The organism is Undibacterium sp. Tian12W (genome assembly GCF_049339405.1).
In the GTDB taxonomy this organism is placed as follows: Bacteria; Pseudomonadota; Gammaproteobacteria; order Burkholderiales; family Burkholderiaceae_D; genus Undibacterium.
Window position 1 is genome coordinate 1 of sequence record NZ_JBMPPK010000023.1, and the last position, 57671, is coordinate 57671.

The following is a 57671-nucleotide window of genomic DNA, read 5'->3' on the forward strand; positions in this document are numbered from 1 at the left end:
CCATCGATGCAGGCGCATTGACAGCACAATCTGCACTGGACGTCACACTGGCCCGCGGCGCCAACTTCCTGAGCCTCGGCGCTGGTAATGACCGCGTTGTACTGTTGGGTAACTATGTTGCCGGTACATACAACACGACAGAAAACGGTGTGAACCTGAATGCACAGTCCACAGCGACTGCAGTTGCCCGCGTTGTGACAGACACGATCAACCTGGGTACAGGTAACGATACACTGGTTACTTACGGTGCGATCAACCTGGCTGGCGCGCAATTGTCTGGTATTGAAAACATCACAGCGAACTCCGCTGTTGTGATCACTGCTTCCCAATACGCTGCTCTGGTTGCTGCCCGTGCTGCTCTGTCCCTGAGCACACCAGTGATCACATTCACAGGCAATGTTCCACATCAACTGACTATCGTTGATGACATCGCTGGCGTGAACAACATCGATCTGTCTTTGATCTCTGTAACTAGCGGCACATTGGTTATCGACACAACGTCTTCTTCCAATGCAACTGGTGGTGGCGTGAACAACACTACAGTTAGCAATGCAGTGACAGTGTCTGGTGGCGCAACAGTAACAACAGGTGTTGTTGGTACTAATCCAGTTAATGGTGGCGGCTCTGCTTTGTCTCCTACAGCACTGACAGCTGGCGGTACATTTAACAGCGTTGCAGGCGTGAACGATAACTTCACAGGCTTGACAGCGACATTGAGCGGTACAACAGTCAACGGTAATCTGGGTGACACTGATGCGATCACTCTGGGTAGTGCAGCAGCTGTAAGTCTTGGTGATGGTGGTACAGGTGGTACTATCACCAACATCAAGACACTGAACCTGGCTAATGCTACTAATAGTATTGGTTTCTTCAATGCGACTACTGGTATCACTACAGTTAATGGTGGCACAGGTGATGACACTGTGAACTTCGCTAATACTGGTTCCACATTCCTGGCTGGTAACGTTAACTTGGGCGCTGGTAGCAACACCCTTACGCTGGAAGCCGGCAAATCTTATTCTGGCACCTACTCTGCTGGCGCTGGCACAACAGACACATTAGGCGTGTTCAACGGTGACAATATTTCTGCGGCGAACATCACAGGCTTTGAGACACTGTTTATCGCAAATAACGCATCTGTAACATTGACAGCAGCTCAATACGGCGCGTTCACGGGCGTTGCCGCTGGCGCAACAGAAACCATCACACTTACTACCGCTGGCACTGTTATTGGGAATGCATCAATAGAGAATTATGTACTGGCTAACGGCACAAACAGTTTCGTAGGTACAACTGGCCTGGTGTCTGTCATCGGTGGCACAGGTAATGATACGTTCAGTATTTCTGCAGCGAATGTTTTGCTTGCTGCAAATAATGGTATTGTTGGTGGCCTGGGTACTGATAATCTAAATTTGGGTCTTCTTTCTGCCGCTACTAATATCCAGCCTAAAGTAACAGGCATTGAATTTATTGGTGTAACAGGTGGTGCTGCTGCTGGGTATGCGTTCCAAAATGCAGATGGCGCTGTAACCTTGGGCTTTACGAAAGGTGCTTTCGGTGGTGACACTGTCCAATTAGGTGCTGGCGGTCAAATTGTTAATATCCTGGGTACAGCAACTGGCGCAATCACTATTACTGGTGGTTCCGGTGTGGATACAATCAATCTGTCAACAACTGCAACTGGTGCTGATACAATCGGTGTTGGTTCAGTCATCTCTGCAATCGATACAGTAGCAAACTTCAAAGTTGCTGGCGCTGACGTGTTCAAAACTGGTACAGCAGCAACAACGCTGAACCTGTTGTCTATCGCTACTGCTGACGTATCTACTCTGGCAGCAGCAATCGCTACAGCGGCAACTGCAGCTGGCGCGGCTCTGGCAGCGAATACTCAGGCTTACGTTATCACTGTAGCCGCAGGTACAGCAGCTGGTACATATGCTTTCCAAAACATCGGTGGCACTGTAGGTACTGTTGATGCAACTGACTTTATCGTTAAAATCACTGGCGCAGGTTCCATCGTCGCTGGCGACTTCATCGCTTAATTCAGTAAGCTATGCAGGAAAATGGGTAGCTTGCTACCCATGCAGCAGGGAGAGAGCATCTTCCCTGCTGTGTAAAAATAAAAATCCCACCTCTGTAAAGCGGTGGGATTTTTTATGCTTTATTTTTTTACTAATTATCGTCGGGGGTGAGATGTGAAAATTAATCATCTAAATTGTTCAGCCGAAGGAGGTGCAGAAAAGTGACTATTCCAGATACGTCTGAATTGCCTTGCCGAGCCAAAACCAGACGCCTCTGCAATTCGCTCTATTGACCAATCGGTGTTGGCCAGAAATTTTGTCGCCATCGATAAGCGCAGTGATGTCAAATAGGCTTGTATCGACACTTCAGTGTGCAACTTGAACAGCCGGGTAATATGCCGCGTGCTGCTGCAGGCGATACTGGACAATTCAGTTAAATTCCAAGGGTGAGCAGGGTCTTTGACCATGGCATCCTGTACTTTGTGAACAATAGGGTGCAGATGATTACGGTATTTCAGCCAGGGTGACAATTGTGGATCATTGCCAGAACGACGCATATATACCACCAGATTGCGGGCAACTGCACTCGCAGCAAAGGGGCTGGTAAGTTCGCTGACCAGATGTAGGGCGAGATCTATGCCCGCCGTAACGCCGGCACTGGTGCTGATGCGTCCATCTTCAACAAATATGCGGTTTTCTTCTATTTTGATTGAGCTGTCTATTTCTGCCAACTCGTGGCAATGATTATGATGTGTCGTTGCCTTGTGCCCGCTCAGTAAGCCAGCATGCGCTGCCATCAGTGCGCCAGAACAAATACACACCACTCTATGGCTTGCCTGTACTTTTTCTGACAACCACCGGATGGCAATTTGTGCATCTGGCAAAGCATAGACTTCATTGCCACCGATCAGACCAGGCAAAATCAGAATGGCATCTGGAGTCAGTTGCTCCGGCAAAGGCAGCAGCGGGCCTAGTTGCAGGCCGACAGAAGAATTCACGCTTTGCAGCGAACTGATAAAGTGCATCTCAAAACGCACTTCATCCTGGTAACGATTGGCAAACAAGAGTGCATCTGCTGGCCCGGCAATGTCCAGCAATAAGGTGTCTTGTAATAACAGAAAATAAACTGGCTGAATGCGAGGCATGATTAGTCAGGCGAGCATATTGCGCAAGTTATGTACCAGTTTTGTACCGAATACATTAATGAGCAGGCCAGCCATGACGATAACTGCTCCCAATAATTGTGTATGGCTTAATGCCTCATCAAGTATCAGCCATGCTGCAGTCAAGCCAACTACCGGCACCATTAGCGTCAGCGGTGCAACCAGGTGGGTAGGCAAGCTGGCCAGTAGTTTGCCCCATAAGGTGTAGCCTATCAGGGTAGCTGCGACGGCCAGGTAAACGATGGTCAGACCAGATGACAGGCTCATATTGCTTAAACTGTGCAAGATGACATCACCACCTTCAAACAAGTAAGAGAGCAAAATAAATGGCAGTATAGGCACCAGGGCACTCCATGACACCAGACTCAGTACATTAGTCACTCCTATTTTTTTATTGATGACATTACCGCTGGCCCATGAGAATGCTGCGCATAAAGTGAGTGCAAAGCCAGCGAGTGTCACCTGGCTGGCCGAACTGGCAATGCTTGCGCTGCCCAGCAGTATGAGACCTGCGCTGGCCACTAGCATGCCTAGTAAATTGCTGGGCCTTAACTTGTCGCCAAAGACCATAGCAGATAAGCCCACAGTAAAGAAAGCCTGCGCTTGCAAAACCAGTGATGCTAAACCTGCTGGCATACCGATCGCCATTGCTGAAAACAAAAAGGCAAATTGGCCAAGGCTGATGAACATGGCATATGCCAATAACAATTTGAAAGACACTTTTGGGCGTGGCAAAAACAAGATAGCCGGAAACGCCACCAGCATAAAGCGCAAAGCACCCATCAAAAAGGGGGGGATGCCTTTCAATCCTATTTTGATCACCACAAAATTCATTCCCCACAACAGAATGACTATGGCAGCGATCAGGATGTGACGTGTGCTAAGGACAGATTTGGACATGGGTTGGCTAAGGTTTAATTTGTTTTTGCATGTACTCGTTTGGTCGATGCAGGGTTGTTTAGCAGTTTATTTTGTGGCCTGATTGGCCTTGGGACGAAATTCCCACCACAATTCGGGCATATACCTTGTAACGACCCCTCTACGCAGTCAACACAAAAGGTGCATTCAAAAGTGCAAATGCGGGCCACGTCAGAATCCGGTGGTAAATCACAGTCACAGCGCTCACAATTCGGTCTGAGTTCAAGCATGATACATTTCCTTTCTGTTGTGGGTGAATATTAAGCAGAATATCAGTTTGAATGGTACGTGCCAGCATAGATAGCGACCAGAGTCGGTCATATCAGGACATTTACTAAATCTAAATCGCAAAGCTTTATGGATTCCAATTTTACATATCAACAACTAGTCAGTATTGCTACGCGCAAAGAGCACGCGCTTAGTCGTCAATTGGCAAAGCAGGAAAAACTGCATGCTGGGGAAGCTCTTTTTAAGCTGCTGGAAGCAGCGGCACAGAATTCAGGTTTGCAGAATATCTCAGAGCTGGCACAACAGCGGGAAGCCATAAAGGTGGCGGATGCTGCTCAAAGATTGGTCAAGAAAGCTGCACGGCAAAAGGGTAAAAAAGATCGCGATTTAACTTTGTTGCCTGCAAATACCTGGCTGGCCTGGTTCGATGGCTCGGCAGTGCCTAACCCAGGGAAATGTCGGATTGCCTGCATACTCAAAGCGCCCGACGGGCAAAATTTTGAACACATAGCTCATATGGAGTACGGCGACAGCTGTGACGCAGAATACAGTGGTTTGATACTGCTATTACAGCAAGCGAGACAACACGGAATAGTGAACTTGCTTGTGCATGGCGATAGCCAGGTTGTCATTGATGACTTTAACCATATCAAGTTGAGTAGCTTGTTACGCATGCAGCAGTATCGTCAGCAAGCACAGGAACTGGCCTCTGCATTTGAGCAGTTGCGCGTGTCCTGGGTGCCCAGGCACAAAAATCAACTGGCTGATGCCCTTACTCAGATGCGGTCAGATTAAGACTTGATTTTCAATGAGCGCAGCAACAGGCCCAACATTGCAGGTCGAGGATGTTGTGTTTTGCTGAGTAAAACGAGTTGGCGTGCATAGGCAGGGTTGGGGATGGGTGTTAATACGCAATGTCTTGCCAACTTTGCCAGGCCTGACCAGTGTGGTACCAAACTGACGCCTACATCATCTGCGACCAGCATGGCGATGGTTTCCAGTGCATCCAGGTCGCACATGGCTTCCAGCGCCAGGCCCTGGTCTTTCAGAAATTTCTCAGCATAACGGCCACCCCATGCTGTCGGGTCATAACGCAAATAGGGCTTTGATTGTAGCGTGGACAGGACATCGTTTTGCGGCGTTTGCCTGGAGAGTAAGACCAGGTGCTCTGTTTTTATGTGGTGTGCTATCAGGCTTGTAGGCAAATCAAATGGAGGTGCAACCAGTATTGCCGCATCGATCTCATCATCCTGCACGGACTGATATAAGGAGCGGGACGTGCCAGGTACGATACCGGCCTTCAATTTTGGTGCATGTCTGGTCAAGTGCCGTAAGACAGTTGGCAGCATACCTGTCATCGCGGTGGAAATGGCGCCGATTTTTATTGTGCCTGTCAGGCCATCAAGGTCGGCATCACCAGCCAACAAACCAATCTCGCGCACGATATTTCGTGCTCGTGGCAGCAGATGCAGGCAAGCCTGGGTTGGCTTTGCCGCATGCGTCTGTCTCGACAATAAGGGAAAGCCCAACTCTCTCTCCAAGGCCTGAATTCTCTGGCTGATTGCTGCTGCGGTCAGGTTCTCAACTCTTGCGGCTTCAGCGATAGACCCATGTTCTATCGTCGCAATCAGGCTTTGTAGATAGCGACTATCCATAAAAAATTCTTTCGAATGGATTAAAAATAATATGCTATCTCTTACGAAGAAATGGCGCTAGCATTTCAATATTGCGACTCACCATATGAACAGCGATAATTCAATACGGAGCCATATCCATGAAAGCTTTATTTCATCTTGCCTATCATGTGCATGATCTTGATCAGGCACGGCAATTTTATGCAAGCATATTGGGCTGCAAAGAGGGGCGCAGTACGGCCACCTGGGTAGATTTTGATTTTTTTGGTCATCAAATTTCCTTGCATCTGGGCACGCCGTTCGCCACGACTAATACAGGCAGGGTAGGGTGTCATCTTGTGCCCATGCCGCACCTGGGTGTAATACTCGCGATGACGGACTGGTCGATACTGGCCGATCGCCTGCGGGGCCATGATCTCGACTTTGTGTTGGAACCCTCAATTCGTTTTGCTGGACAAGCAGGTGAGCAAGCAACCATGTTTTTTCTTGATCCCTCAGGCAATCCCATAGAAATCAAAGGTTTCAATAATCTGGAAAGTATTTACGACAAATGAATTCAACTAAAACTCCATTCCTGGCTGCGCCTGCTTACTCCCATACCCAGGCTTGGGTAGATGCGCTGCAAAAGAATCTGCCAGACGAACAGATTGTCGCCTTTGACAGTATGAGTGATGAGGACAAAGCTACCTGTAAAGTCGCCATCGTTGCCAATCCTGATCCTGCGCAGTTGAAGCAATTACCGCAATTGCAATGGGTGCACAGTGTCTGGGCGGGAGTGGAAAGACTGATTTCAGATTTGGCCGACACTGAGCTGAAAATTGTCCGCTTGATAGACCCGCAACTGGCCAGCACCATGGCCGAAGCAGTGCTGGCCTGGACGCTCTACCTACACAGAGATATGCCAGCTTACGCGCGACAACAAAAGCAGCAGCTTTGGCAGCCACGTGAATATCTGCGGCCTCAGCAAAAAACTATAGGTCTGCTGGGCCTCGGTGCATTGGGTGAGGCTGCGGCGAACAGCCTGCTGCGTGCAGGTTTTAATGTCATTGGCTGGAGCCGCAATCGCAAAGATTTTGCAGGTGTCGAATGCTTTGCAGGTACAGATGAATTGCCAGTCATGCTGGCAAAAACCGATATCCTGATTTGTCTGTTACCGCTGACACCAGATACCAAAAGACTGGTCAATGCCCAAACCCTGCAAGCCTTGCCGCAAGGTGCATCGCTGATCAATTTCGCGCGGGGGGCCATCATTAATGATCATGATTTGCATATCGCCCTGGATAGCGGGCATATCGGTCATGCAGTTCTCGACGTATTTGAAACAGAACCTTTGCCCGCCATTGCATGGCACTGGCAGCATCCGTCTGTGACAGTATTGCCGCATTGTTCGGCACCCACAGACAGAGAAACGGCTTCTTTGATTGTGGCCAATAATATCCGGCGTTACAGATCGACGGGAGAGTTGCCTGTGACGGTAGATAGAGTCAAAGGCTATTGAAGGAAGAACTTTTAATGATATGAATGCTTGTCGTTTTCCATTCATATCATTGCAGGACATCGATTGGTTCATCGGCCAAGGTATTGGTGAATGCATTCATCAATGCATTCATCAACGCATTGATCAACATAGCTCAGTTGCCCCTAAGTTGTAGGCCTAAATCAGAAACCCAGTAAACCTTTCAGAACATCTGTTGTCTTGACCTTGGGTTCTTCTTTCTGTTCAGGCCTTTGCTGTTGCTCTGCTTGCGATGCATTGTTGGACCTGCGTCCACCCATGTCGCCCATACCTCCTAATATGGAGCTGTAGGTCGATTTCATACGCAGCTTGGTTTGCCAATCTGGTTCCCAGGCAATTTTTGGATCGCTGGGACGAGGAGGGTAGGCAAAATAAGCATCTGAGCCGTAGGCAATCATGCGCAGCATGCCCGCTCCCTGTTCGCCAAAAATACCTTTTGGAACATCGCATTTGGTCGTGCTGGCGGGCAGGATGACTTTTTCATTAAGCCACTTATCGACATCTGCATTGGCTTGATAATCGACCAGGCCAAAGCCAAAGTCTGGCAATTCACTGGATGTCCAGACTATGACTTCGGGGTTATCGCCGCCACCCGACTGACCACCCATGACGCTAATGAAATAGCCACGCGCATTTGGCACCGATTTCCACTCCAGTCCAACCCCGCCAGCCTTCTTGGTTTGTACAAGTTCAATCGCTGCCATCAAATCATTGTTTGACGCCAGATTGAGTTTGAAGCTCTCAGGGATGCCATTACCGACAAATTGATGCTGGCCAACCAGTGAAGCAGTATCCGGCACTTTTCTGTCATCGCTCTTGTTTGGCCATGCAGGATTGCCAGGTTGTGAACGCGCACCCTTGGTGACTTTGCCGCGCATGGTAAAGAATTTTGCATAATCTTCTGGCGATGCTTTGGCAGCATCGAGAGTACGCGGTTGCCCTGGTCTTATTGTTTCGCCGCAGCCCCAATAAATCGAAATTTTGCCTTTGGGTTTTTCATAGCTGGGCTCGGATGGTGTTTCTTCAGAAGGAGTGTATTGCACTGGTTTTTCTGGAACCGGCGCTAGCAGCTTCAGGCTGTCACCGAGGTTCATGCCTGCGGGTATCATCTGGTTGGAATCAGTCAGCGAAGTATTCTTGTTTGTGAAAACTGATACATCCATGAATCTGCCACTGGCAAAACCCATGGAATGCGTATTGCCGAAAACATTACCTCTGTCATTGTTGCCGGTGCCACCGCGAGCCATGCCACCCAAGGCACCGAAGAAGCCGCCAGACTGCGCGCCCTGCATAGCCCCGCCCATCATGCCACCCGGCATATCACTGGCATTAGTCGCCAGATCGATATACGCAAAAGCAATCGGCGGCTTGGTCACTTGTGTTCCAGCTTTTGTAGCAGCGACTTTGCCTTGCGCACCGGTGGCTGGTTTGGTTTGTGATGTCGCGATTAGTGGAGTAGCTAATAAACCGCAGGCAATGAGCGTTGTCTTCAGAAAAGGTGTGTTGTACTTCTTTGTCATCAAAGTCTTCATGGAATAACTCCTGTTATCTATCATTTACTGAAAGAGAAAAACCAGAAATTTTTTTGACGCTGAGGATGTTCTGGCTAAAATCCTTGAAAGGATTATGTTAGCGCAAAATAATTGCAATAATAGGGATTTACCCCAAACATTTGCTGCAAGAATTTATTTTCCTTGCAATTTGAGGGTCAATATTTAATTTCCACGTAGATGTGAATGCGGAAAATTAAAACAAAGAAGAGTATTTGTTTGCCAGTGCTGTGCCAGAAAAAAATTGAATTTGCCAAAAATGGCAAATTCAATTTTGATTCATTATTGTCGAAAGCAAAGGCTCCAAGGCGCTTGCCCAAATTTCGTATCCTTCGACGGATAGGTGCAACTTGTCTTTACTCATGCCTTTCCAGTTGTCCCCGACAGGTGGGAGTTGCGCCGCGAGGTCGAGATAGTAAATGTTTCGCTGGTCATCCAGTGGCGCCAGCAACGCATTGGTGGCAGCCATTTTTTCTGTCGCACGAGCATTCGGTAAAATACCCAATAAAACAATCTTGATGCCAGTGAATTTCTTTTGAGTGGCAGCGATGACGGCTTTTACACCGTCGGCAATTTCTTCTGGCGTATCCTGTACATTGTTTGTGCCAATCAGGATGATGGCGACCTGAGGTGTAAAAGCTGACAGGTCGATATTTTCCAAGCGCCAGACAGTATGTTGGGTTTTGTCCGACCCCAACCCAAAATCGATCGCGCGCTCTTCAAAATGTTTTTTCCAAACAGAAGAGCCCGCTCCCCATCGCCATTGTTCTGTAATCGAATCACCAATGAAAATCAGATCAGCCGGGCGATTTTTCCTTAGTGTTATATAGTCATTAAAGTAGATTTGATAAGCCAATTTGGGACTGTAATTCTGATCACTTGCAATCGTAGTAGGCTGTTTGACAGGTAGCGAACTTACTTGTGCATGACAAATAGAAGTAAACAGTAGGGCAGATAAAATTAAGCGTTTCATGAGATGAATATATAGGATTGTGAGTTGCCAGAAAATTTCACTCAGGCTGCGGTGATATAAGGCCAGCTTTAAGTGAAAGATAATTGTTCAAGCCATTGTCTGAGAGACCTTTGATGCCCGCAATGACGGATTCTGCATTAATCCTTGCGCCGGTGATGTTGGTATGGGTGCGCTGATCGCTAAATAAGGTATCGACTTTTTCCTTGCCTAGGACGTCGTATGTTTTGCCAGTAATGGCTGTAACATCAATCAAGGCTACCTGGGTTTCATTGGCGACTATGCTCGCCAGCTTGCGGTGCTCGGCAAAATCATTAGACCAGTCCTTGTGTGGCACGGGTGTTGCGATGATGATGAAAATACCCTTCGCCCTGGCATCTTGTATGTATTTTTTTAAATACCAGCCGTAACTGTGCACGATTTCAACGCTGCCATCTGGTCTGTTGATGATTTCGGTATCTTCTCCAGTGCTACGCAATGTGCCTCTGAATTTGCCTCTGGCATCAACCGGGCCAACATCATTATGCCCAAACTGTACCAGCAAGAAATCACCAGCTTTCATTTCGCCCAATACCTTGTCCCAGCGGCCCTCCTGGATATAGGTGCGACTACTACGCCCGCCTATGGCACGATTGATGACATTGATTTTTTTTAAGTCGAAATAGGGTGCTATTTCATCCGCCCAGCCACGCATGGGTGCGTCACTACGGGCTGTGGAGTCGCCAACGATAAAGAAGGAGGGCAGTTTTGGATCAAGCGTCTGACTGACGATCTGTTTGCTTTCTTCCACAACTGGCCTGTCATCTTCTTTCACGTTCTGTGCTGAGGCCACACTAACTACCGCCAGAAGGAATAAAGCCTGCAAGGCCTTATTCCACGAGATGGGGATTGCGCTATGTATAATCATGAAAATTCCTGTAAACGGTGTCATGGTAGTCATTAAATCAACTGATTATAAGGCGCGCATCAACGACAACTCAACTGCCATCTGGCTTTTTTATACTGACGATAGCCGGGCTGGCCGGTATGAAAAAAGATTCTGGCACGTCCGGTTTGGCAGGATCAAAACTTTCCAGTTGAGCCAAGATGAATTTTTTCAGAGGTAATTTGCTTTGCCGCACACCTTCCACGATGCACCTGGCCAGTTCATAAGCGCCATAGGCATTGTGATGGGTACCGTCCCCCGGTTTAAATGCCAGCAAAGACTTTTCTGGCCCCAGTGCTTCATAAAAGACCTTGCTCATGGCATGCAGATCAATCAGAGGCAGGTTCTCTTCTTTGGCGACTTCACGCACCGCATCCGGATAGCCCTTGTGAGAATTGGTGATAGTCGTACCTTCAAATGTACGGCGTTGTACCTGGGTAACCAATATCACCTGTACATGTTTTTGAGCCAGTGCTGCGGTGTAGATCTTCAGGTTATTTTTGTAAGTGGCGACATCTACCGCCTTCATGTCATTGTGCCCAAATTGGATCAACACATAGTCGTCAGGTTTGACCAGACTGAGTACTTTGTCCAGCCTGCGTGCCGTTTTAGAAGATGCCAGGGATTCGCCTGACTGTGCATAATTCGCGACACTGACATCCGCTGAGAAAAAACGTGGCAGCATTTGCCCCCAACTGGCGTAAGGCTCGCCTGGTTGATCGGTGACAGTAGAGTCACCCAGTAAATAAAGCGTGGGCACATTTTCTACGCGTTCTATGCTGATGGAATCTACACTGGGGCGTGGGCCATTGAATTCCAGCGTCAGTTTGTCGTCCCAGGTAAATTGTTCTTCTCCTGTTTCACGGGGCTTCAATTTGACTTCACCACCGCCAGCAATACCCGGGCGACGTACGTTGACGATGAAGCTTTTTTCTATGCGCTCATCTTTCCTGGTTTTGATTTTTTCTAGCATCAAACGGCGAGTTTCTGCCTTGACGGTTGTCTCAGATTCGCCGTCATCATCACCCAGCATGAGTTTGACACGATAGTTTCCCTCGGCTACAGCAACGGAGAACAAGAAGGGTTTGGCACTGCTGATGCCATTGCTGGTGGCAATGATTTGAGCACCATTCTCAAAACCGTATCCAGTCTCTGTTGAATAGATAGCATCTGCTTTCACCGCTTTGGACTGCGCTGCGGGTTGTGCGCTGAAATCAAATGAATATGTTTGGGCGTAGAGCGTATTACTAAAGGCGATGCTGCCAATAAAAATCAATAGCTTGAAAGTCGGTATTTTTTTCATCGAAATCAACTCAGGAAATGCTTGCAGTAATAAAAAGCTCGAGAAATTATTAATGCATTTTAGGGTAGCTATGGGGCAAAGGCTGTTTTTCAGAAAAACAATCAGAGTGGTGATTGGCATTCGATGAAAAACGGCCTGTCGATAGTAATCGACAGGCCGTTGATTGCCGGATGGCGGTATGGTCGCATCAAGATTGGCCAGGTGGGGGAGGGCGACGTATTTCCTGGCGATTATTGCCCGGGCCGCCGGATGTATTGCCGCCAAAGCGATAAGACAGCCCGATATATATCAGGCGACCGTCATAGCGTCGAATATTGTGCTCTTTGAGAGTATCTGTATCGACGATGGTATCAATTTTGTTTGAGTTAAACACATCTGTGACGTTCAAAACCAGATTCAGGCTAGGTGTAATGGTGTGGCGCAGGCTGAAATTGGCAGTGGAATTGGGTTGACGATAACCTTCACCCGATAGCGTTTTTCCCTGGGAATTCAGGCTGATTTGCAACTGATCCTGTTCGCTCAGTTGATAATTAAAGCGCCCGCGCAAACTTAATGATGATGCTGAACGCTGAATTTCCTGACCGGTGGCAGTCAGGATTTTTTGTTCGATGAATAAGAGGTTACCGCTGGTGTTGATGGAAAGCTTGGGTGTTAGTTTGCCGCTGAGCGTGAATTCAACACCGCTGGAATGATTGCCGCCACCGTTTTCCAGTGTGGTCAGCACTACAGTGTCGCTGATCGGGATTTTTCGAGACAAAATACTGTCGCTTTCTGTGCGATAGTAGCCACGGATATTCATATCCAGCCCGATGACTCTGGTTTCATACGCCAATTCAAAAGAGTCTGTTTGCGCTGGCTTCAATTTTGGGTTGCCGCTGGAGTAATTCAGCTCGTCACGATAGACAACAAAAGGATTAAGCTCATTGGCATTGGCGCGACGTATGCGGTGTGCATAACTGAAACGCAGGGTGGTATCGTCACTGGCCTTGTAACTGGCGAAAAAGCTTGGGATATAGTTAATATAGTGATTGGTCGCCTCTGTGTGCGCAGTCAATTGTTGAATATCGATATGCGTATACTCCGTCCTCAGGCCTGCCAGTACACCCCATTTTTCATTCAGGCGTAATTGATATGAGCCGTACAGGGCAATATTGGCTTCATCCAGATTGTAACTATTGGTTCGTGACGGGTTCAGGATGGCAGTGTTGCTGATGGGATCAAGATTAAAATAGCTGGTATCAAATTCACTTTTGTTGTTGGCTATTTTGTAGCCCATTTTTAAAAGCCCCTTTTCATCGGGGCGTTCATAGTCACCGGTAAAATCGACGATCTTGATGTTGTTGGCATTATTTTGCCTGCTGTGCACATCGGTAAAAATAATCGGACTGCTCGCATCTACGTTGGAGTAGACGTTGGAATACGCGTTGGAGCTGGCATTGTCCGAACCTGATACACGCAAGTCCAGCCGCATTATTTCACCGTTAATATCGCCCTTGTGGTCATAGCGCCCGCCCCAACTGTAGTTGGTGCTTTCGCCACCGCGCTGGGTGGAACGCACATAGTCATTATTGATTTGGCCGGTGTTCAGGTAATGGTCTGTCGATTTTTGGTCATTGTTGCGTCTGGCATATGAGAAATTGGCCCCGAGTGTGTCCTTCGTGCCGATGTTGTACGTAATCGCAGCATTGACACCGGAAGAATTATTCAAGCCAGCAGAAGCAGATTCCTGTGTACTGTGCTGACCGAGATCAAGCCGGTCGCGGACAGCATCGCCCACTGAATTTCTGCCATCATGGCGAAAATTCATTCCACCCTGTATGCCAAACAGGCCCTCATGATAACTGCCAGATACAGCGCTGTTATAGCGACCCGCTGATCCGGCATTGGCATTAACGACGCCGAAGCCGCCAGGTTGGCGATTGCGTCGCATGACCAGATTGAGAATGGGCCCACCACCGCCTTCGTTGCCAAACTGCGCGCCAGGATTATTGATCACTTCTATAGATTCTATGTCGTGTGAGGGCATGGCATTCAGCGATGCGCCACGGTTATCGCCCTGCATCATGGCGGATGGTTTTCCATCGATCAGGATTTGAACTTTAGTGCTGCCGCGCAGACTGACTGTGCCATCTGGATCTACGGATACAGAAGGAATATTGTTGAGAGCATCGGTGGCCGTGCCATTGGTACTGGCGACATCTGATTTGACATCATATACCTGACGATCAATGCGATTGCTGGGGCGCTCTGCTTGCACGGTCACCGATTGTGGTTCGCCACTGCTGCTGACTGGCGCATCAGATGTCACAGGCTTGCTATCTGTTTTGCTTACCGGCCCAGTCTTACTATTTGTTTCTTCTGGTTTGGGTTCTGCAGGCTTGACTGGTGTTGCGGCTTTGGCCGGTGTGGCAGGTACAGCTGGCTTATCCGGGGTTTGAGCATAAGCAATTGGACACATGCAAAAAGCTTCTGTGATCAGCACACCCACTACCAGGTTACGCGTTGTCTTGCGACCATGACGGACAAATTGCGTTACTGTCGCTGGGCATATTTTTTTACGGCGTGTAGTCATGATTTGGGTCTAGTTGAATGCCATTAGATGAAATTGCCAACACTATGACGTAAAAATGTCTGCCTTGTTCAACTTGCTTTGTATCAGTTTGTTGTCAGTAGATACCGGTGCTTCATTTGTTCAATCCGGGTCTGCAACAGTCATCTTTTTCAGATCTGTCACTGAGGGAATATACTCACCGATCAGTGCCAGATTTTGTATCGCAGCCAGGCCCCACTGCGCTGTGTCATTGGTGCTGATCCATGGCACTTCATCGACGGGATTGAGGCTGTTGACACCCTGAACGCGTGTGGTTTTCAGCAATGGGCCGGGTACGCCACGGTTACCAAAAAACTCGCGCCAGGCGCGCTGTGCCAATGCGGGATTTTTGTTTTTCCAGGCGACGTAGGCAGTGAGTCTGGAGTGGCCGTTACGCAAGGCATTGCCCGCACCGTGTGGCATGCCCAGTGCATTGATCTGCTCCTGTTTGCCAGCATTGAAAAGTTCGCAATACTGTAGCCATGCCTGCACAAACCTGGGTTCGTCAGTCAGCGTCACCAGTTCGGCAAAAATTTCTACCGCACCAAAGACTGCATTCAAATGGCTGGCTGATGCGCGCTTACCAAAGACATTGATCAGGTGACTGGTATCGGCATCATAGGCAAAGCTGTTGCCATTGAAAAAGCCGTGCGGCATGCCGGCAATGTCACGCATGCCGGTCAAAATCTTGTTGCGGTATCTGATGTCACCGCTGCGTTCCCATTCGGTCAGCCAGTTGCCGGCGAGTGAACCCCAGTCTGTGCCAAAACCGGCATGTGCCTTGATATTGCTGATGTCTTCCCTGGGTTTGAGTTTGCGCGCAGGATCCGTGCTTTCCAGTTTTTTGTCGGCATCTATCAGTGAATGCATGATGTCGCCTATGCGTTCATCTGCTGTCAGGTAATAATAAAAGCGGCGATAGACGGCGGCACTGATGCGCAACTGCTTTGCACTGCAACCCCAGTGCTGTACATTGTGGCGTGAACCCAGACCGGCAAACTGACCTAGGTGATGGGTATCGACTTCGCTAGTATGCCTGACCATGGCTTCGGCAAAACGGAAGATGTCTGCCCGTCCGGTGCGCAGGAAGGAATACCAGAGCCACAGGTCGGGGGATAGTTCAGAATTATCCCAGGCAAAACCGCCGACGTCATAACGCCATTCATGCCGGTCCAGATCATAAGTATGGCGGATGTCGCCATAATCCCAGAATCCATACCAGTGGCGCTGTTCAACCTGTTCCTTGTAAAAATTGAAGCGAAAATCGAGCTGATCTTCAAGCGCCGCTTTTACCGGATGCGAGCGATCTGGCAAGCTCCACAGTCCGCCGAACACACCAGTCGCCAGGAAATGACTGGGCTTCGCCACCAGTTGTGGTGGTGCCTGTACGGCATCAGCAAACTGCACCAGCTTTTCCCTCGAAGGGGTGGCGCCACATACCCATAAGGTGATTTCGCTGCTGCGGGCTACACCCATGGGGCTGCCAAATCCTTTTTCATAATCTTCGTAGGTGATCTCCAGGCCTTCGCGTTCCTGATCATGGGTTTCCATACCCATGCCATCATGGTAAAAACGCAGGTCCATGGCCGGGGCATCCGGGGACCACATCCAGACGGTAACCTGGGCCGTGTCTGTATGTGCCTGGCGGATATCCAGTTGGGTAGGGTGGCGCTGCCAGAAATCGCGCAAGCCAAAAGCAACGCCGCCACTGACGCCGCCTATATAACCGGTGCCGGGGGATCTGTGTCCCCAGGCTGCTTCCACCCAGCCATAACCGGACTTGGTACGTTTGCGTATCTTGAAACCGTCTGCCGATTGTTGTGACAGGGTGTAATCACCCCATGCTGGTACCAGATGGATCAGGCGCTGTATCACCTCTGGGAACTGTGTCAGTGGTGGGCAGGCAAGCCCTGCCAGTTGGGCATTGCGTACTGCGGGACCAGGGTCACGGCGCAGGCCGGTCATATTACGCACACCTTCTGCCCACAAGCCGGCATTTTCACCGGCAAAGCGTACATGCCTGTCATGTAGCGCATCACGCATGGCGACATCGAAACGCAAACCTATGCCACGCAAGAAGTCGCGTTGTTCATCACCATCATAAACAAAGCTGTGCATGACGCGTATGGTGTCCGCGCCTGCATAGAAATACAGCCTGACCACGAAAGGCAGCCAGGCCCGCTTGGCATCCTTATGCATGCCTTCCACCTTCAGCACCGCACGTACCGGGCCATTTTGTTCAAGGCTGACCTGGCTGATATTGCTGATGTAATTGTGCTGGCGGGTAGTGCCACTTTCGCCATCCGGCTGATCATCGGTGATGACTACCAGGTGGCCGTTGCGCATGACGTCTTTGCCATCACGCTGTACGCTGCGGATAAACTGTGCTCCATGAGTGGCAACATCGCACACCATCACGCCGGTATCTATCACATACCCGTCTTTGCTTTGCCTGACGCTGACTATTTTTTCTTGCGGCAGGGCGGTTTTTGTTACAGGCTTGACCTGCAATTCGGAACCAAGGTTTACGCCAGCGGCTACGGCATGTGCGGTCCACTTCAACGTACCATCGGGCCAATGTGCCAAAGGCCAGCTTTGGGTAGGCAAGTCTTTGCCGTCCTGATTAATCAATTGAAACTGCTGGCTCTTGGCGATCTTGCCGCGTGGCCATGGTATGCCTACTGTTGCGCCTGTCAATACTTGCGGAGCTTTGCCCTCCAGCCAGTTCAGGCGTATGAACTCATCTGCTTTTACCGTGGCACCTGCTGCACCTGCATTCCCCACATTACCCGCAGACAGATTTTGCGCTTGCAGGGATGGTATTTGACTGGCAAGTGCGCTAGCTGCCGTTGTTTTGATGAAGCCGCGACGCGTTAATTTAAACATTATTCATTACTTTGCATATCTGGAAATAGCTGTACTTGTTCTTGACCACTGACGATGAAAGAGTAAGGGCGTATCAAGGTGTGTAAATGGCCTCTGGCTTGGTCACAGTCATGCCATCACCCAGGTAAAAGCTGGGGTGAGGGGGCTGGTTGTAACCGGCATTTTGCCCTGCCACCTGCATCCTGTATTGCGGATTGTGCATCAGGCTGGTGATGCGATGTGGTGTTGGTATGGTGGTGCTGAATACCAGCAAGGCGGTGTCGTCACTATTGCGCCAGACGACTTCCTCGCGCCAGTCGCCAAACAAGTCCGCCGACAGCACAGGTGTAGATTTGGTGCCATTGTTGGATGCGGCATTATAAGTTGCACCATTGAGCAAACGTTCGAAGGCGAAGGCTTTTGGATTCCATTTTTCTATCAGGGTGCCATCCAGCGATTCACGCAGCAGATCGCCATCCCACCAGACAGCGAAGTTGACGCGACGCGGATGCTGGGGTGAAATTTCCACACCTGCGGCGCTCATTAGTCCACCGACTGATCCCCAGCATTCTTCGCCGGGATAAGCCGGGTCTATGTCCATGCAGACGCCACGACCGACATCGGCACCTTTGCCATCTACACTCCAGAGTATCTTTCCGGTAGCGGCATCATGCATTTCCAGTCCGTGTGCGCCATAGCAACTTGGCGTTTCATGTACCATGTAAATTTGCTGTCCTGGGCGATTGGGATCAAGTTTGCCTACATGCAGGGCATCACCATGGCACAGACCAGTGCTGTACAGCATTTTGCCGTTGCTGCCTATAGTGGCAGCACCGTAGATGAGGTCGTCCTTGCCATCGCCGTCTACATCGGCCACCGACATCCAGTGTGCACCCTGGTGATTGACTGGGCCGCCTTCTATATCGCTGTCAAATGTCCAGCGGCTAGTGAGTTTGCCGTCGCGCCAGTCCCAGGCAGCAATCACTGCACGGGTGTAGTAGCCGCGCGAAAAGACAGCGCTTGGACGTTCTCCATCCAGAAACGCTACCGTTCCGAGAAAACGGTCTACCCGGTTCCCATAAGCATCACCCCAGGCAGCAACATCACCGCGTGCCGGGATGTAGTTGGTGCTGGCCATGGCGGCACCGGTCATGCCATTGAAGACAGTCAGGTATTCAGGGCCGGATAAAATGTATCCCTTGTTATTGCGATAGTCAGCAGCGGCATTGCCGATGACTTTGCCCTCGCCATCTATGGTGCCATCAGCAGTTTTCATCATGACTTCTGCTTTGCCATCACCATCGAAGTCGTACGCGAGGAAGGTGGTGTAATGTGCGCCGGCGCGTATATTCTTGCCCAGATCGATGCGCCACAACAGTTTTCCATCGAGCTTGTAGGCATCTACGTAAGTATTGCCGGTGTAGCCAGCCTGGGAATTATCCTTGGCGTTGGTGGGTTGCCATTTGACGATGAGTTCATACTCGCCGTCACCGTCAAGATCGGCGGCAGAACCATCATTCAGTACATAGCTGTAACTTGATCCATCAGGGGTAATGCCGTCGGCCGGTTTTTGTACGGGTATGGTTTTATACAAATTGCTCCATGTGCTTTTGGGCGCATCTGCCAGCAATTCAGCACCGTCAATGACCGGGCGTATGGTGTAGCTGCTGGCTGATGTACCTGCATCGTCGGTGAAATTGGTGAGTTTTTGGGGCACGCGATTTAATTTCTCTGACTCACGATAAATATTGAAACTGATATTGTCAGGATCGGTTCCCAGCAGACGCCAACTGATGAAATTGCTTTTACCGGTATTGATGGCGACGACACCGCGATCCAGTTTTTCCATCTGCTTGCCACGCGGCGACGCGCTGGCAAGGCTTATGGCTTTTGCTTTAACAGCGGCAGTAGTCGCTTCGGCCTGCACCTGACTGCTGCAAACACCAGCCAGACTGGCGAATACCAAGACACTGGTCAATACATGATTGATTTTCATATTTGCAGATTTCCGTTTGTCATTAGCGTTGCAGGTTGGAAGGGCTTGGCACCAGCTCCAGCGGCGCACCGCCACGGGCTGCGCGTATCTTGACCAATTCCAGCGGCTCCAGCGCATTCGCAGCTTTGCCATTAGTACTGACGGCCAATGTAAGCGTATTTTCACCATTCGGATTCAATATGCCCGGTGGCAAAATGAAAAGACGTTGTGGACCTATATGAGAAATGAAATTCCCTATATTCCAGCCATTGACAAAAATCAGGACGCGATTTCTGCGGTCAGAGCGTGGCTGACTGGTATCACCTATGGCCAGACCCAGTTGTACATCATGGCCTGCCGGCATATCCAGGGTGAAATTGGTACGCAACCAGTAAGTACCTGCCACTGGTGGCGCGGCGTCGGGACTGGTTTTCTCCCAGCCGCTATTATTTTTCTCGGCATCTGGCTTCGCACCAACCGGCAGATACCAGCCTGCACGTTCACCATAGAGGCCGCCGTTATTCATGGGGCCACGTACCAGGTCAGCAATTTCTTCACCACCTTTATTGCCCTGGATTTTCCAGTTGATAGGTGTAGCAAATTTCTCTTTGATGTCATGCGTCAGTGACACGCTGATCAAGCCACGTGCGACTTTATGTTCATCATCGGCTGCCAGATCCCAGTTGTGGGAATTATTTCTGACCATGACGGACAGTACATGTTCACCTGCATTTAATGCCTCGGCGGGTAGTTTGAAGCTAGCCGTGCCCCAGTTGTCTGGCTTGGGTTTCCCTGTCGGCATTTCATTTTCGCCGATGTAGACACCATCCAGCCACAGTTGCATGAAACCTGCACCACCGCCGCCATAGCTTATTTCCAATTGTTCAGGCAGTGGTTTACCAGCCTGGACCTTGAAATTGCCACGGTACCAGACATCGCCATGGTGAAAGCCATAATCACTCATGCTGAGTATTGGTTGGCCAGCAGGAGGTGTGGTCTTGACAGTGGCTGCAGTAGAGGCCAAGTCAGTCTTGCGCCACTTGCTGTCGTCGAAGACTTTGGCTGCCTCTGGCGAATCCATGCGGCGCATCCATGTCTGTTGCATCAGTTTTGGCAAAACAATGTCAGCGGGGCCAGTCAGAGACTCAGTCGACAAACTGCCATCAACATTCTTGTTGCTGGCGATGGCGACTGTATTCCAGGTGATGTGCGTGACGGCTTTTGGTGCCCATATCTCCAGCTTACTACTTTCGTGAGTATCTCCACTCAGGTGCAAAGTGCTGCCTTGCACGCTGGCCTGACGCACCAGTGCTGGCGAACGCTCAAGGACAGGGCCGTGTGCGGTTTCCTGACGCCAGAAGTTGCGGCCAGTTTCGTCATCCGCCAGCAAGAGCAGTAAATCTGCTTTGCCACCACCACTGATGCGCACACGTATCAAATCCTTGTGTACATAATTTAATCGCAGATCGCCCGTTTGCTGATCAAATACTGCATTGGCTGCACCTTCCAGTACTTCGACCTTTGGCGCGGATTGATAACGCAGTACGGTTTCGCCATCCTCGCCCTTGCGGCCATACAGCAAGGCGATATCGCGCTCACTTTGTTGCAGGTGGGTCTGGGTATCGGATGTGGTGTAGACCAGATGCTGACGCTCCATTGCATAGTCAGACAACAGCAGTTTGACGTTCTGGTCCTTGATGCGCAAAGTACCTGCCTGTGGGATCTGGTAGCTGCCATCGCGTGTGGTGAGTTTGAAGCTGAACAGTTCTTCTGTGGTTGAATCGGTCTTGGTATGGATGGCGAAAATCAGGTGTGCCTTATTGACGGGACTGATATTGTGATACAGCCTGACCGCAGGATTGGAAGTGGCGATTGCCTCGCCTTTATCCATGGCACTCAACACAGATTTGGCGGCATGCACAAAATGTCCCATCTGTTTCAGTGTCAGGGCTTTTTCGCGCAAGCCACGGCCTTCGTCGATTGCTGCGCCATAATCGTAGGACGTATACACCACCTGCGCTGGCAACCAGCCCCAGGATGTGCCGCCATACATCATGTAGATAGAATGGATGGAAATGCCATTGATCAGATTTGCGCCATAGAACGTGCGTACATAATTCGATCCTGTGCGTTGCGCGGTACAGTCATAGGTGCCGACGCTGCCCCAGAAATCAAACCAGCCGCCGCCCATTTCTGCTGCAAAGCCTGGTGTATTTGGCGAGGCGAGGGCACCAATCTTGACTGGCCCGGTTCCGGTATTGGCAGGAATTTCGCCATACATGCCCCAGTTAGGCACGACATTTGGTTTGCCAATTTCTTTGGTATTGGTACAGCCGCCACCGGGGTAACTGTCAAAGCTGTACAAGTCGGTGGGGCCTGGCACCGCATAGGGCGCGCTGGAATTGGGTGGCGTCCAGTTAGGCAGGCGACCTGCAGAATTGTGGAACAGCGGCACGCTGATGCCATCTGCCCTGGCTTTGTCTGCCAGGTGTTGCATGTAGCGCTTATGCGTATCCGAGGTATTTGATAACTCGTTTTCCAGCTGATAGGCAATGACAGTGCCGCCACCAGTGGTGATTTGATGGCGCGCGATAATCGCGTCAATCTGGGTCAGCCATTCATCTGCAGACTGTATATATTCGGCAGCATCAGTACGGGCAATCGCTTTTTGTCTGGCCAGATAACCAGGAAAACCGCCCAGTGTCAGCTCTGCATTCACATACGGGCCAGGGCGGGCAATGACATACATGCCTTCCCGTTCTGCCATTTCTATCGCCAGTTCTACATTACGTATGCTGGAAAAATCATATTGATTCGGGCGTGACGAGTGATAACCCCAGTCAAAGTAAATCGCCACAGTGTTGAGCCCGGTGGCTTTCATTTTCTGTATGACATCACGCCACAGTGAAGGATTGGGTAACCTGAAAGGGTGAAATTCACCTGCCCAGATCATTTCCCTTTTGCCATCTATCATCAGCGAGTGTTTATCCCAGGTGATCTTTTTCGCTGGCGATTTTGCGGCAGTGGCCTGTTCCAGGACTTTGGTCGGTTCGCTGATGACAGTGAAGTGGCGTACCGCTCCCGACACACCACCCAGTTCCTGCTTGGCAGTCCATGTTTTGAAATTGTCCTTGCTGTCGGAATACCAGTAATGCTTGGTCGTATAGTCGTCAAAGTAAATGCGCCAGCCGCCATTTTTCAGCTTGACCAGGGCCTGACCTTCCAAAGGCTTGCCCCAGCCTGCCCAGTCGCCCGTTTTTTCCACTTTCCATGGACCAGCAAGAGCAGGGGCTGTCGCCATTTCTATGTATTTGCTGGTTTCATTTTTAGTGAAAACCACATAGCGTGACCCGTCCTTGATGGGGAAGGTATCAATGTAATTATTTTGCAGGCCTGCCATGGCCTGGACTGGCGAGAAATTGGCATACGTCTTGTCCAGCGCATGCAGCACATAGGCACCAAAGGGCCCCTTGGTTCCCTGCGTGGATATGGACACGACAATGTGGACAGTACCATCACTGTCGGTGAACCATTCAGGTGCCCAGACATTGCTGATTTTGGCATTCGCATCTGGCAATTGCAGACGTACGTTACGCACGTAATGCCAGTGGCGCAGGTCGCTACTTTTGGCGACACCAAAGGTATCGCCAGTCCAGCCGGTAGTGTAAATCACATAATAATAACCATCATCTGCATGCAAAATGGAAGGATCGCGCAGCAGGCCTTGTGGCGGTGTATACGCTTCGGAAGCCAGTGGTACAAAGCTGGTGCCGTCGTAAGATGTAAACAGGCTGAGCTTGTTTTGTGATGTAGAAGGAAAGGCTGACATCAGGAAGCTGGTGTCACCCCTGAGTGGAATCACTTTGGGGTTGGCATTTGGTGGGGCAACCGCACTATTGCTCTGTACCTTGTTGGTACTGGTCAGCCCGAAACTATCCATCAGGGCATCACCGGTGACTGGTGGATTTTGAGGAGAATTTTGTGGCGGTGCAGTATTTTGCATTTGCGCATGTGCCAGACATACGCTGCACGTCAATACCAAGATCGTCAATCCTGACCGTACTACTGAGTTCATCATTTTCCTTCTGACCATGGTCAAACAAAGAATTGGGAATGAGTAGATGTATGCCCACACCAGGCGATGCGCTATGTCTTTATAGCTCAGGTACTTGAATGGCCTGGACTTGGTGTGAGATGTCTCTGTTTTTATCGCCACATTAATAAATAAAGATGCAGCTTATTGTTTCGAGTATCAATTTCGCGTTAAAACCTGTCAACTGCAGCGAGTGATGTAATCACGCTCATGAGCAATAGCAGATTATTCCGGCTTTTTTCAGGCGATTTACGGCGTGTTATATGTTATTCACCAAATCAACTCACGGTAATTGATGTTTTTTAGTTGGAATACTCAGAGATCTGCTCATTATTAATCATCAAGTTGAACATTTTGACTGGACGTTCCCTGGTTTTTTAATGGTAATCTCAATCGATACTGCCATGGATAAAAAGAAAACATATCCAAAAAAATAAGTAGGGGACAAGAAAATTGAGTGAACAGACATCATCGCCATTGCGACGGAATTTTTTGCGTATATTTGGTACTGGAGCTGTAGCTAGCATGTTGCCTTTGCATGCTTTACCGGTAATGGCGCAAGGGAAAATTGTTGGGAAGGCCAATCTGGCAGGCAATTTTAATGTTCGGGGTTTTGGTGCCAATGGCAATGGTAAGAAACTAGACACTGACGCGATCAATCGCGCCATCAAAGCTGCTGCGGCAGCAGGTGGTGGAACAGTGTATTTCCCTGCTGGTAAATACCTGAGTTTCTCGATTCGCCTGCAAAGCCATGTCACTTTGTATCTGGATGCTGGTGCCACCCTGATTGCTGCAGACCCGGCACAGCATGGCGGCAGCTACGACGAGGCAGAGCCTAACGAATGGGATGCTTATCAGGATTTTGGACACAGCCACTGGCACAATAGCCTGATCTGGGGCGAAGATCTTGAACATATCGCTATTCTGGGTAGCGGACTCATCTATGGCCAGGGTCTGACACATGCTGGCCCTGGGCCGCGTCGCGTGGCCAAGCCTGGTGATATGCCACTCAGCCTTGGAAATAGCGATCCGCACGGTGAGCGCAGTGGCAACAAGGCTTACGGCGCTGATATGGTGGGCAAAGCGAATAAGGCGATTGCCCTTAAAAACTGTAAAAACATTATCTTGCGTGATATCAGTATTTACAACGGTGGGCACTTTGCCTTGCTGGCAACAGCCGCTGACAATATGACGATAGATAATTTGAAAGTGGATACCGACAGGGATGGCTTTGATATAGATTGCTGCCGTAATGTTCACATCTCCAATTGCAGTATCAATTCTCCCAATGACGATGCCATCTGCCTGAAAAGTTCATTTGCACTGGGTTATAAGCGTTTTACTGAAAACGTCAGCATCACTAATTGTCAGGTGTCAGGCTTTGATCTTGGTACTTTTCTGGATGGTAGTTTTCAGCGCAAGCAAGAGTTTGCCCCGGACAAGGAAGGGGTGACCGGGCGCATCAAGCTGGGTACTGAATCTAACGGTGGTTTTCGTAATATCGCCATTTCAAATTGTATTTTTGAGCGTTGCCGCGGGCTGGCCATAGAAAGCGTCGATGGTGCCATTATTGAGGACATCAGTGTCAGCAATCTGACCATGCGCGATTTGACCAATCCCCCTATCTTCATCCGCCTGGGAAGCCGTTTGCGCGCACCGGAAGGTGCGGTGACCGGGGCTATCCGGCGCATTAATATCAGCAATATCACAGTGTCAGGTGCTGATTCACGTTATGCATCCATCATTAGTGGCGTGCCTGGCTATCCTGTAGAAGATGTGCGTATCAGTAACATGCACGTGTTGCATCAGGGAGGTGGTGAGCTTGGCAATGTAGCTGTCAATCGACCAGAAAATGCTGGTAGTTATCCCGAACCCAGCATGTTTGGCCTCAGCCCCGCACATGCGGTGTTCGCACGTCATGTCAATAATCTGGAGTTGCATCATGTTGATATCAAATGTGCGCAGCCAGACAACAGGCCAGCCTTTGCTTTGCATGATGTGAGCCGTGCTTATTTTGACCACGTGAATTTTCCTCTTCAACCTGGCACACCGGGGTTTAGTCTGCAGGACGTAAAAGATTTCTCTGTTAAAGATTGCAGTGGTCTGGCAGATATCCAGCGCAAACAGGCGGAGCGCGAAAACCTGTAGCTGTGTGCTGTGGCATTTCTATTGATGGGTCTATTGAATTATGCATGTCAACAGCTATGCCAAATTCATATACTTTCGGTCAGTTAATTCATATTTCTTATCACGTTTGCCCATCTACACTCATGACTTCATTTGCTTAGCCATTGCGTCATGAAAATAACAAAACTGATTACTTATCGTGTTCCTCCAAGGTGGATGTTGCTGAAAATAGAAACTGATGAGGGTATCGTCGGTTGGGGTGAGCCTGTCATAGAAGGGCGGGCGCGAACTGTAGAAACCGCGGTGCAGGAATTTGCGTCTTATCTGATAGGGCAAGACCCGGCCCGCATCAACGATCTCTGGCAAGTCATGTATCGCGGTAGTTTTTATCGCGGTGGAGCTATCCTCATGAGCGCCATGGCAGGCATTGATCAGGCACTGTGGGATATCAAGGGAAAAGCCCTGGGCGTGCCGGTGTATCAATTGTTGGGTGGCCTGGTGCGTGACCGCATGAAAACCTATAGCTGGGTCGGCGGTGACAGGCCTGCTGACGTGATTGCTGATATTCGTCGTCTGCGCGAAGCGGGCTTTGATACCTTCAAGATGAATGGTACCGAAGAATTTGGCATCATTGACAGTGCGGCGGCGGTTGATGCTGCGGTAGGGCGTATTGCCGAGATTCGTGAAGCGTTTGGCAGCCAGATTGAATTTGGTATTGATTTTCATGGCCGCGTTGCCGCGCCTATGGCCAAGGTTTTGTTGCGTGCTCTGGAGCCATATCGTCCCTTGTTTGTAGAAGAACCTGTATTGGCAGAGCAGGCTGAATATTATCCACGCCTGGCAGAAAGTACGGCTATACCGTTGGCCGCAGGCGAACGCATGTATTCGCGCTTTGAATTCAAACGGGTGTTTCAGGAAGGAGGCATTGCCATCGTCCAGCCTGACCTGTCCCATGCTGGTGGTATTTCTGAATGCCATAAAATTGCCGCAATGGCAGAAGCCTATGACATTGCCCTGGCACCGCATTGTCCTTTGGGGCCGGTTGCGCTTGCAGCATGTCTGCAACTCGACTTTGTCGCCCATAACGCAGTCTTGCAAGAGCAAAGCATGGGCATCCATTATAACAAGGATGCAGAGCTGCTTGACTACGTCATCAATCGCGAAGATTTGCGCATTACCGATGGCTATATTGCCGCCTTGCCGAAGCCTGGTCTGGGCGTGGAAATTAATGAAGAGCGCGTGAAAGAAGCCAGCCTGCGGGCACCTGACTGGCGTAATCCGTTATGGCGTCACCCTGACGGCAGCGTTGCGGAATGGTAAGAATGGTACAAACGAATACCGCGCAAGGCAAGGCAGTTCTGCCTTTGGACGCGAAAGAAAATGTGAGCCTGATCGGTATTGACTGGGGTAGTACAGGCTTGCGGATTTTCTTGATCGGACAGAATGGTCAACTTATCGATAGCCGGGAAGCTGCTTCCGGTATTTCTGTCATGCAGGGTGGGCAAGCCGCTTATGTGCGGGTGTTGCAGGAGCTGGCCGGTGACTGGTTGACAAACTGGCCTGATGTTCCTTTGCTGGCTTGCGGCATGGTTGGCAGCAAACATGGCTGGCAAGAGGTGCCATATGTACAAAGTCCGGCAGACGCCCATGATATCGCCATCAATATTCTATCTATAGATGCCGGAGATTTACGCCCAGTGTCTTCACGCCTAGGTATTGTGCCGGGCTTGTTATATCGCGGCGATGCGCCTGACGTCATGCGTGGCGAAGAAACCCAGATCGTAGGTGCACTGCAAGGTCAGCCAGACTGGGCCAGCCGGTCATGCATAGTCATGCCCGGTACACATTCGAAATGGGCCAGTATTGTAGATGGAAAAGTACAGGCTTTTGCCACACACATGACGGGGGAATTGTTCGCCGTGCTCAGGCAGCATTCGGTTCTTGGCCGTTTGATGCCTGCCGTGCAGGGGGAGAGCAGTGATGTCAGTTTTATTGCCGGCCTGGATGTTGCCCGCAAGATGATGGCGCAAGGCTTGAGTCATCAATTGTTTAGTGTGCGCACCCTGGGCTTGATGGGTGATATGCCACCTGATGGACTGGCGGATTACTTATCTGGTTTATTGATCGCCAATGAGTTACTGGCTGGTTTGCATTGGCGCTCTGAGCACGGTCTGGCACATGCGCCATTGATATTGATAGGGGAGGCTTCTCTTTGTGGGCGTTATTCCCTGGCGCTTTCACGTTTTGGCGTCAAGCCAGACGCCGTATTGATGAATAGCGCACCGGCGGGTTTATGGCATCTGGCGTTCACCGCAGGCATGCTGAGATTCTGAGTATGGACATCAACACCACCCGAAGGAATTTCATGAAAACCATTCCCGCCACATTTGATCAGGCATTTGCTGATTTACCCTTGATTGCCATCTTGCGCGGCATACGTCCTGAAGAAGTGGAATCCATCGCTGCAGATTTATATGAAGCCGGTTTTCGCATTATTGAAGTCCCGCTGAATTCACCATCTGCGCTCGAATCGATAGACATACTAAGTCGCTGTCTGCCACCTGATGCGCTGACAGGTGCAGGTACTGTGTTGACTCTGGATGCCGTGCGTCAGGTACGTGATGCGGGTGGACGTCTGATCGTCATGCCACACGCTGATGTAATGGTCATCAGGGAAGCAAAAAAACAGGGTCTGTATTGCGTACCAGGAGCAAGCTCACTGACAGAGGCATTTGCGGCAATGTATGCAGGTGCAGATGCAGTCAAGCTCTTTCCTGCGGAATTGGTCACGCCGCCTATAGTACGGGCGATGCGGGCCGTTTTGCCAGCCTGCCTGCGTCTCTTGCCAGTGGGAGGGATTACTCCTGACAACATGGATGACTACCTGCGGGCAGGTGCCAGCGGATTTGGCCTTGGCTCAGCTTTGTATAAACCAGGAATGGATGCTGTAAAAATAAAAGCCAAGGCACTTGATTTTATAAAAGCCCTCAGAGCAGGCATGGCGAAAAAATCAAATGAGGCTTTGCAATGAATCATCTGCAACAGGCTCTGGCGCATACAGCTACCTTGGGTGAGGGTTTGAGCTGGCAAGATAATACAGAAAGCTGGTGGTGGACTGATATTGAGGCAGCGAGTTTGCAAAACTGGAAACTTGGTCAGGCTGTAGTCACTTACAGATTGCCAGATAGATTGGGTTCTTTTGTTCATTGTCGTTCAGGCCGTATTTTGCTTGGATTGGCAAAGCGCCTGTGTTTTGCCAGCTTGCCAAAAAATGCAGCAGTACTTGCTTCATCTGCACAGTTGACGACAAGTGCTACTGCGGCAGTCCAGTTGACAGTGCAGTCGCTGGTTGCTGTTGATCCGGCAGAGCCGCGCACACGTGTGAATGATGGGCGTACCGACAGGCGCGGTTACTTCGTATTTGGCACCATGAATGAAGCGCCGGAAAAACGTCCCATTGCCAGTTTTTACCAGTTTTCCATGCCTTACGGCTTAAGGAGGCTGGCTTTGCCTGCTGTGGCGATTGCCAACAGTATTTGCTTCAGCCTGGACGGCAAGACCATGTACTTTACCGACACATTAAGCCGCCGCATACAGCAATGTGATTATGACGCTGAAACTGCAAGTGTCAGTAATATCCGTTTGTTCGCCATACCGGAGGGCGATGAAGCCTATCCAGATGGCTCTGTCATTGACAGAAATGGATGCTTATGGAACGCAGAGTGGGGCGCTGGCACCGTGGCACAGTACGCGTCTGATGGGCGTTGCCTGCAGCGATTATCGGTACCAACAAAAAATCCTACCTGTCCTGCATTTGGCGGTGTCAATGGTGACTATCTCATGGTTAGCAGCGCACGACAGGAAATGAGTGCTGAAGAATTATCCAGCATGCCAGCTTCTGGCAGTTTGTTTGCGATGCAAATGGATGCGCCGCTGGCAGTTGCCGATACCTTGTTTGACGACAGTGATGCGGGCTCAGTATTGCCCTTGGCCCCTAAAACAATAAAGAGACAATGATAATGAAAAACACAATAAGAGATAGATGTGTGCAGTTCTTAAATGCTGCTGGTTTCACTTTGGTAGCTGGCTGTTTCAGTCTTGCAGCTGTACCTGCATCGCAGGCAGCCGATCCAGTAAAAATAGGTTTCCTGGTGAAACAGGCTGAAGAACCCTGGTTCCAGGATGAATGGCGCTATGCAGAGCAAGCGGCCAAGGAAAAAGGATTTTCCCTGGTGAAAATAGGTGTGGCTAATGGTGAAAAGATGATGGCTGCGATAGACAATCTGGCTGCGCAAAAAGCCCAGGGTTTTGTGATTTGTGCGCCGGATGTCAAATTGGGTATGGCAGTTGAACGTGCCGCCAAAAGAAATAACCTGAAAGTGATGTCGGTCGATGATCAGCTTGTCGATGGCAGTGGCAAACCGATAGCATCTATCCCGCACATGGGGATCTCGGCCTATGAAATTGGCAAGCAGGTTGGACAGGGCCTGGTAGAAGAAATGAAATCACGTGGTTGGAACATGGCTGAAGTCGGTGCCATGCGCATGGCATTTGATCAGTTACCTACGGCTCGAGAACGTACTCAGGGTGCACTGGATGTTCTGAAGGCTGCGGGTTTTCCGGCTGCCAATATTGTTGACGCAGCACAGGCAAAAACGGATACGGAAAGTGCCTTCAATGCCGCCAATATTGCTTTGACCAAACAAACAAAATTCAAACGATGGTTGGTATTTGGCATGAACGATGAAGCTGTTCTTGGTACAGTGCGTGCAGCCGAGGGCAGGGGCTTGCGTAGTGATGCCGTGATAGGCATAGGCATAGGTGGCAGTAAAACTGCATTGAATGAATTTGCAAAACCTAACCCAACCGGATTTTATGGCACAGTATTGATCAGTCCCAAGCGTCATGGCTATGAAACTTCAGTGAACATGTACAAATGGATAGCAGAAAACAAGACTCCTGCACCGCTGATACTGACTACAGGGGTCTTGATGACACGCCGGAATCAGAGTGATGTACGTGCAGAATTCGGACTTTAGGACATAGCCGATCATGTCGTCATCTCAGCCCCCATCTCTTCAGTTTGAAGATGTGTGTAAATATTTTCCGGGTGTGAAAGCACTCAATGGCGTCAGCTTTGAAGCCCATGCAGCTACGGTGCATGGTTTGCTTGGTGAAAATGGCGCAGGTAAATCGACACTATTGAAAATACTGGGTGGCCAGTACAAACCGGATGGCGGGCGCTTGTTGTTAAATGGACGCTCTTGTCATTTCTCGTCTGCCGGTGATGCCATCGCAGCGGGCATCGCCGTCATTCACCAGGAATTGCAATATGTTCCGGAACTGACGGTCGCAGAAAATTTGTTATTAGGGCGTTTGCCACAAAAACTGGGTTTTGTGAATCGGGTTGAAGCACGGCGCCAGGTAAGCCAGCACCTGCAGCAAATGGGTGTGGATCTTGATCCAGATGCCCGGCTCTGCGATTTGTCGATAGCGCAAAGGCAAATGGCAGAAATATGCAAGGCCCTGCTGCAAGATGCACAGGTCATTGCTTTCGACGAACCGACCAGTAGTTTATCTTATCGCGAAAGCGAAATTCTGTTTCGTCTGATACGTGATTTGCGTACAGCAGGTCGCACCATCATCTATATTTCTCACAGACTCGAAGAGTTATACGCCCTATGCGATACCTGCACGATTTTTCGTGATGGCCAAAAAATTGTCACCCATCCTGTGATGGCCGATGTGCCACGCGATGTGCTCATCAACGATATGGTGGGACGTGAGCTCAGCGATATTTACGATTACCGGCCACGCCAACTACAGTCTGAAAGGCTGGTGGTAAAGCAACTGAAAGGCGAGACGCTTAAAGTGGCTCAGAATTTCAGTGTGCGCGGCGGCGAAGTGCTTGGTTTCTTTGGCCTGGTTGGCGCTGGCCGTACTGAGTTGATGAGGCTGTTATATGGCGCAGATAAGAAAGACGCTGGTTGCAGTGTGGTGCTGGATGGTGTCAATGTGCCTGATCGTGGGCCGGCTGCCGCGATCGAGGCAGGCATAGTCTTGTGCCCTGAAGACCGCAAAGAACAAGGCATTCTGGCAGAGGCATCTGTCGCAGAAAACATCAATATCAGTTGTCGCCGCCATGGTCTGCTGGCAGGTCTTTTTTTAAGACATAAGCATGAAGCAGAATTGGCTGATCGCTTTATACAGAGATTAAAAATCAAGACGCCGAATCGCGAACAGGAAATTCGTTTGCTGTCCGGTGGCAATCAGCAAAAAGTCATTCTGGCACGCTGGCTGGCAGAACCGGGTATGAAAGTACTTATCCTGGATGAGCCGACGCGTGGCATAGATGTGGGCGCAAAAAATGAAATCTATCGCATCATTCATGAAGTTGCTGAGCGCGGTTGCTGTGTGATTGTCGTGTCCAGCGAATTACCTGAAATATTGGGCATTTGTGATCGCGTCATCGTCATGCGTGAAGGTCAGATCAGTGGTGAACTTGAGCGCAGTCAGGCTAACGAAGCAGCAGTTTTGCAATTGGCACTGCCGGATTTGCACGCAGCATAATTATTACAGGAATCTTTCATGTCTTCCCTTACTCCTGCACAGACAGATAATGTATCAACAGTTCAGCAAATAAAACCGGGACAAAACAATAGTATGAACAGTAAGAATATTAGGAAGACGACCCGGCACTGGTTGCATGAGCAGAGTATGCCATTGGCATACGCCTTACTTTTTATTGTACTGTCCTTTTCAGTAGAAAATTTTTTCTCAGGTACCAATATTGTCGGATTGATGCTCTCTGTGGCACAGATAGGCATGGTCGCCTGCACCATGATGATGTGTCTTGCTTCACGTGATTTTGATTTATCCATAGGATCGACTATTGCCTTCACTGGCGTGCTGGGCGCGATCATCCTTGAACGTAGCGGCAGTATCACGCTCGCAGTTGGCGGTGGTTTACTGGCGGGCGCACTGATAGGCGCAGGTAATGGAGTATTGATTGCCTATTTGCGGGTGAATGCCCTGATTGCGACACTGGCGACCATGTTGATGGTACGCGGCCTGGCATTCATTGTTTCAAAAGGCCAGGCGGTGGGGATTTCCAATGAGACTTTCATCAGTTTTGGTGACGGTCGTATTTTTGGCTTGCCATTTCCAGTATTGGTTGTTGCAGCCTGTTTTTTGATATTTGGTGTTTTGCTCAATCACACTGTGTTTGGAAGAAATACTTTGGCAATTGGTGGTAATCCAGATGCCGCACGTCTTGCGGGCATCCGCGTCGAACGCCTGCGTATCTGGATATTTTTGTTGCAAGGACTGGTGACAGCACTGGCAGGACTGATACTCGCATCCCGCATCACCAGCGGGCAACCAAATTCGGCGCAAGGTTTTGAACTGGATGTCATCTCTGCCTGCGTACTGGGTGGTGTGTCCCTGCAAGGTGGAAAAGCCAGAATCACCGGAGTACTGGTCGGTGTTCTGATCATGGGGACGGTAGAGAATGTCATGAACTTGCTGGATGTCGATGCTTTCTATCAGTATCTGATGCGTGGTTTCATTTTGCTGGCAGCGGTATTGCTGGATCAATTAAAAAACCGGTCTACGAGGAAATCATGAACGATTCATATCCAGTCAATACTAATCAGATGTGCGAAAGATTGCGTGGCAAGGTCGCCATCATCACTGGCTCCACCTTGGGCATAGGGGCTGCTACAGCACGTCTTTTTGTACAGCAAGGCGCAAGTGTCGTACTGAATAGTCACATTCATGATGCCGCTGCTGAGCGTATCTCATCTGAATTGGGCTCCGGGCACAGTCTTTTTGTCCAGGCAGATGTTGCCGATGCTGCTGCCATGCGGGCTCTGGTCGATAAGACGGTAGCAAAATTTGGCAAAGTGGATGTGCTGGTCAACAATGCGGGCATGAACGTGTTCGCAGATCCCTTGCAGATGACAGATGACGAGTGGCAACGTTGTTTTTCTGTTGATCTCGAAGGTGCCTGGAATACTACCCGTGCAGTGCTGCCGTTCATGCTTGAACAGGCTGCTGGCAGCATCATCAATATCGCTTCTGTACATGGACATAAAATCATACCGGGATGTTTCCCATATCCGGTTGCCAAGCATGCCTTGATAGGTCTGACTAAATCACTGGGGATAGAATATGCAGCACGAGGGATACGGGTTAATTCCATATCACCCGGCCTGATAATGACCGAAGCCATACAATCCTGGTTTGCCAGTTGCCCTGACCCAATGGCCGAGCAACAACGGCAGGCCGCGCTGTTGCCTTGCCGTCGCATAGGAATGCCAGAAGAAGTCGCTTACACGGCAGTTTTTCTGGCCAGTGACGAAGCACGTTTCATCAATGCTACTGATATCCTGATTGATGGAGGGCGCTCGCAGTTGTATCATGATTGATCTTAGCTTCAACTGCTGACACCATGAGCAATAGCAAGCCCGATCGCTTTGTACGCACACACCTGAAAACACGCCATCTGGTGTTATTGGTTGAGTTGGGACGTCATGGTTCGATTTTTCACGCGGCTGAGGCTGCACATCTGACTCAGCCAGCAGCCTCCAAATTGCTGACAGAACTTGAGTATGCCCTCGGTGTGCAGTTGTTTGAACGCCTGCCACGCGGCATATCACCTACCTGGTATGGCGAGATCATGATACGCAGAGCAGGTGCAGCGCTGGCAGAAATGAATGCAGCCCATCAGGAAGTCATGGAGTTGTTGTCAGGTTTAAGCGGTTTCGTCTCGATAGGTTCAGTCATGACACCGTCGATGAATCTCATCCCGCAAGCAGTAAGCCTGCTTAAATCTCGCCATAAGCGTTTGCATGTTGCCATACAGGTTGATACCAGCAAAATACTGATACAGCGTTTGCGTGCAGGAGAACTGGACATGGTCATAGGCCGCATTCTCGATTCTGAATCTGCCGCAGAACTGAATTTTGAACCCTTGACCGATGAGCCTCACAGCCTGATTGCACGCGGCAAGCATGTACTTGCACAGCGAAAAAAACTGACTCTGAATGATCTTGCGAAAGAGGCCTGGATACTGCCACCAAATGGCAGTATTTTGCGTGATCGCATCACCTCTCTTTTCTTGTCACACGGCCTTGATCAACCGGTAGAAACGGTAGAAACCTTGTCGCTACCTGTGATTGCCAGCTTATTGATGGCCACTGATATGGTGGCTGCTTTGCCGGAAGACCTGATTCGTACCTATCTCGATGCCGAGCTGCTATCCGTGCTGCCATTTGATCTTGGACTGCGTATGGATGCCTACGGTATTGTCACCAGAAAGCAACATCGTTTGTCGCCTGGAGCACAAGCCATGCTTGATATTTTGCGCGAGTTGGCAGTGCAAGATACGGACAAGTAAATAGCAAGACATTTCAATTATGCATTTCCCGCATTTCTTAATGAGGGATTTTGAATGCCTTGTCTGGCCTAGCTCTTCAGGCGATGTCAAACTCCCATCCAAATTTTTTTAGTGTCTTTTTGATGTATTTTTATCTCTGATATCGCATGTTGCATCGCATAAAATGCCTTGAAAATCTATAATCAGTTTCAATCATTTTTTCATTTTCTCGTCTGAAATGATCAAATTTCTGCTTAAAAACCAATCACTTTCTTGATTCTTTTTTTTATGTGCGTAATTGGATTTCATCATCACTTAAAATCTTTTTCATTGAATCAGCTGGATTGAATGACAGGCCAAAAAAAATGGTCGGATGCAGCTAATAACACAGGCTATACATGGCCGACAAATGGAGGAGACAATTGTGTTGAACAATCGCGGTAAAAAAGAATTTTTTAATCCCAAACTCAAAGGTACTGCCCTGGCTGTACTTTCCGTTATGGCTGCCAATTCAGTCATGGCACAGGAAGCAAAGAAACCGGCAGACACCAAAGAGCAGGCTGATCACGTTGTCGTTGTGTCTGGCACCCGCAAATCAGTAGCCTCCGCAATTGACAGGAAACTGCGTGCGGATACAGTAGCTGATTCCATCGTTGCTGAAGATATTGGGCAGTTCCCGGACAAGAACGTTGGTGAGGCACTGTCGCGCGTTACAGGCGTGCAACTGGAACGCTCATTTGGTGAAGGTACCAGTGTTTCCATTCGTGGCGTAGAACCAGATCTAAACCGTATTGAAATCAATGGAGTATCGATACTGAGTACGACTGGTACCGCCGGTCGTGGTGCTGATTTGCGTGAATTGCCCGCAGAATTGATTTCTTCTATAGATGTCATCAAAGGTGTGACAGCCAATATGACTGAGGGCGGTATTGGCGGCTCAGTACAAATTACGACACGCAAGCCACTCGATTTCAAAAAAATGACTGTTGTTGGCAGTGTTGCTGGTGAACAGGCTCCACAGCGTGGTGGCGTGCAGCCACGTGTCAATCTCTTTATCACCGACAAATTTTTTGATGACCGTCTTGGGTTGATGGCGAATGTTATCTACGACAAGGTCTTGACGCGTGGTGATTTTTCCCGAAATACTTCCTGGCGTTACTTCCGTGACTGGGATTTTTCTGCACAAAAAACGGTTCCCAGTATTGATCCGGTATTGGCAGCTGTAGGCTCCAAAGCTGACTGTTCCAACCTGAGCAGCCCTGCAAATGCAACGCAGACGGCAGTTGCGGCTACCGCCGCATTGCAGGCCAGCTGTGTCTCACAATGGAATGACTATTCACCACAGATTGCCCGTTATGGTATCTGGGAACGTGATCATGAAAGAACTTCTGCTGAACTGACTGCGCAATACAAATTCACTGATCGTTTGAACGCCTGGGTAAGCTACCAGACCAATATCCAGAATCAAAAACTCCGGGATTACAACTACGGTACAGACTTCAGTGCGGTCACCCGCTTGTCCAGCACAGGTACTTTGCCCACCTATGCTGCGACCACTGCCGTGCCAACCGGCGGCTCATGCACACCGGTTTCAACAACCACGACACCGTCTGGCATGATCGTGGAAAATCATATCGTTACCCAGTATGTATTGGGTAACTGCCTGGTACCGGGCAGTGCGGCTTCGCCAAACGGTGGGCAGGCAGGCTTTAGCACATCCTTGCGCGATTTTGGTTTGAAAATTGATTCCAAATATACGACAGCTGGCTTTACCTATAAAGGTGAACGTCTGGATGTAGAAGGCCTGGTGTCGTCAGCTAAATCCACGTACAGCAGTGATTCGAATAACCTGATATTGACGCAGAATGCTCCTGGTTTGCAGGTCAATCTTGATTCCTCAGGGTTGCCACGATTTACTTTTCCAACAGGCTATAGTCCTTCGAATCCTAATTCCTATATTTCTGCTCAATTGCAGTACCGCCCTTCAGAAACGATCAACAAAGAAGACCAGCTCAAACTTGATTTTAAATATAAGCTGAAGACTGATTTCTTGTCACGCATCTGGTTTGGTGTACAGTCGCAGCAGGCAAAATCCAGTCAATACAATGGTGGCGGTTACGCTGCAAGTGCAGGCAATGACTTGAACAGCACTGCAGATGACGTGTATGTACAGACAGCAAACATCAATCAGACTTATAGCTACGACCCATTGAATACCACCAATACGGTGCGTGCAACAGTGGGCCCGATAAATCTTACAGATGCGAATGCCTGGACCAAGTCACTCAACGGCTCTGCCATGGCTGCGCTGGCGCAATCTGTATTCTCGACTTCACCTGGTACTTTCTTCAAGGGCTATAGTGGCATCAGCAATGTACCTGCTAACTGGGTTGCTCCATCATTTGCAAATGTTGGTTCAAATTTCGATCTGACGCACTTTAATCATGATTACCTGTATAACGCACCTGGTACCGACGGTAAAATGTATGCACAGATTCCTGCTTATGTTGTCGATGAAAAAGTCAAATCAGTTTATTTACGTGCAGATTTTGATACTGAATTGTTTGGCAAAGATATCTTCGGTAACATCGGTGTCAGATATACACAAACGCGCGATGTCTCTCAGGGCCTGTTCAAACAACAGATCAATGTTGAAAAAACGCCTGGTTCAACTACTTTCAACACGTTTGTTCTGTCGAATTCCATTGTCAGCATAGACAATACTTATTCGAATGTATTGCCTAGCTTTAACGCCGGTGCATGGTTGATACCAAATCAATTCCTGGTACGTGTAGGCTGGGGTAAGGTCATGGCCAGGCCAAGGATACTGGATATCGTTCCGAACGCTACATGTACCAAAAATAGCGGCGCAGCACAGTTTGGTGGCGATGGCACGGATGATTGCACGGCTGGTAATCCTGCCTTGAAGCCATTCCAGGCAAGCAATACAGACCTAAGCCTGGAATATTATCCAAATGCTGATAGTCAGCTCAGCCTTGCTTTGTTCCGTAAAAACATCACTGTCGGTAATAGTGTATCGACTAATGTCAAGAATGTGGATCTGTTCAAAGATGGCACTTTGTGGGACGTCAAGATGCCTATCAATTACCCAGGTGCTGTGACACGCGGTATAGAGCTTGCTGGCAGAACAGCGCTGACTTTCTTGCCTGGCTTCTTCAGCGGTTTTGGTATTGATGCCAATTACACCCGCATGAATTTTACCTATGCGCCAGGAACAGAGCGTTTGAATCCTCTGGATAACTCTATCTTGCCTTACGCCGGCTTGTCCAAGAATGCCTATAACCTGGGCTTGTGGTACGACAAGGATAAGTTCAATGCGCGCCTTGCCTATCATTATCGTGACCGTTACTACACAGGTACCAATGATGTATCTGGTAATCCTAACTTTATTGAAAAAACCGGTTACCTGGATGCGAAATTCCAGTATCGATATAGCCCAAATATTACTATTTCATTCGAAGGCAAGAATTTGACTGATCAGGCAAATATTACGGATGCCGGTGATTTGTCGCGCCCGAATGAGCTGGCATGGTCTGGCCGTCGCTACTTTATCGGTGTATCGATCAAGAATTAATCAGTAAGACTTTTGTTAATCGCAGTATTTGATCCAGCCATGCTAGTGCAGATGGCTGGTTTTTTTCGCACGTCATATTTTCATACTATTTCTCATGACTTCACATGCAAAGTGCGGGATTGTTTTCCTTAGCCTGATATGGACAGTATTAATATCTGTGCCTGGTTTGTCGTTTGCCCAACCTGTTTTTAATAATCCATTAGTCAAAAATCGGGCAGATCCGCAAATATTTTTGCATACAGATGGCTATTATTACTTTACCGCCACAGCGCCAGAATATGATCGTATCGAATTGAGACGCGCACGCAGCATTAATGAACTTGCCACGGCAGATGCCAAAGTCATCTGGCGCAAACACGCTAGCGGCCCCATGAGTCATCACATCTGGGCCCCGGAATTACATTTCATTGATGGGAAGTGGTATGTGTATTTCACTGCTGGCAGGGCTGACGCGATCTGGGATATACGTCTGTATGTACTGGAAAGCAGTGCGGTCAATCCTGTTAGCGGCGAGTGGCTGGAGCGGGGACAGCTCAAGACGGGCTGGGAATCATTTTCATTGGACGCAACCACGTTCTCTCATGCTGGCCAACGTTACCTGGTGTGGACGCAGCGAGATCCTGCGCCGGATAAAAAGAATACCAATATCTATCTGGCGAAGATGGAGACACCTTTGTCTATTGCACGGCCAGCGACTTTATTGTCGCGCCCCGATTATGATTGGGAGAAACGTAAATATGAAGTCAATGAAGCACCGGCAGTATTGATCAGAAATGGGCGTATATTCATCACCTATTCAGCCAGCGCCACCGATGAAAACTATTGTATGGGCTTATTGACGGCACCGGCAAACGCAAATTTGCTTGACGCAAAGGTATGGAGCAAATCTTCTCAGCCTGTATTCAAGAGCAATGCTGCAAGTAATCAGTATGGTCCCGGACACAATTCCTTCACGACCACGGCAGATGGTAAAACAGATGTACTGGTTTATCACGCCCGTGATTACCGGGACATCAAGGGTAATGCACTGAATGACCCGAACCGGCATACCCGTGCTCAGACATTCAGCTGGAACGCTGACGGTACGCCAGATTTTGGACAACCTGGTGCACCCATGATTAATCAGGGCAAACTGGCTGCCAAGCCCTTGTTCAGAGATCCCATTATGGATGGAGCTGCAGATCCAGTGTTGGTGCGCAATACCACATTAGGGAAATGGTGGATGTTTTACACCAACCGACGGGCGAATGCTAATGATGTCCCTGGTGTCGCCTGGGTACACGGGACACGTATAGGCATAGCTGAATCAGATGACGAGGGTGCCAACTGGCATTACATAGGTGAGGCAGACATAGCGTTGCCGCCATCCATGGGCGGAATTGAGTCTACTCATTGGGCACCGGATATCATCCGGGCTGATGACGGCACCTACCACATGTTCCTGACTGTGGTATCCGGTATCTTTAATGACTGGAAACATCCGCGCTACATGGTACATCTGCGTAGCCAAGATTTACGTCACTGGCGCAATGCCAGGGTATTGCAGCTTGCTTCTGACAGGGCAATTGATGCTACGGTGCTGCGTTTGCTAGAAGGTGGATATCGCATGTGGTACAACAATGAAGTAGACAAAAAATCTATTTACTATGCCGATAGCACTGATCTTGAAAACTGGATAGACAAAGGCAAGGCTGTCGGTGATCAAAGCGGGGAAGGGCCCAAGGTTTTTTACTGGAAAGAGCAATGGTGGATGATTACTGATGTGTGGCGCGGGCTGGCTGTATATCGTTCAGATGACTTACTGAGCTGGAAGCGTCAGGTGAGCGGTAATCTACTTGAAATACCAGGGCATGGCGAAGATGATGGCGTCATCGGCGGGCATCCTGACGTTGTTGTCAACGGTGACAGGGCATTTTTATTTTATTTTACGCATCCTGGAAAACATGGTGCCGACCAGAAAAAAGATGGCAAGGAACAGCGGCGCAGCTCTTTGCAGGTCGTTGAATTATTACTGATTGAGCAGGGCTTGCAGGCTGACCGTGATGCACCTGCTTATGTCCGTTTATCGAATGATTAACGGCTGAAAAAAAGCAAAATGGGAACCAGGTAACAGGTTCCCATTGCTGAATTTCTGGATCGATTCTGACTTATCTGGACATCACCAATTCGCGCCACTTCGCCTTGTAAGTGAGTAATCCGGGCAGTTCCAGTTTGCTCACGGCACCAGCTTGTGAATCCAGGTCAGGCAACTTTTCCCAGTGATGCAACATCCAGGCCCCGTAAGTGGTGCCACTGGTGTCATTTGACAGCTCGATGTTTTGCTGCGGCCGCAAACTGGCAAGCATTGCTGCCAAGTAGGGATTGTTGGTAAAACTCCCCTCAATAATAATATCGCCTTCTGACCCCAGTTTTTCCAGACAATAATCAGTCATGAGTACGCAATACAGAGTGGCGATAGCATATCTTTCCTGCATGTTTTCTGGTGCTTGCCCTGATATTCTAGCCAATTGTCCAGAAAACGGGCCACCTGATTCGGCAAAGCAGGGCAAGGCAAAGGTATTTTGGCTGATCAGTTTGCGGATATCGGATGGCGTACAAGTCACAGGCTCCTGACCTGCCAGAATAGCAAACTCGCGCCCGCCCATAAAGCGCATGCAAGAAACTGCTTCGCCAAGCACATTGGTATTGGCCAGCATATCGGCATGTTCGTCCAGCCTTTCCTGGTCTGCGCCCAAGGCGGCAGCGATCGTCCAGGTGCCGGTTGATAGAACTGTGCGGTGCTTGTTACTTGAGTTGCTTGCATTTTTCAGATGACGTAACAGAGATGCATTGCTGTCATGTACACCACATATGATCTGGCAATCTGCTGGCAAACCGGTTTCTCTTGCTAATGTGGGACGTATCGTTGCCAGCCTGGACCATGCTTTTTGCATGGGTGGAAAAAGGGAAGCCCATGCCTTTTTCTCCACCAAAGAAGAGTATTTCTGCTGCCCGGTGTCCCACAAGTCCGTATGGCAACCCAGTGAACTGACTTCAGTTGCTGCAACACCAGACAAGCGCCATGCCCAGTACTGTGGATACATCAGTATATGTGAGGCTTTGGCAAATTCCTGTGGGTAGTTGTTTTGCAGCCAGGCCAGTTGACGCCCCAGATTGAGGCCTGCTGGCAAATTAGGAGAATAGCTTTGCTGGTATGGCGGGCGTAGCGGCTGATATTGATGATTATCTTGCTCAGGCAATTCTGATTCGTAGTCCAGAATTGGCAAAACCAGGCCCCTATCGTTTACCAAAGCGGCAGTGGCGCCATGGGTCACAGGAATGATTGCAGACACCCTGGCGATACGGGAGAACTCACCGCATACATGCAGCATCCACGACCATATTCTATCGGTGTCATGATGTGGGTAGATACCTTCGCGGACAATGTTGTTCGGACAGCGTTGCTCGGCCAAAGTATTTGCCTGCGCATCGAGCAGGCTGAGCTTTACATTGGTCTTGCCTATGTCAAGGACGATGCTGGCATTCTGCTTCATTTGCTTTTTTATTTTCTTTGTTTCTTAAGATTCATCAGGCGGGGCAGGGCAATGGTGATCAGCAGCAGGATGCCGACGATGATGGTCATGATAATGCCAGGAATATTTGCTAATGCCATACCGTAATTGACGATGCCCAATGTCAATACAGCCAGGAACACGCCGATAATGGTTCCAGCGCCACCAGCGATGCTGACACCGCCTAAAATCACCATGGTAATGATTTCCAGCTCCCATCCTGTAGCAATATTCGGGCGCGTACTGCCGATACGTCCCGTCAGGAAAAACGCTGCAAGGCCAGCCATGGCACCGGTCAGTGTAAACAGCATGAAGCGGTATTTATCGACCGCCACACCAGAAAACCTGGCGGCAACAGGGTTGTTGCCAATCGCATAAATGCGGCGTCCCCAACTTGTTGCATGTAACAGAATCGCGAACAGTGCAACAAAGAACAACAGGACGATGAATTGTCTGGGAATAAGATCAAAGAAATAGCCCTGGCCCCAGTCGATCAATAATTGCGGATATGAAGTAAATGCCTGGTCGCCAAGAACCACGCTGGCCAGACCGCGAAACAGTGACACGCTGCCTATCGTCACGACGATGGAAGGCAGGGCAAAGCGAGTCACCAGCAAGCCATTCAAACTGCCACAGACTGCACCAGTAAATATGGCGATGAACAATAAAGTGTAAGCTGGGAAACCGAGTGAATTCGCCAGCCCCATGGCAACGGAACACAATGCCAATATGCCGGATACAGAAATATCAATCTCGCGACAGATAATCAGCAAGGCCATGGGCAAGGCGATCAATGCTTTTTCACTGAAATTGAAAGTGCCGTCAGCCAGATTATGCAAGTCAAAAAAATTCGGCAACACCAGGCTGTTGACAATGAAAGCTGCTACAAACAGTATGGTCAGCAGGGTTTCCCAATGGGCGAAGATTTTCTTTAATTGAAAATCTTCGCGGTCGCGTATGGTGTAGCGTGAGCTATTGTTTGATGGTGTCATGGTAGTTGTGTTCACGTACTGCTCCTGATTGCATTTTTTTGCAGCAGTTGCAAAGGCAAAATTTGGCGGCTGCTTTTCTTATTGCTACGCGCATTGATCATGACCGCGGTAAGTATTACAACGCCGGTCAGCGCGCTTTGCCAGAAGGGCGAAATTTTCATGATGGGCAGAGCGTTGTTGATGACTGCCAGGAAAAGTGAGCCCAGTACTGCGCCAGATACTGTACCCGCACCACCGGCGATATTGATACCGCCAATAACGCAGGCTGCAATGACGGTGAATTCAAAGCCATAGGCAATTTCCGTATAGGCCACTGCGTAACGCGCCACCCACAGGTAACCGCACAAGCCAGCCATCAATCCTGACAAGCCATACGTCCAGAACAGGCGGCGCGGGGTAGGGATGCCTATGTAGTTGGCAGCATTTGGTTGATTGCCAATAGCATACAAGTCCCTGCCAAAATGCGTATAGCGGGCGAGATACCACATCACAGCAATAACGACGGCGGCAATCCAGACCAGGTACGTAATCCCCAATAACTGACTGAGCGGGAAGGCGATGAAGCCTGCAGGCATCTGGTGTGACGATACCCAGGCACCACCAGACAATACAAACACCAGGCCGCGATAGACGCTCATGGTGCCCAGCGTTACGACGATAGGCGGCAGACCCAGATAACCTATCAGGTAGCCATTGATCAATCCCAGGCCAAGGCCTATGGCGATTGCCACCAAGATAATCAGTAGTAGAGGCAGATCAGGAAATTTGGAGGCCAGCAAGGCAGACATCATGCCTGACAGCGCCAGATTGGATGCTACTGATAAATCGATGCCACGTGTAATGATGACAAACATCTGAGTCACCGCCAGCATGATCAGCAGAGTACTGTCGGTCAGCAAGTTGGCCAGACTTGAGGCACTGAGAAAAACAGGCGCACGTAGCCCAACAAGGACTATCAGAGAAACGATCATCAATCCCAGCAGAACTTCTCTCTGTTGCAAATACATCAAACGGTTCATGCTATTTCCTCTGCCATTTCCTTTACTATCTCCACTATTGATGCATCACTGCCAGACGCCGCAGCAACTACGCTCTCTGGTGTGGCATGTGCTCTGTCAAATACTTTTTTGATATGCCCTTGATGCATGACGATAACGCGATCAGACATGCCCAATACTTCCGGTAATTCGGATGACACCAGTATCACTGACAATCCGGTTGAAACCAGTTCGCTGATGAAACGGTGCACCGCAGCCTTGGAACCAATATCGATACCCTTGGTTGGCTCGTCCAGGATGATGACTTTGGGTTTGGTTGCCAGCCACTTGCCCAGGATGACTTTTTGCTGGTTGCCACCAGACAGTTCGGCGATCAGTTGCGTCAAATGACTAGCCTTGAGTTCCAGCTGCTCACTATAATGTCTTGAAATTGACGCTTCTTCACTGCGCCGCCTGCTGAGCAGGAAACCTATGCGGTCAAGGATGGGCAGGGTGATATTTTGCTGTACTGACATGGTCAGATGGCCACCTTGATGTTGCCGGTCTTCCGGAACATAAGCTATGCCATGAGCTATCGCATCTTTGGCTGATTTGATGTCCAATACTTTGCCTTGCAGGCTTACGCTGCCAGTGACGCCACTGCTGAGCCCAAACAGAGCTTGCATGACTTCTGAGCGGCCCGCACCCACCAGACCATAAAAACCCAGGATCTCACCCTTGCGCAAAGAAAAACTGATCTTGTCAAACTCGGTAGGGTGACAAAAATTTTTAACCTCAAGCAGGGTGTCGCCGATGACCACGTCTTGCTTGGGGAAGGTTTGATGGATGGAGCGCCCCACCATGAGAGACACCAGATCCGGTTCAGAGATATCAGCCAGTGCACCTTCAGCAACAAAATGACCATCACGTAAGACGGTATAGCGATCAGCCACGGCATAGATTTCATCAAACTTGTGTGAGATGAAAATCACTGCAGTACCGGCGGCGCGCAATTGCCTGATGATGCGGTACAGCTCTTGAATTTCTCGTTGTGACAGGGATGCGGTAGGTTCATCCATGATGACCACGCGCGCATCTTGCGACAGGGCGCGGGCGATCTCGACAAAGTGGCGCTGCGCCACGCTGAGGTCCTTGACCTTGGCGCGTACCGGCAGCGACACTTCCAGCCTGGCAAACAGTCTTTCAGACTGTGCTTCCATTAATGCCCAATCTACCCGTGCCGGAAAGCCGCACATGGGCTGGCGGCCTATGAAAATATTTTCTGCCACTGTCAATTCGTCAAACATGACGGTTTCCTGATGGACAGCTGTAACGCCCGCCAGCATGGCATCTTGTGGATTGGCGAAGCGAACTTGCTTGCCAGCGATGTGTATGCTGCCACTATCCGGTTGATAAATGCCAGTCAGTGTTTTTACCAAAGTGGATTTGCCTGCACCGTTTTCGCCTATCAGTGCCATGACTTCGCCTGCACGCACATTGAGTGCAACTTCGTGTAATGCAATGATGCCTTGAAAGCGTTTACAAATACCGGTCAATGCCAGAATAGGTGCCGCAGGTGAACCATCCGGGGCGATGGGAAACGGGTTGTGCTCGTTCGTCATTAAGATCATTAATATAAGGCAAGGCAATAATAGAAAAGAAGTCAGTTGCCTGCGTAAAAACTGGCAAGCACAAGCATGTGCTGCAGGTATTAATTTTCACAGGCAACTGATTCTATTTCCAGACAGCCCGTTCAAGCGCATCACGGGCCGGTACTGAACAAGTGTCTTTACTTAAAATATCTTGGAGAATTGCTCTACATTCTCTTTGTTGTAAGTAAAGGGCGGGGCCATCGCTGCTTCACCGTTTGCATCAATCTTGATCGTACCCATGCGGCCTATGGCAAAGCTGCCACCTGCCTTGGCATCTGGATTACCCTTGATAAATTCATTCGCGATATAAGTCGCAGCATAACCAAGATCAATGGGATTCCAGATGGCGAATTCTTTGACAGCACCGCTTTTGACATGTCCCGCCATTTCTGATGGCAAGCCCAGTCCGGTAACGAATACCTTGCCGACCAGTTTTTCATCGACCACGGCCTTGCTGGCAGCGTTGATGCCAACAGTGGAAGGGGAAATAATGACCTTCAGATTTGGATTGCTGCGCAACAGACCTATCGCTTCGCGGTAGCTTTTATCAGACTGGTCATCACCATACACAGTTGCCACCAGTTTAAGCCCGGCAAACTCAGGTTTTTCCAGGCCTTTTTTCATAACGTTAATCCAGATGTTCTGATTGGTCGCCTGGGCAGATGCAGACAAGATGGCGATTTCGCCTTTGCCGCCAGCCGCATTGGATGCCATTTCCAACTGCTTGATCCCTATCAATTCAGCATTGGATGGATTGAGCTGCATCAATCGGCCTTCTGGCGCGATCCCGCTATCGAAAGAGATGACCTTGATGCCGCGTTGCATGGCTTTTTTGGTGATAGGAACCAGCGCATTGGCATCATTTGCTGAAATGGCGATGGCATTGACCTTTTGACTGATCAGCGAGTTGATGATTTCTATCTGGCCTTCAGCACTTGGTGTGGTTGGGCCTGTATAAATAATTTCTACATTGCCGATTTGTTTGGCCGCTTCTTTGGCACCTTCATGTGCAGCATCAAAAAAACCATTACCCAGATTTTTAACAACGATGGCAATTTTTATTTTGTCTGATTTCTGTTCGCAGCCCTGCAAGGCACCCAGCATGCTTAATGCAATTGCTGCCAGTATTACTTTTCTTCTTTTCATCAAACTGTCTCCGTCTGGAACATGCTTGCAGACTCGGCGTCATAAGCATTTGTAAATTTATTTAATATGTCTTTTGCGGGTAATTCTTCCGGTGCCACGGTAATGACTTTGACACCAGACTGCTCAAGCAATTGCACGGCAGAGTCAGACGCGTAATGATCAGTGATGAGGCAAGATACGCGATTCAAACCGCACAGGATGAGGCCAGCTTTTTTGGCGAATTTGGAGCTGTCTGCCAGAACGATCAATTCCTCAGCCTGGCTGATCAAGCGCTTTTCAGCCTGTATCAGGAGAGGATCTACTTCCATCAGGCCCAGCAATGACAAGCCATAAACACTCATGAACATTTTTCCAGCGTAATGATGTTGAGTGATGTCGTTGTCAAAAGGGCTTAGGATGACATTCTGTTCGCGGTACACGCGGCCACCAGGTACGATGATTTCATTTTCACTGGAGACCAGCAGGCGCTCTGCCATCATGAAAGAATTTGTCAGTATCTTGAGCTTCTTATCGACCAGGAACTCAGCCATCATGAAGGTCGTCGTGCCGCCATTGATGATGATGGTTTCGCCATCGCTACACATGTTTGCCGCATAGCGTGCAATTGCCCGCTTTCTGTCGGCATAGCATTTGATATTGTTCTGGAAGGTCTCGCTGGTGAGCGCAATTGATCGTTTTACCTGCTGCAGGTTTTCTGCACCGCCACGCGTGCGGGTAAGCAGATTACGGGCTGCAAGCCAGCTGATATCGCGCCTGACAGTTGCCGGGGATGCGTTGAGCCATGCTACCAGTTGTTGAACGCTTGCTGAATTGTGCTCGGCGAGCAACTTCAGCAAACGCTTACGGCGTTTGTGATTTACCATTTTTGTCTCCGTCTGTTGCCGTCTGCTATTTTTCTTGCGGCATGCTACCAGTCATTATTTCGTCGTAATTTGCTGGCGTATAGCGAGACTAATCACTTAAAAATCGGGCGTCAATCATAAATCGATCAAATAACTGATTATTTTTCAACGTATTAATCTAGCTATGAAAATTTCAATCATCATGCTGACTATTGTGACTTCGATCAGCTTCTTGATTGCTTCTGTATTGACACTCAAAGCTGGCTGTTTTCTACTGACTGCCACTGCCAAAACGGACAAAATGCATCATTTGAGCAAGTGATGTGATTGATCCGCTCAGCTCTTGATCACTCAGAGCTTCAGGCTAATGAATTTGTCATAAAAACACTAATTAATCACGGAGAATGTATGACCTCAACGATGCAAACCGAGCAGAAGAAGCCTATTACTTCACTTTGGGACGATGCATACGCAGCTGGCCTGACTGAGCCAGAATTATTGCTGTATCGCTCAAATCTGCTCGGCTCTGATATGCGCATTACTAACTTTGGTGGTGGCAATACCTCTGCCAAGGTGATGATGCCGGACTATCTGACTGGCGAGCAGGTAGAAGTACTATGGGTAAAAGGTTCTGGCGGTGATCTGGGAAGCATCAAGATGGATGGCTTCTCGACTCTGTACATGGATAAGTTGCACTCCCTGAAAGGGCGTTACCGTGGACTGGCGCTGGAAGATGAAATGGTGGCTTATTTGCCACACTGTACGTTCAACCTGAACCCACGCGCTGCCAGCATCGATACGCCACTGCATGCGTATATCAATCGCAAGCATGTTGATCACATGCACCCTGATTCAGTCATCGCTATTGCGGCCTGTGCCAATAGCAAGGATTTGACACAAAAAATATTCGAAGGCGAGCTGGGCTGGTTGCCATGGCAGCGTCCTGGTTATGACTTGGGCTTGAAACTGGAAGCAGTTTCCCAAACGCAACCAAATCTGAAAGGCATCATCCTCGAAGGCCATGGTCTGTTCACCTGGGGTGATACTGCCAAGTCTTGCTATGAAACCACACTGGCGATCATACAGCGTGCCGAATCATGGCTGGAAGAAAATAGCCGCAAGCCGGCATTTGGTGGTGCCAAATACAGCGCGCTGCCAGCCGCAGAGCGTGCCAGCCTGGTTGCCCGCTTAATGCCTGTATTGCGTGGCAAAATCAGTAAAACAGAATTCAAACTCGGTCACTTTGATGACAGCACCACAGTGCTGGATTTTGTGTGTAGTAGAGACTTGCAGGCACTGGCTGCCTTGGGTACATCTTGCCCTGATCACTTCCTGCGCACCAAGATTCGCCCTTTTGTCATTGATTTTGATCCTTCCAATCCTAACTTTGATCAACTTTTGAGCGGTTTGGATGAAGGTCTGAATCAATATCGCGCAGATTATGTCGCCTACTATGAGCGTTGCAAGCACGACAATAGCCCGGCAGTGCGTGATGCCAACCCGATTATTTATCTGATACCTGGCATAGGCATGCTGTCGTTTGCCAAAGACAAGGCAACTGCCAGGATCGCTGGCGAGTTCTATGTGAATGCCATTAATGTCATGCGCGGTGCGAATGGTGTTGACAGTTATGTTGGTTTGCCAGAGCAGGAAGCCTTTGATATCGAATACTGGTTGCTGGAAGAAGCCAAACTGCAACGCATGCCCAAGCCGAAAAGTCTGGCTGGCCGCATTGCACTGGTGACTGGTGCTGCTGGTGGCATCGGTCAGGCAGTGGCACGCCAGTTACTGCAAGAGGGCGCCTGCGTCATGTTGACAGACATCGATGGCGAGGCATTGAGCCAGGCACATCAGGTCTTGTCCAAAGTGGCTGGTAAAGACAACGTAGCCATCGTCAGTGCCAATATCACCCGTGAAAGCGATGTAGAAGCCATACTGAGCGAAACTTCCCTGCGATTTGGCGGTGTCGATTTGCTGATCTCGAATGCCGGTATTGCATCTTCAGCACCGCTGGATGAAACGACACTGGAAATCTGGGAACGTAACCAGGATATTCTGGTCAAGGGTTACTTCCTAGTCAGCCGCAGCGCATTCCGTATCATGAAGCAACAGCAAATCGGTGGCAGCATGGTGTTTGTGGCCAGCAAAAATGGTCTGGTTGCTTCTGCTGGTGCATCTGCATATTGCACGGCAAAAGCGGCTGAAATCCACCTGGCACGCTGTATCGCCCTCGAAGGTGCGGCCCATGGCATACGCGTCAATGTAGTCAACCCGGATGCAGTGATTCGTGGCTCCCGTATCTGGGATGGCAAATGGAAAGAAGAGCGTGCTGTCTCGAATAAAATCGATGCAGATGATATTGAAGAATTCTACCGTCAGCGCAGCATGCTGAAACTCAGCGTATTGCCGGAAGATATCGCAGAAGCAGTGTACTTCCTGGCCAGCGACAAGTCTGCCAAGAGCACAGGTAACATCATCAACGTAGATGCAGGCAATGCTGCTGCATTCACGCGCTAAAATATAAAAAGTAGATTGACCTGAATCAAATATCTGATTCAGGTCAGCAATGAGACGGAGACATAAGATGGATAAAGTAATTGACCGCGGCCAAGTGGCAGAACATAACGCCAAACTACAACAGAATCTGGATGCCGACTACGCTGCCCTGGGTAGCATTCTGGCCAGACGCGGACAGGATATCGAACAACTGACAGCCAAAGCCCAGACTTTTGCCGTAGCCTTGCCAAGCTGGGGTGTCGGTACCGGTGGTACCCGCTTTGCACGTTTCCCAGGCAAGGGCGAGCCACGCGATGTCATGGAAAAGCTGGAAGACTGTGCTGTCATCCATCAACTGACACAGGCTACACCTACCGTATCCCTGCATTTTCCCTGGGATAAAAGCAGTGATCCTGTTGCCATGCGTGAATTTGCCAGCAAACATGGCTTGGGATTTGATACCGTCAATTCGAACACTTTCCAGGATCAGGCCAATCAGGAACAGACCTATAAATTCGGCAGCCTGACAGCCAATGCCAAAGCCGTGCGCGAGCAGGCGGTAGCACACAATATCGAATGCATAGAATTGGGGCGTGCACTGGGTTCCAAAGGCTTGACCGTATGGGTAGGCGATGGAGCCAATTTCCCGGGCCAGCATAATTTGCGTGGTGCGCTTGAGCGCTATCTCGACAGCATGCGCGACATCTACAAGGCCCTGCCTGCAGACTGGCTGATGTACATCGAGCACAAACTGTTTGAGCCGGCATTTTATGCCACCACGATTGCTGACTGGGGCACTAGCTATGCCTGCGCTAATGAGTTAGGCCCTAAAGCAAAATGTCTGGTTGATCTTGGTCACCATGCACCAAATACCAACATAGAAATGATCGTTGCCCGCCTTGCGCAATTTGGCAAACTGGGTGGCTTCCATTTTAATGACAGCAAGTATGGTGATGACGATCTGGATTCTGGCAGTATCAATCCTTTCCAGCTGTTCCTGATTTTCAATGAGCTGGCCGATGTAGCACAGCGTGACGGTGATACCTTCAAACCATCCTACATGCTGGATCAGTCACATAATGTGACCGATCCTATAGAAAGTCTGATGTCCAGTGCTATCGAAGTACAACGTTCTTTCGTACAGTCTGCACTGGTAGACCGCAAGGCATTGAGCGCATATCAGGAAAACAATGACGTGCTGCTGGCAGCACAAACACTGAAACAGGCTTTCCGCACTGATGTCAGTCCTATCCTGGCTATGGCACGCGCCCGTTCCGGTGCGGCTATTGATCCGGTTGCCTGCTATCGTGCAACTGGCTATCGTGAAAAACAGGCTACACTCCGTCCACCAAAGGCTGGCGCCAGCGGTAGCGGTATAGTCTGATTCAACTCCCTCTGAAGCATATTTGCTGTTGCGCATTTTTGCGTAATGGTGATCTGCTTCAGGGGGATTTTTTCATAGCCATGTCTCCGGATGGAATAGACTTAGCAATAAGCTGATGCCCATTCAGGATAGACGCCTGTTCTCTATTTGTCTGGATTATCATTTTCTATGACCAAGTCTACCTTGCCTGCATTTGCGCTTAATAAATTGCGCACCTGCGTCCTGCTTTCTCTTGCCATGCTATGTGCCGCACCAACAATGGCACAAACCAGGGCAGCGGCGAATTCTCCATCTGTGAAAGAAGTCGTCAAAGCCTTTGCCACACCGCCCGATGATGCACGTCCCATGGTGCGCTGGTGGTGGTTTGGACCATCAGTGGAAAAGAAGCAACTGGAACGCGAAATACTGGACATGAAGGCAGGTGGTTTTGGTGGTTTTGAGATTCAGGCCGTCTACCCCATGGAGCTGGATGATGCGGCCAAAGGTACACACAATTATCCGTATTTGTCGAAGCAATTTCTTGAACACGTCAGTTTTGCCAATGACAAGGCACGTGCCAACAAACTCAGGGTTGATATTACCCTGGGCAGTGGCTGGCCATACGGCGGTCCACATGTCACTGTAGGTGATGCTGCCGGTCGTTTGCGGGTAGCTGTGATTGAGCTGCCAGCCGGTAATGAGAGTTTTGCCTTGCCGGCTATCATGAATGGTGAAAAATTACTGGCCAGCTTCGTGGCCGATGGTACGCCAAAACAGTTGGATAGCAGCAAATTGACTTTATTTGAACCCCAGCTACTGGCAAGTAAAAGTGGCCGTGCAGGCGTCAAGGCTGCAGCCGCTGACCGCGTAGTGGTGTGTTATATCGCCAGCCGTACCGGCCAGCAGGTTAAACGTGCCGCTTTAGGGGCAGAAGGTTTTGTACTTGACCATCTGAGCCGCAACGCCATTGATCATCACCTGAAAACCGTGGCGGAACCACTGTTGAAGGCTTTTGGAAAAAATCCACCATACGCCGTATTTTCTGACAGCCTGGAAGCCTATGGTACCGACTGGACAGATGATTTCCTGGCCGAATTCCAGCGTCGTCGTGGCTATGAGCTGAAACCACATCTGCCAAAAATTGAATCTGGCATTGGTGCGGATGCCGCCGCCATACGGCGTGACTGGGCTTTGACGCAGACCGAACTGGCAAACGAACGTTATCTGGTGCCAGTGAATCAATGGGCCAAAGCCCATGGTACCCGCTTCCGTTCCCAAACCTATGGTGAACCGGCTGTGACCATGTCGAGTAATAAACTGGTTGATTTGCCAGAAGGCGAGGACTATCAGTTCCGCCAGTTTTCATTTACACGCTGGGCAACATCCGCGGGTCACCTTTATGGCCGCCCCGTCATTTCTGCTGAAACCTGGACCTGGCTGCATTCACCAGCTTTCAGCGCGACACCGCTAGATATGAAAGTCGAAGCTGACCGCATGCTGTTGCAAGGCGTTAATCAGTTCGTTGGCCATGGCTGGCCCTATACACCACCAGGGACGCTGGAACCTGGCTATGCATTCTATGCGGCGGCAGTATTCAACACCCATCTGCCATGGTGGAATGTCATGCCTGACGTCAATGGTTATCTGCAAAGAATGAGTTATCTGATGCGTCAGGGGAAACCGGCAAATCAGGTTGCTGTTTTCCTGCCTACGGATGACGTGTACGCGACCCTGTCTTTGGGCAAGGTGTCTGTGTCCGCAGAAATGGGCAAGTATGTGACGCCGGAATTGAGTGCCCAGATACTCGATGCCGGACATAACATTGACTACGTGGATGCTGAATCCGTCATGGAACTGGGCATCAATTATCCCGTTCTGATTTTGCCGCATGTGACCCGGCTGTCACCGGCAGTCGTTGCCAAATTGAGTGATTATGTGCGTGCCGGTGGCAAAATCATTGCGGTTGGCAGCAAACCATCGCTGGCACCAGGCTATTTGAATGCAGCGCGCATCAGTGCAGAAGTGCAAACTGCATCAGATGCCCTGTTTGCCAATCAGGACAAGGTCAGCCTGGTCAGCAGCGACAGTGCCGTGGGCGCCACTTTGAAGGCTGCAGTTCCCGCAGACATGGAGTTGAGTGCTGAAAAAGAAAACATAGGCTTCATCCGTCGACAACTGACTGATTCTGATGTCTATTTCATCGCCAATACCAGCAATCGTGATGTGACCGCGAATGCCGCCTTCCGCAGCAAGTACAAGACCGCTTACTGGTGGAATCCGTATGACGGCAAGATCAGCAATGCCGATGTCAAGCCGACTTTGCGTCTGGCACCATATGAATCACGGGTGCTGGTACTGACCGATACGCCGCAGAATGCACAGCAGGAAGCAAAACTGGCAGATGCCACCACCGTTGTTGATTTAAGTCGTGACTGGAAAGTGCAGTTCAGCGAAAAACCACAGGCGGTCAACATGTCCAGTCTGCGTTCATGGACTGAAGATGAGGCAACGCGCTATTTTTCTGGTATCGCAAGCTATACCAAAGACCTTGAATTGACCGCGGCACAATTAAAGGACAGCAGGCTGACGCTGGATTTCGGTCCGGGGACGCCATTAGAGGTTACACCCAAAGTACCAAGCGGCATGCGTGCCATGCTTGACAGCCCGGTACGGGAGGCTGCGGTCGTTTTCGTCAATGGTCAGCGTGCCGGTTCGGTATGGAAACCGCCTTATCAACTGGATGTCAGCAAATTGCTGCGTGCCGGTAATAACCGTCTTGAGATACAGGTCGCCAACCTGGGATTGAATGCGCTGGCCGGCCATGCCTTACCAGATTATCGCCTGCTGTCTGCCAAGTATGGACAACGATTCGTCCCTCAGGATACGCATCTGATACAGGCTCAACCTGCCGGTATTCTTGGACCAGTCAAATTGATAGGCGCAAAGTTGCAATGAAATTGCTAGCCCGGCGCTGGTTGCGCCATACTGAAATGGTATTTGTCTTGCCTGTGCTTTTGCATCTGGCAGTCGCTGCGGCTTTGATGTCCGTATTGCTATTGACATCGTTTATCGCAGCGGCAAAAGAAATCAGTGCCAGTACCTACGGTGCCAACGGCGATGGCAAGACGCTCAATACCAGCGCTATACAGAGCGCCATTGATGCTGCTGCCAAAGAGGGTGGTACGCTGACTTTTCCGGCGGGCACCTACCTGACCGGTGCCCTGTTCCTTAAAACCGGCGTGACGCTACGCCTGGACAAGGGCGTGACCTTGCTGGGTTCACAAAACATACAGGATTATCCTGTCATGCCTACCCGGGTTGCCGGCATAGAGATGAGCTGGCCAGCAGCGCTGATCAATGTGTATGAACAAAACAAGGTTGCCATCACTGGTGAAGGTGTGATTGACGGTGACGGCAAGGTATTCTGGGAAAGTTACTGGAACCTGCGCAAGGCCTATGAACCACGTGGCCTGAGATGGGCATCGGACTATGACGCTGGTCGCCCTCGCTTGTTACAAATCTATAAGGCATCCGATGTACGTGTGGGTGACGGCTTGCTGTTACGTCGCTCAGGTTTCTGGACTTTGCATATCTGTTACTCGAACAAAGTGGTCGTAGATCGTCTCACCATTCGCAATAACGAAGGCGGACATGGCCCATCCACTGATGGCATAGATATCGATTCATCCAAAGACATTCTGGTCCAGCATGCAGATATTGCCGTCAATGATGATGCGATCGTTTTGAAGGCCGGGCGGGATTCTGATGGCCTGCGGGTCAATCGCCCAACAGAAGATGTTGTCATACGCGATATCACTGTCCGGGAAGCAGTTGCCGGATTGAGTTTTGGTAGCGAGACTTCAGGTGGATTCCGTCGTATTGAAGCATATCGCTTTACGGTAATGAAAGATGTGCCGGTAGGCATACTGTTTAAATCGGCACATACACGTGGTGGTTTTGGCGAAGACCTGAATATCCATGATTTTGTCATGAATGACGTGCCAGTGGTATTGCGCGTGATCATGAACTGGAATCCGCAATACAGCTATGCAAAAATTCCTGATGATGTGAAAGATATCCCGGCTTACTGGAAAGTACTGGTCACGCCGGTACCAGAAAAAGACGGCATATCCAGACTGCGTCGTGTCAATATTTCCGGCATCAAGGCGCGTGGCGCAAAAACCGCCTTTGAAATTGAAGGATACGCGCAAGCGCCGCTTGAAGATTTTAAGCTCAGTAAACTCGATATTGAAGCAAACACCGGTGGTTTTATCCGTTACGTAAAACGCTGGAAAATATCGGATTCCAGGCTGGTTTTTGAAGATGGTAAACCGGTAAATATTTCCGCAGATTCTGAGGTGTCCGGCCTGAGCGTCAATGGTTCCGGGCCTGCAAAATAAGAATGAAGTAAACAACAATAAAATGAAGGAGAGCACTTTGAAATTTCAAAAAAAATACCTGATGCTTGCCAGCCTGGGTTTTGTCGGCAGCATGTTGCCAGCCCTGGCCTGGACGCAGAACTATCCGCTTCCTACGCCGGTCATGCAGGCTATCATCGACAAGGATACTTCGCGTCATTTTGGTGATGCACCTGCTGATGGCGGCCCTCTGGCAACCGACCTGTCCGCAGAGCTGGAACCAGCAGCGATAGAAAAAGTCTTGCGCAAGGTGGCGGATTGGCAACTGGCCCGTTCGCAGGCGCACTTTGGGCGTATCTGGACATCCAGCGTGATGTACACCGGCTTCATGGCAGCGTCTGAAGCCACAAATGACAGCAAATATAAAGACGCCATGCTGGCCATGAGCCAGCAACATCAATGGCAGTTGGCGAAACGCCTGCCGAATGCGGATGACCAAAGTGTGGCGCAGACTTATCTGGATTTGTATTTCCTCAACAAGCAACCAGAATTCATCGCCCCAACCAAAGGCGACCTCGATACCCTGATTGACCTGAAGACTCTTAAACCAGGTGACGACCGTCTGCCATGGTGGTGGTGTGACGCCTTGTTCATGGCGCCGCCGGTATGGGCGAAAATGTATGTGGCAACAGGTGAGCGCAAATACCTGGATTATGTCCACACGCAATGGAAAAACACCTACGATCTGCTGTACGACAAACAAGAACACCTTTATGCCCGCGACGTCAGCTATATCAACAAGACTGAACCCAATGGCAAGAAAATTTTCTGGTCACGCGGCGAAGGTTGGGTCATGGGTGGTATAGCCAGGACACTGGACTATATTCCCAAAGATGATCCACAACGTCCATTCTACATACAGCAGTTACGTGAAATGTCAGCCCGCATAGCACAGCTTCAGGATGAAAACGGACTGTGGCATGCCGGTTTGCTGGATCCTGCAACTTATCCCTTGCCTGAAATTTCTGGCTCAGCCCTGTTTGTATATGGCATGGCTTATGGCATCAATCGCGGCATTCTTGATCCCAAAGAATATCAGCCAGTGATCGCCAGGGCATGGAAAGGTATCCTGAAACATGTATATGCAGATGGCCGATTGGGTGGCATACAACAAACTGGCGCCGAACCGGCCTTTTACAGGCCCGCATCCAGCTTTGATTATGGCGTCGGTGGCTTCATGCTGGCCGCTGCCGAATTGAAGAAGATGGTGACAGTCAAACCTGCTAAATGAAAGCAGGAGAGCCAGCCATGATAACCCGTGCTTTCCGCATGAAGCTGAAACCTGGCAATGTAGCGGAATATCAGCGCCGCCACGATGAGTTATGGCCAGACCTGGCAGATGCATTGCACGCTGCCGGTATTTACGATTATTCCATTTTTCT

General features: G+C 49.7%; 40 protein-coding genes (1 of these 40 running past the window's edge). 22 read left to right on the forward strand and 18 right to left on the reverse strand.

Going from position 1 to position 57671, the window contains the following annotated elements; genetic code table 11:
- The coding region (locus tag ACO0LI_RS24840; protein WP_423036012.1) for a beta strand repeat-containing protein at positions 1-2042 on the forward strand (2042 nt) is incomplete at its 5' end.
- 164 nt (positions 2043-2206) lie between these two features.
- On the opposite strand, the gene ACO0LI_RS24845 is transcribed toward ACO0LI_RS24840, so the two are convergent.
- From ACO0LI_RS24845 to ACO0LI_RS24855, 3 genes are read right to left on the reverse strand one after another with little or no spacing between them, the layout of a single operon-like run.
- Positions 2207-3166, reverse strand: a complete 960-nt coding sequence (locus ACO0LI_RS24845; RefSeq protein ID WP_423036014.1) for a GlxA family transcriptional regulator — start codon at positions 3164-3166, stop codon at positions 2207-2209.
- 6 nt (positions 3167-3172) lie between these two features.
- A complete protein-coding gene (locus ACO0LI_RS24850; RefSeq protein ID WP_423036016.1) occupies positions 3173-4084 on the reverse strand; it encodes an EamA family transporter in 912 nt (303 codons plus the stop codon).
- Between the two features lie 14 nt (positions 4085-4098).
- Positions 4099-4332: a DUF1272 domain-containing protein gene (locus ACO0LI_RS24855; protein WP_423036018.1), complete on the reverse strand. Its 234-nt coding sequence runs from the start codon at positions 4330-4332 to the stop codon at positions 4099-4101.
- A 127-nt stretch (positions 4333-4459) separates the two neighbouring features.
- On the opposite strand from ACO0LI_RS24855, the gene ACO0LI_RS24860 reads away from it, so the two are divergent.
- Entirely contained in the window at positions 4460-5125 is a 666-nt protein-coding gene (locus ACO0LI_RS24860; RefSeq protein ID WP_423036020.1) for a ribonuclease HI family protein, read from the forward strand.
- Here the strand turns inward: ACO0LI_RS24860 and ACO0LI_RS24865 are convergent.
- Entirely contained in the window at positions 5122-5985 is an 864-nt protein-coding gene (locus ACO0LI_RS24865) for a LysR family transcriptional regulator (protein ID WP_423036022.1), read from the reverse strand. The genes ACO0LI_RS24860 and ACO0LI_RS24865 overlap by 4 nt on opposite strands.
- A 119-nt stretch (positions 5986-6104) precedes the next feature.
- Here ACO0LI_RS24865 and ACO0LI_RS24870 point away from each other — a divergent pair, with 119 nt between their 5' ends.
- Both ACO0LI_RS24870 and ACO0LI_RS24875 read left to right on the forward strand, forming a co-directional pair.
- Positions 6105-6518, forward strand: coding sequence for a VOC family protein (locus ACO0LI_RS24870; protein ID WP_423036024.1), 414 nt, complete (start codon positions 6105-6107; stop codon positions 6516-6518).
- Positions 6515-7462 (forward strand): 2-hydroxyacid dehydrogenase, encoded by a 948-nt coding sequence (locus tag ACO0LI_RS24875; RefSeq protein WP_423036026.1) that lies wholly within the window; start codon positions 6515-6517, stop codon positions 7460-7462. The genes ACO0LI_RS24870 and ACO0LI_RS24875 overlap by 4 nt, the downstream gene beginning before the upstream one ends.
- Before the next feature lie 161 nt (positions 7463-7623).
- Here the strand turns inward: ACO0LI_RS24875 and ACO0LI_RS24880 are convergent, their stop codons facing one another.
- From ACO0LI_RS24880 to ACO0LI_RS24915, 8 genes are all read right to left on the reverse strand, one after another.
- The gene (locus ACO0LI_RS24880; protein ID WP_423036028.1) at positions 7624-9012 is read right to left on the reverse strand and encodes a hypothetical protein; all 1389 of its coding nucleotides are present in this window, start codon (positions 9010-9012) and stop codon (positions 7624-7626) included.
- A 286-nt stretch (positions 9013-9298) separates the two neighbouring features.
- Positions 9299-10003 (reverse strand): GDSL-type esterase/lipase family protein, encoded by a 705-nt coding sequence (locus ACO0LI_RS24885; RefSeq protein WP_423036030.1) that lies wholly within the window; start codon positions 10001-10003, stop codon positions 9299-9301.
- A 37-nt stretch (positions 10004-10040) separates the two neighbouring features.
- Positions 10041-10907 (reverse strand): rhamnogalacturonan acetylesterase, encoded by an 867-nt coding sequence (locus ACO0LI_RS24890; RefSeq protein WP_423036032.1) that lies wholly within the window; start codon positions 10905-10907, stop codon positions 10041-10043.
- A 70-nt stretch (positions 10908-10977) separates the two neighbouring features.
- Entirely contained in the window at positions 10978-12228 is a 1251-nt protein-coding gene (locus ACO0LI_RS24895; protein ID WP_423036034.1) for a rhamnogalacturonan acetylesterase, read from the reverse strand.
- A 187-nt stretch (positions 12229-12415) separates the two neighbouring features.
- Positions 12416-14800, reverse strand: coding sequence for a TonB-dependent receptor domain-containing protein (locus ACO0LI_RS24900; protein ID WP_423036036.1), 2385 nt, complete (start codon positions 14798-14800; stop codon positions 12416-12418).
- A gap of 120 nt (positions 14801-14920) precedes the next feature.
- On the reverse strand, positions 14921-17704 hold the full coding sequence (locus ACO0LI_RS24905) for a Tat pathway signal sequence domain protein (protein WP_423036038.1): 2784 nt from the start codon (positions 17702-17704) through the stop codon (positions 14921-14923).
- A 73-nt stretch (positions 17705-17777) separates the two neighbouring features.
- Positions 17778-19679, reverse strand: a complete 1902-nt coding sequence (locus ACO0LI_RS24910; RefSeq protein WP_423036040.1) for a rhamnogalacturonan lyase — start codon at positions 19677-19679, stop codon at positions 17778-17780.
- Between the two features lie 22 nt (positions 19680-19701).
- Positions 19702-23733: a beta-galactosidase gene (locus ACO0LI_RS24915; protein ID WP_423036042.1), complete on the reverse strand. Its 4032-nt coding sequence runs from the start codon at positions 23731-23733 to the stop codon at positions 19702-19704.
- Positions 23734-24276: 543 nt separating this feature from the next.
- On the opposite strand from ACO0LI_RS24915, the gene ACO0LI_RS24920 reads away from it, so the two are divergent.
- The 12 genes from ACO0LI_RS24920 (at position 24277) to ACO0LI_RS24975 (ending at position 40929) form a co-directional block, all read left to right on the forward strand.
- Positions 24277-25899, forward strand: coding sequence for a rhamnogalacturonidase (locus tag ACO0LI_RS24920; RefSeq protein ID WP_423036044.1), 1623 nt, complete (start codon positions 24277-24279; stop codon positions 25897-25899).
- A gap of 150 nt (positions 25900-26049) precedes the next feature.
- Positions 26050-27198: a galactonate dehydratase gene (dgoD, locus tag ACO0LI_RS24925; protein ID WP_422949992.1), complete on the forward strand. Its 1149-nt coding sequence runs from the start codon at positions 26050-26052 to the stop codon at positions 27196-27198.
- A gap of 2 nt (positions 27199-27200) precedes the next feature.
- Complete coding sequence (locus ACO0LI_RS24930; RefSeq protein ID WP_422949991.1) at positions 27201-28211, forward strand: 2-dehydro-3-deoxygalactonokinase; 1011 nt, start codon at positions 27201-27203, stop codon at positions 28209-28211.
- Between the two features lie 32 nt (positions 28212-28243).
- The gene (locus tag ACO0LI_RS24935; RefSeq protein WP_423036046.1) at positions 28244-28909 is read left to right on the forward strand and encodes a 2-dehydro-3-deoxy-6-phosphogalactonate aldolase; all 666 of its coding nucleotides are present in this window, start codon (positions 28244-28246) and stop codon (positions 28907-28909) included.
- Positions 28906-29895, forward strand: coding sequence for an SMP-30/gluconolactonase/LRE family protein (locus tag ACO0LI_RS24940; protein ID WP_423036048.1), 990 nt, complete (start codon positions 28906-28908; stop codon positions 29893-29895). Before ACO0LI_RS24935 ends, ACO0LI_RS24940 begins: the two co-directional genes overlap by 4 nt.
- 59 nt (positions 29896-29954) lie before the next feature.
- Positions 29955-30917, forward strand: coding sequence for an arabinose ABC transporter substrate-binding protein (locus tag ACO0LI_RS24945; protein ID WP_423036132.1), 963 nt, complete (start codon positions 29955-29957; stop codon positions 30915-30917).
- 13 nt (positions 30918-30930) lie between these two features.
- Entirely contained in the window at positions 30931-32448 is a 1518-nt protein-coding gene (gene araG, locus ACO0LI_RS24950; RefSeq protein ID WP_423036050.1) for an L-arabinose ABC transporter ATP-binding protein AraG, read from the forward strand.
- Between the two features lie 18 nt (positions 32449-32466).
- On the forward strand, positions 32467-33504 hold the full coding sequence (gene araH / locus ACO0LI_RS24955; RefSeq protein ID WP_423036052.1) for an L-arabinose ABC transporter permease AraH: 1038 nt from the start codon (positions 32467-32469) through the stop codon (positions 33502-33504).
- Between the two features lie 29 nt (positions 33505-33533).
- Complete coding sequence (locus tag ACO0LI_RS24960; RefSeq protein ID WP_423036134.1) at positions 33534-34307, forward strand: SDR family oxidoreductase; 774 nt, start codon at positions 33534-33536, stop codon at positions 34305-34307.
- Between the two features lie 23 nt (positions 34308-34330).
- The gene (locus ACO0LI_RS24965) at positions 34331-35278 is read left to right on the forward strand and encodes a LysR substrate-binding domain-containing protein (protein ID WP_423036054.1); all 948 of its coding nucleotides are present in this window, start codon (positions 34331-34333) and stop codon (positions 35276-35278) included.
- 403 nt (positions 35279-35681) lie between these two features.
- Complete coding sequence (locus ACO0LI_RS24970; RefSeq protein WP_423036056.1) at positions 35682-38852, forward strand: TonB-dependent receptor; 3171 nt, start codon at positions 35682-35684, stop codon at positions 38850-38852.
- A 94-nt stretch (positions 38853-38946) separates the two neighbouring features.
- Positions 38947-40929, forward strand: coding sequence for a family 43 glycosylhydrolase (locus ACO0LI_RS24975; protein ID WP_423036058.1), 1983 nt, complete (start codon positions 38947-38949; stop codon positions 40927-40929).
- 70 nt (positions 40930-40999) lie between these two features.
- Here the strand turns inward: ACO0LI_RS24975 and ACO0LI_RS24980 are convergent, their stop codons facing one another.
- The 6 genes from ACO0LI_RS24980 to ACO0LI_RS25005 all read right to left on the reverse strand — a co-directional run bounded on the left by ACO0LI_RS24980 (position 41000) and on the right by ACO0LI_RS25005 (position 48033).
- On the reverse strand, positions 41000-42385 hold the full coding sequence (locus ACO0LI_RS24980) for an FGGY-family carbohydrate kinase (RefSeq protein WP_422949982.1): 1386 nt from the start codon (positions 42383-42385) through the stop codon (positions 41000-41002).
- Between the two features lie 8 nt (positions 42386-42393).
- Entirely contained in the window at positions 42394-43410 is a 1017-nt protein-coding gene (locus tag ACO0LI_RS24985) for an ABC transporter permease (protein ID WP_422949981.1), read from the reverse strand.
- A complete protein-coding gene (locus ACO0LI_RS24990) occupies positions 43407-44414 on the reverse strand; it encodes an ABC transporter permease (RefSeq protein ID WP_422949980.1) in 1008 nt (335 codons plus the stop codon). Before ACO0LI_RS24990 ends, ACO0LI_RS24985 begins: the two co-directional genes overlap by 4 nt.
- Positions 44411-45994: a sugar ABC transporter ATP-binding protein gene (locus ACO0LI_RS24995; RefSeq protein WP_422949979.1), complete on the reverse strand. Its 1584-nt coding sequence runs from the start codon at positions 45992-45994 to the stop codon at positions 44411-44413. Before ACO0LI_RS24995 ends, ACO0LI_RS24990 begins: the two co-directional genes overlap by 4 nt.
- Positions 45995-46165: 171 nt before the next feature.
- Positions 46166-47170: a rhamnose ABC transporter substrate-binding protein gene (rhaS, locus tag ACO0LI_RS25000; protein ID WP_422949978.1), complete on the reverse strand. Its 1005-nt coding sequence runs from the start codon at positions 47168-47170 to the stop codon at positions 46166-46168.
- Entirely contained in the window at positions 47170-48033 is an 864-nt protein-coding gene (locus ACO0LI_RS25005; RefSeq protein ID WP_422949977.1) for a DeoR/GlpR family DNA-binding transcription regulator, read from the reverse strand. The genes rhaS and ACO0LI_RS25005 overlap by 1 nt, the downstream gene beginning before the upstream one ends.
- Before the next feature lie 387 nt (positions 48034-48420).
- On the opposite strand from ACO0LI_RS25005, the gene ACO0LI_RS25010 reads away from it, so the two are divergent.
- The 6 genes from ACO0LI_RS25010 to ACO0LI_RS25035 all read left to right on the forward strand — a co-directional run.
- Positions 48421-50529 carry a bifunctional rhamnulose-1-phosphate aldolase/short-chain dehydrogenase gene (locus tag ACO0LI_RS25010; protein ID WP_422949976.1) on the forward strand — a complete coding sequence of 703 codons (2109 nt, stop codon included), beginning with the start codon at positions 48421-48423 and terminating at the stop codon, positions 50527-50529.
- 67 nt (positions 50530-50596) lie between these two features.
- Positions 50597-51892, forward strand: a complete 1296-nt coding sequence (gene rhaI / locus ACO0LI_RS25015) for an L-rhamnose catabolism isomerase (RefSeq protein ID WP_422949975.1) — start codon at positions 50597-50599, stop codon at positions 51890-51892.
- A 168-nt stretch (positions 51893-52060) separates the two neighbouring features.
- The gene (locus ACO0LI_RS25020) at positions 52061-54826 is read left to right on the forward strand and encodes a glycosyl hydrolase (protein WP_423036060.1); all 2766 of its coding nucleotides are present in this window, start codon (positions 52061-52063) and stop codon (positions 54824-54826) included.
- Positions 54823-56271 carry a glycoside hydrolase family 28 protein gene (locus ACO0LI_RS25025; RefSeq protein ID WP_422949973.1) on the forward strand — a complete coding sequence of 483 codons (1449 nt, stop codon included), beginning with the start codon at positions 54823-54825 and terminating at the stop codon, positions 56269-56271. Before ACO0LI_RS25020 ends, ACO0LI_RS25025 begins: the two co-directional genes overlap by 4 nt.
- 37 nt (positions 56272-56308) lie before the next feature.
- A complete protein-coding gene (locus ACO0LI_RS25030; protein WP_423036062.1) occupies positions 56309-57520 on the forward strand; it encodes a glycoside hydrolase family 88/105 protein in 1212 nt (403 codons plus the stop codon).
- A 17-nt stretch (positions 57521-57537) separates the two neighbouring features.
- Positions 57538-57671, forward strand: partial view of an L-rhamnose mutarotase gene (locus ACO0LI_RS25035; protein WP_422949971.1) — the 5' portion only. The gene runs 181 nt beyond the window's last position; the window shows 134 of its 315 coding nt (coding positions 1-134); it begins with the start codon at positions 57538-57540; the stop codon falls past the right edge of the window.

Excerpts from the sequence above, each read along its gene's own strand:
- ACO0LI_RS24880 (WP_423036028.1), bottom strand. The coding sequence starts at position 9,012 with ATGAAGACTTTGATGACAAAGAAGTACAACACACCTTTTCTGAAGACA.
- ACO0LI_RS24890 (WP_423036032.1), bottom strand. The coding sequence starts at position 10,907 with ATGATTATACATAGCGCAATCCCCATCTCGTGGAATAAGGCCTTGCAG.
- ACO0LI_RS24910 (WP_423036040.1), bottom strand. The coding sequence starts at position 19,679 with ATGAAAATCAATCATGTATTGACCAGTGTCTTGGTATTCGCCAGTCTG.
- ACO0LI_RS24965 (WP_423036054.1), top strand. The coding sequence starts at position 34,331 with ATGAGCAATAGCAAGCCCGATCGCTTTGTACGCACACACCTGAAAACA.
- ACO0LI_RS24990 (WP_422949980.1), bottom strand. The coding sequence starts at position 44,414 with ATGAACCGTTTGATGTATTTGCAACAGAGAGAAGTTCTGCTGGGATTG.
- ACO0LI_RS24845 (WP_423036014.1), bottom strand. The coding sequence starts at position 3,166 with ATGCCTCGCATTCAGCCAGTTTATTTTCTGTTATTACAAGACACCTTA.
- ACO0LI_RS24960 (WP_423036134.1), top strand. The coding sequence starts at position 33,534 with ATGTGCGAAAGATTGCGTGGCAAGGTCGCCATCATCACTGGCTCCACC.
- ACO0LI_RS24920 (WP_423036044.1), top strand. The coding sequence starts at position 24,277 with ATGTTGCCTTTGCATGCTTTACCGGTAATGGCGCAAGGGAAAATTGTT.
- ACO0LI_RS24850 (WP_423036016.1), bottom strand. The coding sequence starts at position 4,084 with ATGTCCAAATCTGTCCTTAGCACACGTCACATCCTGATCGCTGCCATA.
- ACO0LI_RS24995 (WP_422949979.1), bottom strand. The coding sequence starts at position 45,994 with ATGACGAACGAGCACAACCCGTTTCCCATCGCCCCGGATGGTTCACCT.
- araH (WP_423036052.1), top strand. The coding sequence starts at position 32,467 with ATGTCTTCCCTTACTCCTGCACAGACAGATAATGTATCAACAGTTCAG.
- ACO0LI_RS24870 (WP_423036024.1), top strand. The coding sequence starts at position 6,105 with ATGAAAGCTTTATTTCATCTTGCCTATCATGTGCATGATCTTGATCAG.
- ACO0LI_RS24860 (WP_423036020.1), top strand. The coding sequence starts at position 4,460 with ATGGATTCCAATTTTACATATCAACAACTAGTCAGTATTGCTACGCGC.
- ACO0LI_RS24895 (WP_423036034.1), bottom strand. The coding sequence starts at position 12,228 with ATGAAAAAAATACCGACTTTCAAGCTATTGATTTTTATTGGCAGCATC.
- ACO0LI_RS24975 (WP_423036058.1), top strand. The coding sequence starts at position 38,947 with ATGACTTCACATGCAAAGTGCGGGATTGTTTTCCTTAGCCTGATATGG.
- dgoD (WP_422949992.1), top strand. The coding sequence starts at position 26,050 with ATGAAAATAACAAAACTGATTACTTATCGTGTTCCTCCAAGGTGGATG.
- ACO0LI_RS24930 (WP_422949991.1), top strand. The coding sequence starts at position 27,201 with ATGGTACAAACGAATACCGCGCAAGGCAAGGCAGTTCTGCCTTTGGAC.
- araG (WP_423036050.1), top strand. The coding sequence starts at position 30,931 with ATGTCGTCATCTCAGCCCCCATCTCTTCAGTTTGAAGATGTGTGTAAA.
- ACO0LI_RS24980 (WP_422949982.1), bottom strand. The coding sequence starts at position 42,385 with ATGAAGCAGAATGCCAGCATCGTCCTTGACATAGGCAAGACCAATGTA.
- ACO0LI_RS24885 (WP_423036030.1), bottom strand. The coding sequence starts at position 10,003 with ATGAAACGCTTAATTTTATCTGCCCTACTGTTTACTTCTATTTGTCAT.
- ACO0LI_RS24900 (WP_423036036.1), bottom strand. The coding sequence starts at position 14,800 with ATGACTACACGCCGTAAAAAAATATGCCCAGCGACAGTAACGCAATTT.
- ACO0LI_RS24855 (WP_423036018.1), bottom strand. The coding sequence starts at position 4,332 with ATGCTTGAACTCAGACCGAATTGTGAGCGCTGTGACTGTGATTTACCA.
- ACO0LI_RS24915 (WP_423036042.1), bottom strand. The coding sequence starts at position 23,733 with ATGAACTCAGTAGTACGGTCAGGATTGACGATCTTGGTATTGACGTGC.
- rhaS (WP_422949978.1), bottom strand. The coding sequence starts at position 47,170 with ATGAAAAGAAGAAAAGTAATACTGGCAGCAATTGCATTAAGCATGCTG.
- ACO0LI_RS24875 (WP_423036026.1), top strand. The coding sequence starts at position 6,515 with ATGAATTCAACTAAAACTCCATTCCTGGCTGCGCCTGCTTACTCCCAT.
- ACO0LI_RS24940 (WP_423036048.1), top strand. The coding sequence starts at position 28,906 with ATGAATCATCTGCAACAGGCTCTGGCGCATACAGCTACCTTGGGTGAG.
- ACO0LI_RS25005 (WP_422949977.1), bottom strand. The coding sequence starts at position 48,033 with ATGGTAAATCACAAACGCCGTAAGCGTTTGCTGAAGTTGCTCGCCGAG.
- rhaI (WP_422949975.1), top strand. The coding sequence starts at position 50,597 with ATGGATAAAGTAATTGACCGCGGCCAAGTGGCAGAACATAACGCCAAA.
- ACO0LI_RS25010 (WP_422949976.1), top strand. The coding sequence starts at position 48,421 with ATGACCTCAACGATGCAAACCGAGCAGAAGAAGCCTATTACTTCACTT.
- ACO0LI_RS25020 (WP_423036060.1), top strand. The coding sequence starts at position 52,061 with ATGACCAAGTCTACCTTGCCTGCATTTGCGCTTAATAAATTGCGCACC.
- ACO0LI_RS24865 (WP_423036022.1), bottom strand. The coding sequence starts at position 5,985 with ATGGATAGTCGCTATCTACAAAGCCTGATTGCGACGATAGAACATGGG.
- ACO0LI_RS24905 (WP_423036038.1), bottom strand. The coding sequence starts at position 17,704 with ATGTTTAAATTAACGCGTCGCGGCTTCATCAAAACAACGGCAGCTAGC.
- ACO0LI_RS25025 (WP_422949973.1), top strand. The coding sequence starts at position 54,823 with ATGAAATTGCTAGCCCGGCGCTGGTTGCGCCATACTGAAATGGTATTT.
- ACO0LI_RS24935 (WP_423036046.1), top strand. The coding sequence starts at position 28,244 with ATGAAAACCATTCCCGCCACATTTGATCAGGCATTTGCTGATTTACCC.